Annotated in this window: 41 protein-coding genes and 3 tRNA genes (1 of these 44 running past the window's edge); 25 read left to right on the forward strand and 19 right to left on the reverse strand. The window is 49.3% G+C overall.

Annotation, left to right across the window (positions count from 1 at the left end; all coding sequences use genetic code 11):
- Positions 1–514 precede the first annotated feature (514 nt).
- The 10 genes from RDN79_RS04665 (at position 515) to RDN79_RS04710 (ending at position 17,776) form a co-directional block, all read left to right on the forward strand.
- On the forward strand, positions 515–2,893 hold the full coding sequence (locus tag RDN79_RS04665) for an ABC transporter permease (RefSeq protein WP_298547422.1): 2,379 nt from the start codon (positions 515–517) through the stop codon (positions 2,891–2,893).
- A gap of 150 nt (positions 2,894–3,043) precedes the next feature.
- Positions 3,044–5,410, forward strand: a complete 2,367-nt coding sequence (locus RDN79_RS04670; protein WP_298547419.1) for an FtsX-like permease family protein — start codon at positions 3,044–3,046, stop codon at positions 5,408–5,410.
- A gap of 66 nt (positions 5,411–5,476) precedes the next feature.
- Entirely contained in the window at positions 5,477–7,816 is a 2,340-nt protein-coding gene (locus tag RDN79_RS04675; protein WP_298547416.1) for an ABC transporter permease, read from the forward strand.
- Between the two features lie 123 nt (positions 7,817–7,939).
- Positions 7,940–8,431, forward strand: coding sequence for an RNA polymerase sigma factor (locus RDN79_RS04680; protein WP_298547414.1), 492 nt, complete (start codon positions 7,940–7,942; stop codon positions 8,429–8,431).
- A gap of 4 nt (positions 8,432–8,435) precedes the next feature.
- The gene (locus RDN79_RS04685) at positions 8,436–9,002 is read left to right on the forward strand and encodes a hypothetical protein (RefSeq protein ID WP_298547412.1); all 567 of its coding nucleotides are present in this window, start codon (positions 8,436–8,438) and stop codon (positions 9,000–9,002) included.
- A 9-nt stretch (positions 9,003–9,011) separates the two neighbouring features.
- Entirely contained in the window at positions 9,012–9,476 is a 465-nt protein-coding gene (locus tag RDN79_RS04690; RefSeq protein ID WP_298547410.1) for a DUF5024 domain-containing protein, read from the forward strand.
- Between the two features lie 183 nt (positions 9,477–9,659).
- Positions 9,660–10,340: an ABC transporter ATP-binding protein gene (locus RDN79_RS04695; protein WP_293672642.1), complete on the forward strand. Its 681-nt coding sequence runs from the start codon at positions 9,660–9,662 to the stop codon at positions 10,338–10,340.
- 123 nt (positions 10,341–10,463) lie between these two features.
- Complete coding sequence (locus tag RDN79_RS04700; RefSeq protein WP_298547407.1) at positions 10,464–12,794, forward strand: ABC transporter permease; 2,331 nt, start codon at positions 10,464–10,466, stop codon at positions 12,792–12,794.
- Positions 12,795–12,972: 178 nt separating this feature from the next.
- Complete coding sequence (locus tag RDN79_RS04705) at positions 12,973–15,336, forward strand: ABC transporter permease (RefSeq protein ID WP_298547405.1); 2,364 nt, start codon at positions 12,973–12,975, stop codon at positions 15,334–15,336.
- Positions 15,337–15,394: 58 nt separating this feature from the next.
- Entirely contained in the window at positions 15,395–17,776 is a 2,382-nt protein-coding gene (locus RDN79_RS04710; RefSeq protein WP_298547403.1) for an ABC transporter permease, read from the forward strand.
- Positions 17,777–17,932: 156 nt separating this feature from the next.
- Here the strand turns inward: RDN79_RS04710 and RDN79_RS19045 are convergent, their stop codons facing one another.
- The 4 genes from RDN79_RS19045 to kbl all read right to left on the reverse strand — a co-directional run bounded on the left by RDN79_RS19045 (position 17,933) and on the right by kbl (position 22,759).
- Positions 17,933–18,913, reverse strand: coding sequence for a sensor histidine kinase (locus RDN79_RS19045; RefSeq protein ID WP_374044482.1), 981 nt, complete (start codon positions 18,911–18,913; stop codon positions 17,933–17,935).
- Between the two features lie 902 nt (positions 18,914–19,815).
- Positions 19,816–20,502, reverse strand: a complete 687-nt coding sequence (locus RDN79_RS04720) for a response regulator transcription factor (RefSeq protein ID WP_298547396.1) — start codon at positions 20,500–20,502, stop codon at positions 19,816–19,818.
- Positions 20,503–20,606: 104 nt separating this feature from the next.
- A complete protein-coding gene (locus tag RDN79_RS04725) occupies positions 20,607–21,452 on the reverse strand; it encodes a histidinol-phosphatase (RefSeq protein WP_298547393.1) in 846 nt (281 codons plus the stop codon).
- A 116-nt stretch (positions 21,453–21,568) separates the two neighbouring features.
- Positions 21,569–22,759, reverse strand: a complete 1,191-nt coding sequence (gene kbl / locus RDN79_RS04730) for a glycine C-acetyltransferase (protein WP_005642511.1) — start codon at positions 22,757–22,759, stop codon at positions 21,569–21,571.
- 240 nt (positions 22,760–22,999) lie between these two features.
- On the opposite strand from kbl, the gene RDN79_RS04735 reads away from it, so the two are divergent.
- The 4 genes from RDN79_RS04735 to RDN79_RS04750 all read left to right on the forward strand — a co-directional run bounded on the left by RDN79_RS04735 (position 23,000) and on the right by RDN79_RS04750 (position 29,499).
- Positions 23,000–23,953, forward strand: a complete 954-nt coding sequence (locus tag RDN79_RS04735) for an NAD-dependent epimerase/dehydratase family protein (RefSeq protein ID WP_298547389.1) — start codon at positions 23,000–23,002, stop codon at positions 23,951–23,953.
- Between the two features lie 1,096 nt (positions 23,954–25,049).
- Complete coding sequence (locus RDN79_RS04740; RefSeq protein ID WP_298547387.1) at positions 25,050–25,472, forward strand: GNAT family N-acetyltransferase; 423 nt, start codon at positions 25,050–25,052, stop codon at positions 25,470–25,472.
- A 94-nt stretch (positions 25,473–25,566) separates the two neighbouring features.
- Positions 25,567–26,559, forward strand: coding sequence for an L-glyceraldehyde 3-phosphate reductase (gene mgrA, locus RDN79_RS04745; protein WP_298547384.1), 993 nt, complete (start codon positions 25,567–25,569; stop codon positions 26,557–26,559).
- A gap of 39 nt (positions 26,560–26,598) precedes the next feature.
- Positions 26,599–29,499: a PD-(D/E)XK nuclease family protein gene (locus tag RDN79_RS04750; RefSeq protein ID WP_298547382.1), complete on the forward strand. Its 2,901-nt coding sequence runs from the start codon at positions 26,599–26,601 to the stop codon at positions 29,497–29,499.
- 114 nt (positions 29,500–29,613) lie between these two features.
- On the opposite strand, the gene RDN79_RS04755 is transcribed toward RDN79_RS04750, so the two are convergent.
- The 5 genes from RDN79_RS04755 to RDN79_RS04775 all read right to left on the reverse strand — a co-directional run bounded on the left by RDN79_RS04755 (position 29,614) and on the right by RDN79_RS04775 (position 35,508).
- Positions 29,614–31,020, reverse strand: a complete 1,407-nt coding sequence (locus tag RDN79_RS04755) for an aldo/keto reductase (RefSeq protein ID WP_298547379.1) — start codon at positions 31,018–31,020, stop codon at positions 29,614–29,616.
- Positions 31,021–31,045: 25 nt separating this feature from the next.
- Complete coding sequence (locus RDN79_RS04760; RefSeq protein WP_298547377.1) at positions 31,046–32,551, reverse strand: 4Fe-4S binding protein; 1,506 nt, start codon at positions 32,549–32,551, stop codon at positions 31,046–31,048.
- 108 nt (positions 32,552–32,659) lie between these two features.
- A complete protein-coding gene (locus RDN79_RS04765) occupies positions 32,660–33,520 on the reverse strand; it encodes an esterase family protein (protein WP_298547375.1) in 861 nt (286 codons plus the stop codon).
- A gap of 108 nt (positions 33,521–33,628) precedes the next feature.
- Positions 33,629–34,597: a ketopantoate reductase family protein gene (locus RDN79_RS04770; protein ID WP_298547373.1), complete on the reverse strand. Its 969-nt coding sequence runs from the start codon at positions 34,595–34,597 to the stop codon at positions 33,629–33,631.
- Between the two features lie 50 nt (positions 34,598–34,647).
- Positions 34,648–35,508: a pyridoxamine kinase gene (locus RDN79_RS04775; RefSeq protein ID WP_298547371.1), complete on the reverse strand. Its 861-nt coding sequence runs from the start codon at positions 35,506–35,508 to the stop codon at positions 34,648–34,650.
- Positions 35,509–35,582: 74 nt separating this feature from the next.
- Here RDN79_RS04775 and msrB point away from each other — a divergent pair, with 74 nt between their 5' ends.
- A complete protein-coding gene (gene msrB / locus RDN79_RS04780) occupies positions 35,583–36,647 on the forward strand; it encodes a peptide-methionine (R)-S-oxide reductase MsrB (protein ID WP_298547369.1) in 1,065 nt (354 codons plus the stop codon).
- Between the two features lie 70 nt (positions 36,648–36,717).
- Here the strand turns inward: msrB and RDN79_RS04785 are convergent, their stop codons facing one another.
- Positions 36,718–37,899, reverse strand: a complete 1,182-nt coding sequence (locus tag RDN79_RS04785; protein WP_298547367.1) for a DUF418 domain-containing protein — start codon at positions 37,897–37,899, stop codon at positions 36,718–36,720.
- 276 nt (positions 37,900–38,175) lie between these two features.
- Positions 38,176–38,260: transfer RNA gene (locus RDN79_RS04790), tRNA-Ser, on the reverse strand.
- Positions 38,261–38,450: 190 nt separating this feature from the next.
- Between RDN79_RS04790 and trxA the strand changes: the two genes are divergently transcribed.
- Positions 38,451–38,921 carry a thioredoxin gene (gene trxA, locus RDN79_RS04795; protein WP_298547364.1) on the forward strand — a complete coding sequence of 157 codons (471 nt, stop codon included), beginning with the start codon at positions 38,451–38,453 and terminating at the stop codon, positions 38,919–38,921.
- Between the two features lie 167 nt (positions 38,922–39,088).
- Here trxA and RDN79_RS04800 read toward each other — a convergent pair whose 3' ends face one another.
- On the reverse strand, positions 39,089–39,637 hold the full coding sequence (locus RDN79_RS04800) for a 30S ribosomal protein S16 (RefSeq protein WP_278932926.1): 549 nt from the start codon (positions 39,635–39,637) through the stop codon (positions 39,089–39,091).
- 148 nt (positions 39,638–39,785) lie between these two features.
- Here RDN79_RS04800 and RDN79_RS04805 point away from each other — a divergent pair, with 148 nt between their 5' ends.
- Both RDN79_RS04805 and RDN79_RS04810 read left to right on the forward strand, forming a co-directional pair.
- Positions 39,786–40,727, forward strand: coding sequence for a glycoside hydrolase family 43 protein (locus RDN79_RS04805; protein WP_298547358.1), 942 nt, complete (start codon positions 39,786–39,788; stop codon positions 40,725–40,727).
- A 517-nt stretch (positions 40,728–41,244) separates the two neighbouring features.
- Positions 41,245–42,882: an ABC-F family ATP-binding cassette domain-containing protein gene (locus RDN79_RS04810; RefSeq protein ID WP_298547356.1), complete on the forward strand. Its 1,638-nt coding sequence runs from the start codon at positions 41,245–41,247 to the stop codon at positions 42,880–42,882.
- On the opposite strand, the gene RDN79_RS04815 is transcribed toward RDN79_RS04810, so the two are convergent.
- The gene (locus RDN79_RS04815) at positions 42,879–44,357 is read right to left on the reverse strand and encodes a DUF3943 domain-containing protein (RefSeq protein ID WP_298547354.1); all 1,479 of its coding nucleotides are present in this window, start codon (positions 44,355–44,357) and stop codon (positions 42,879–42,881) included. The genes RDN79_RS04810 and RDN79_RS04815 overlap by 4 nt on opposite strands.
- A 155-nt stretch (positions 44,358–44,512) precedes the next feature.
- On the opposite strand from RDN79_RS04815, the gene RDN79_RS04820 reads away from it, so the two are divergent.
- From RDN79_RS04820 to RDN79_RS04850, 7 genes are all read left to right on the forward strand, one after another.
- The gene (locus RDN79_RS04820) at positions 44,513–45,124 is read left to right on the forward strand and encodes a trimeric intracellular cation channel family protein (protein WP_298547352.1); all 612 of its coding nucleotides are present in this window, start codon (positions 44,513–44,515) and stop codon (positions 45,122–45,124) included.
- Positions 45,125–45,144: 20 nt separating this feature from the next.
- Positions 45,145–46,215 (forward strand): asparaginase, encoded by a 1,071-nt coding sequence (locus RDN79_RS04825; RefSeq protein WP_298547350.1) that lies wholly within the window; start codon positions 45,145–45,147, stop codon positions 46,213–46,215.
- Between the two features lie 30 nt (positions 46,216–46,245).
- Positions 46,246–47,049, forward strand: a complete 804-nt coding sequence (locus RDN79_RS04830; RefSeq protein WP_298547348.1) for an MBL fold metallo-hydrolase — start codon at positions 46,246–46,248, stop codon at positions 47,047–47,049.
- A gap of 92 nt (positions 47,050–47,141) precedes the next feature.
- Positions 47,142–47,214: transfer RNA gene (locus RDN79_RS04835), tRNA-Lys, on the forward strand.
- Positions 47,215–47,242: 28 nt separating this feature from the next.
- Positions 47,243–47,315 (forward strand) — tRNA-Lys (locus RDN79_RS04840).
- A gap of 287 nt (positions 47,316–47,602) precedes the next feature.
- Positions 47,603–48,511: an AraC family transcriptional regulator gene (locus RDN79_RS04845; RefSeq protein WP_298547346.1), complete on the forward strand. Its 909-nt coding sequence runs from the start codon at positions 47,603–47,605 to the stop codon at positions 48,509–48,511.
- Positions 48,512–48,526: 15 nt separating this feature from the next.
- A complete protein-coding gene (locus RDN79_RS04850; RefSeq protein WP_298547343.1) occupies positions 48,527–49,426 on the forward strand; it encodes an AraC family transcriptional regulator in 900 nt (299 codons plus the stop codon).
- 338 nt (positions 49,427–49,764) lie between these two features.
- Here RDN79_RS04850 and RDN79_RS04855 read toward each other — a convergent pair whose 3' ends face one another.
- From RDN79_RS04855 to RDN79_RS04880, 6 genes are all read right to left on the reverse strand, one after another.
- On the reverse strand, positions 49,765–51,441 hold the full coding sequence (locus RDN79_RS04855) for a sodium:solute symporter (RefSeq protein WP_298547341.1): 1,677 nt from the start codon (positions 51,439–51,441) through the stop codon (positions 49,765–49,767).
- 9 nt (positions 51,442–51,450) lie between these two features.
- On the reverse strand, positions 51,451–51,888 hold the full coding sequence (rpiB, locus tag RDN79_RS04860; protein ID WP_298547339.1) for a ribose 5-phosphate isomerase B: 438 nt from the start codon (positions 51,886–51,888) through the stop codon (positions 51,451–51,453).
- Between the two features lie 97 nt (positions 51,889–51,985).
- Entirely contained in the window at positions 51,986–54,013 is a 2,028-nt protein-coding gene (locus RDN79_RS04865; RefSeq protein ID WP_298547336.1) for a transketolase, read from the reverse strand.
- Positions 54,014–54,074: 61 nt separating this feature from the next.
- Complete coding sequence (locus tag RDN79_RS04870) at positions 54,075–55,751, reverse strand: ribulokinase (protein WP_298547332.1); 1,677 nt, start codon at positions 55,749–55,751, stop codon at positions 54,075–54,077.
- A 3-nt stretch (positions 55,752–55,754) separates the two neighbouring features.
- Positions 55,755–57,266, reverse strand: coding sequence for an L-arabinose isomerase (araA, locus tag RDN79_RS04875; protein WP_298547330.1), 1,512 nt, complete (start codon positions 57,264–57,266; stop codon positions 55,755–55,757).
- Positions 57,267–57,293: 27 nt separating this feature from the next.
- Positions 57,294–57,671 carry the 3' portion of an L-ribulose-5-phosphate 4-epimerase gene (locus RDN79_RS04880; protein WP_298547328.1) on the reverse strand. 309 nt of this gene lie beyond the right edge of the window, so 378 of the gene's 687 nt are visible here — the last part of the coding sequence; its start codon lies off the right edge, out of view; its stop codon occupies positions 57,294–57,296.

Consider the following 57,671-nt stretch of genomic DNA (forward strand, 5'->3'; position numbering starts at 1 on the left):
ACTTATAATATAGACTTTTATTTTTTAAGCTGTGCTCTTTTATTAATTAAATACACAAAAAGTAACCATACAGCAAAAGTGAACAAGACCCTTTGAAATTTCCCTTGCGGATAATATTTATTAATAATCTTATACATCGTATAACGCTGATTATCAATGGTGCTTAAAAATGCTCATTTTAGAGGGGTTATTGTATTTCCGTTAGTCGGTTAATCTATTTTCTTCATACAACAAAGATATAAATTAACCTCAGCTTTTTTCTTTACGCAAACTTAGAGTTGATTTTTTATTGTAATCGAGTAGTGTTGACTCCGGTTCCAGAAGTGTTATTTGTATGCTGTCTGGTCTTTCGTGTACTGTCCAATATTTATACATCGATGTCCAATAATTAGACACTCTGATGGTTTGCCTTAATGTGTATTTGTTTGATTATTACATTTTTAGTCCGTTTGGCATACTTTTTGAATATATTTCATTATAATAATGTATAGTGAAATCAAAAAAAACTACAAATATGAAAAACTTGACAATTGCTGTCCACTCGCTTTTTAGAAAAGGGAGACACAATGGAATTAAGATTTTATCATTGGGAGTTGGCCTTGCCATGGGGTTGGTGTTGATTGCCAAGGTTTGTTTCGAATTGTCTTATGACGATTTTTATCCGGATGGAGATCGTATTTACCAGATACGGGAAAATATGGAATTGGGTGAAAAGAAGTTGGAAGATGGAGATCATGTCAGTGGAGGTATTGCTCCAGGTATGAAAGCAGAGGTTCCGGGAGTCGTTGCTGCCACTCGCGGTCAACAATTGGGGGAATGTGTGTGTTTTACATCGGACAAGAATCGGTATGAAGGCGACTTTATTATGGCGGACGAATGCTTTTTCGATGTTTTGCCGCGTAAGGTGTTGGTAGGAAATGCGAAGGAAATACTTTCGAGACCTTCATATGCACTTGTCTCCGAAAGTATGGCTGAGAAGATCGGTCAGGGAAAAGATGTTGTCGGGATGACATTCGAAATTATCAATTTTCCCGGTAAGAAAATCAATATCGGAGGTGTATTTGAAGATGTTCCTGAAAATTCGCACCTGAGATATGATGTGATGCTTTCACTTTGCTCCAATAAAGAAGTTAGGGGATGGAGCAATGAAGAGGGGTGGTTTGGTGCTGATAGCTATAAGGCTTATGTTAAAGTGCAACCCGGATTGGAGCAAGCCAGCCTTGAAGCTGAAATGGCAAAAATGCTGGATCGGCATGTCCCTTCTGAAAAATTGGAGGAAATGGGGCTTGAATATAGTTTGACGCTGAAACCCTTAAAAGAAGTTTATGCTACTTCTTCTGCGGTGAAAGGAATGGCTGTGATGCTGTTGTTGATCGCGTTTGCCATACTGTTTGCCGCTTTGATGAATTATATACTGTTGGTGATTTCATCGTTGGTGACACGTTCGAAAGATGTTGCTGTTCATAAATGCTACGGCGCTTCCACTTGGAATATTTCGGATATGATTTTCTCTGAAGCGTTTCTGAATCTTATGGTATCTCTGATTGTTTCCGCCCTTTTGATACTTGCTTTTCGCGGGATGGTCGAAGAGCTGTTGGGAGCATCGTTAGGAGGATTGTTCACGGTTCAAACCGTTTTACTTTTGGCGGGTGTTTGTGTACTGGTATTTTTGTTTGCAGGCTTGCTTCCTTCCCTGCTTTTTTCGCGGATACCGGTTGCTGCCGCTTTCCGTTCCTATAGGGAATCGCGACGGATTTGGAAGAAGGTGTTATTGTTCATCCAGTTTATTGCAGTCGGCTTTTTGGTAACCCTGTTATTGATTATCGGTTTGCAGTATCACCGGATGGTAACGGATGATCCGGGTTATTCGTATGACCGGGTTATCTATTCAAGCATTCCGGGCGTGAACGGCACTGCAATACAGACGGTGATGGATGAATTGGCTAAATTGCCGGAAGTGAAGTCCGTCGCAGCTTCTAACAGGTTACCGATCGAGTCTGGTAACGGCAATATGATTTTTCGTCAAGGAGGGGATGATGCCATCTTGCATATTTCGGATATGGGATATGTAAATGCTGATTATATTCCTTTAATGAACATTAAAGTTATTGAAGGAAAAGCCTTTGACCGTTCGTATTCGGATTCGGCACGTGTGGCTATGGTTAGCCGGACAACGGCGGAAAAACTCGCGCTTATATTGGATTGGAAAGAGGGGGTTGTCGGGAAAAAGATATACCTGAGCGGACATGGGATGCCGAACGATTTTGAGATTCTTGGAGTGTATGATGATATTCGTGTCGGTGCCATCAGTTCGGAAATTATGTCTCCGACAGTCCTGTTTTATTCAAGTCAACCGGGGCGCATGGTCTCTGTCAAATTACATAAAGAACTGACAGTCGAAAATATGAAACTTGTCGAGAATACCCTGAAAAATCTTCTTCCCGATAAAGACATAACCATAGCGTCGTATGATGTAAGTATAAAGAATCTGTATTCCGAGTCCCGTCTGTTCCGTAATTCCATCATGTTGGGAGGTATTGTAACATTCCTGATCACCCTGATCGGATTGATCGGTTATATTTCGGACGAGACGAATCGCCGCAGCAAAGAGATAGCGATCCGGAAGATAAACGGGGCGACAGTCGGTAATATCTTGGTGATAATCTCGAAAGATGTGCTCTATATGGCTGTTCCGGCTGTGATATTCGGGGTGATCGGTTCGTATATAATGGGAGAAAATTGGTTGCAGCAGTTCTCTGAAAAGATACCGTTGAGCGTGTTTATCTTTGTTGGCAGCGCATTGGCGATCTGGCTGTTGGTGTTGGTAACGGTCGTACTGCGCACCTGGGAGATTGCCAATGATAATCCGGTTAACAGCCTGAAATCCGAATAAAATTTCAAGTGTCTAATTATTGTACACCATTGTCAAATAATTGGACACTTTTAAAAAGTGATAGTGTCTTTATCTGTCTGTATTATAGGTTGTTGATCCTTTTGGCACGCTTTTTGAACTTTAATGGGCAGAATATAATAAATACACGATATGAAAAATTTGAACATAGCATTACGTTCGCTTTTTAAGAAAGGCAGAAGTAACGGGATAAAGATCTTATCCTTGGGAGTCGGATTGGCGATGGGACTTGTCCTGATATCGAAAGTTTGTTTTGAACGTTCGTTTGATAAGTTTTATCCGGACAGCGACCGCATTTACCGGTTGCACGAAAACATTATCCGGGATGGTGAATATAAGTCTTACGGACAGGTGAGCGGAGGTGTGGCCACAGCCATGCAGGTCGAGATACCGGAGGTTGAAAAAGCAACCCGTCTGACTTATATCGGGGGAGACAAGGAGTTGTTTAAGACAAAGGATGGAAACCGTTACTCCGCCCGCTATGTCATGATGGGCGATACGAATGTTTTCGATCTCTTGCCGCGTCCTATCCTGATCGGTGATCCGAAAGAGACTTTGTCCCGTCCGGGATACGTCATGATCTCGAATCGCATCGCCAAACTGTTGGGAGGTGCCGAACAGGCTCTGAACAAGGAATTCGAATTTGAATCCAGTCCGGGACAAACCTATACGATAGGCGGCGTGTTTGAAGATGTACCTGAAAATTCCCACTTGCGTTTTGAGATTGTCGCATCTTTGGAAGGCATGAGCAAATGGAGCCGCGAAAACTGGCTGGGGAATGACCGCTATCTGGGGTATGTAAAACTTTATCCCGGCACTGATCCGGAAAGCCTGACGACTGCCATTCGCGAAATGCAGGGACGGCATTGCGATCTGGAAGAGGTGAAAAAAGCGGGGATCGATTTGACTTATAGCTTGGTTCCGTTGATGGACATGCACAGTAACAGCGACGAGGTGAAGAGCATGAATTCCCTGTTGGGCTTCCTGGCTTTTGTACTCATTTTTACGGCTGCGATGAATTATGTGCTTATCGTGATTTCCACGCTGATCAACCGGACCAAAGAGGTGGCTGTCCATAAATGTTACGGGGCTTCGGATAAGAACCTGTTCGGCATGATCATGTCGGAGACGTGTTTGCACATGCTGATTTCTTTGCTGCTTGCCGCTTTTCTGATCGTTTTGTTCCGTACGAAAACGGAAGAACTGTTAGGGGCTACGTTGGGGGCATTGTTCTCGACACAGACCATTGTGATACTGATAGGAGTCTGCATCGTGATCTTTTTCATTACCGGCTTGATCCCGACCTATATGTTCCTGCGCATTCCGGTGGCTGCCGCATTCCGCAATTTTAAGGAATCCCGCAGGTACTGGAAACTTTGCCTGCTGTTCATACAGTTTTTGGCGACAGCCTATCTGGTGGCGTTATTGTCGGTGATCAATAAGCAATATGACTATATGGTGAATGTCGATCCCGGATATGCCTATGAGAAACTGGCTTATTGCTCGACACAGGGAGTGGAAGAATCCGTCCGTAATACGGCCATCGAGGAATTGCGCAAGATACCCGAAGTTGACAAAGTTTCTGCCTGCTATGACCTGCCGATTTCAGGGATGTCGGGAAATAATGTTTCACTTCCCGGAGAAGACCGCGAACTGTTCAACATTGCTGATATGTATTGGGTAAAGGATGATTTCTTTTCCTTGATGGAGATTCCGGTTATCGAAGGAGAGGTGTTCCGTTCTGACGGGTCGGCTTCGAACAAGGTGATGGTCAGCCGCTCTTTTGTAAAGAAGATGGAGCAGGTGGCTGGCTGGACCGGGAGTGCGATTGGCAAGAATGTTATAATTACGGAACATAGCCATAATGGAGAGCCGTTTACCATCTGCGGTGTGTATGACGATGTTTGTATCGGCAGTACCGGTAATCCGGATACACGCCCGACCGTCCTGTTCTATGATAAGTATGCACCGATGATCCTGATCAAATTCCATGAGATGTCTCCGGAGAATATAAAAAAGGTACAAAAGGTGCTGGAAGATATGATGCCCGACCGAAATGTTACGGTGACGGCTTATTATATGGATATGATAGACCTGTATAAGGATTCCCGCACGTTCCGCGACTCGGTTATGATCGGGGGTATCGTGACGTTGATTATCGCTTTGATCGGCCTGTTAGGATATACCAGCGACGAAACGAACCGCCGTGGACGCGAAATTGCGATTCGTAAAGTGAATGGGGCGACGGCATGGGATATTTTGAAGATGATTTCGAAAGACATTTCCTATATTGCGATTCCCGCCATCGTGATCGGCATGACGGTCGCCTACTATTCCGGTACGGGATGGTTGGAGAAATTTACGGAAAAGGCGCCTATCGGATTCTTCATCTTCCTGGCCGGAGCGATGATGGTCTATGTGTTGATCGTCGCTTGTATCCTGTACCGTGCATGGGCCGTGTCGAATGCTAATCCGGTCGAGAGCTTGAAGTCGGAATAGATATTCGGCGGGATGTTAGGATTGCCGGATCGGGGTGTCTTTATATCATAGATAATATATTCAGTTATGAAACAACTATTTTATACAATCAGCTATTTGAAGAACGCGTGGGGGAATAATCTGATCAAGGTTTTCACCCTGACGTTGGGGTTGGCGATCGGTTTGATCCTGTTTGCCCGTATCGCGTTCGATGTGAGTTATGATAAGTTCCTGCCGGATGTGGAGAACATTTATCAGGTGCAAATGATCTATACGACCGGGGTAGGGACCGAGACCTCCCATTCGACCGAGCAAAGCTATTCGTTCCAGCCGATAGCTCCGACCATGCCGCTCGAAATACCGGGCGTGGTGGCCGGGACCAGCACGACCGGAAACGGGGAACGAGTGATATTCGAAGAGGAAAACCGCTATGCGGTCCGGGGCATTATGGCCGATACGATGTTCTTCAAGACTTTGCCGCTCAAAATCCTTTCGGGTGACGAGATGGGATTGAAGACTGGCGGTAACGTGTTTCTCTCCGAGTCGCTTTCACGCCGTATTTTCAAAGGTGAAGACCCGATCGGAAAGATACTTTTCGGTGACAAAAGGCACCGGTCGGTTCTAACGGTGGTCGGGACGTTCGAGGATGTGCCCGAAAACTCGCATCTCGATTTCGATATCATCTATTCGATAGCCGACAACAGCCGCAACAGTTGGGACGGGGGAGACGGCTATGTCGGATATGTCCGCCTGCAAGCGAACGCCGACCTGAAGGAGATCAATGAAAAAGCGATTCCCGCCATGTTGGAACGGCACATGGACCGCGAGTCCATGAAGAAAAACGGGTATATGTTCGATTGTTATCTGAAGCCGGTCACGACGCTGCATACGGACAATAAGGAAACGAAACTGACGCTGCTCGTCCTGTCCATTTTGGCGACATTGATCTTGGTGTCCGTTTCGTTGAACTATGTGATGATGTCCATTTCCTCCCTGGCCACCCGCTCCCGTACGATGGCGATCTATAAAAGCAACGGGGCCAGTTCGGGCAATATCTTCATGATGAATTTGTCCGAGACGGTGATCCTGATCCTGGTTTCGCTGGTTTGTACGGTGTTGCTGATCCTGGCCGGAGAGGATTGGATTACGGAGTTGACAGGAGTGACGCTCGGTTCGCTTTTTGCCGGACGCCAGTTGCTGCTATCACTGGGACTGGTCCTGTTGGTGGTGTTGCTTTCGGGCGTTGTGCCGGCCCGTATTTTCTCGGCTATCCCCGTGACGCAGGCGTTCCGTTTCTATAACTATAGCAAGCGGGGTTGGAAGCAGGGTTTGCTGGGTGTCCAGATAGCGTGTGCCGCTTTCATGTTGATGTTCTTGGCGATTATCCTGATGCAGTATGACCGGATTTTGGACAAGGACATGGGCTATCAGCCGGACAATCTGGTGTTTTGCAATCTCGACAGCATACCGGCTGCCCGGCAGGAGATGGTAAGGACGGAGTTGATGCGTTCTCCGGAGATCGAGAATATCACGTATTCCGGACAGTTGGTCTGCAACTTTTTCAGCGGTACGCCTCTTATCGATCCGGAGACACAGGAGGCATTGACCACTTTGCGCTTTGAGTTTGCCGACTCCTGCTATGTCAAAACATTAGGCTTGACTATCATGCAGGGCGGGAATATCCCGACACGTCTTGGCGGAGATCCGATTCCGGCTTTGGTCAACAAACGTTTCCTGGAAGTCCTGCGCTGGGAAGGCAATCCGGTCGGCAAGGTCTACAAATGCAAAGGGCTGTTTGATGTCGTGATATCGGGTGTGTTGGATGATTTTATCGTCGGCTCGGCCTTTACCCCGCAGACCCCGGTCGTGATCGTCGGGTTGGGTGGCTGGAACTCTTTCTATATGAACATCCGCCTTCGCGAGATGTCTCCCGAATCTTTCACGATGTTGGAAAACCGCCTGCGCGAGTTGCTGCCGGACCAGGATATCGTGCTGACTACCTATCGCGACAAGCTGCATGAGTCGTATCGCGACACCGAGCGTTTCCGCAATTCGGTAGCAGTGGCGGCCGTTTTCATGCTGCTGATTACGCTGATGGGGCTTGTCGGCTATGTCTCGGACGAGATACGCAGGCGCAGCAAGGAGATCGCGATCCGCAAGGTGAACGGGGCGACGGCGGGCGATGTGCTGAAGTTGTTGTTGCACAATATCCTCATGATCGGTCTGCCGGCTGTCATGATCGGTTTGGCCGGCACGTATCTGGCAGGCGGCAAGTGGCTGGAGAATTTCCCCGAAAAGATATCGTTGAACGTCTTCATCTTTATCCTGGGCGGTTTGGCGTTGCTGGCCGTGATCGGATTCTGCGTCGTACTCCGTTCCTGGTATGTGGCGAACGAGAATCCGGTGAAAAGCATAAAATCGGAATAAACCGGGACCTTGTTTGCCCGGCAGGTGAATCGGAAGTACCCGGTAGGTGAGTCGAAATGCCTGCCGGGTATTTTTTTCAATCCTCATGTTACGTTTGTCCGGGTGGCGTGTCTTTTAAATAGAATGGAACAAGAACAGTTTAAAATAGAAGTCGTACCGCTCAGGGGGAAGTTGTCGGGATGCGCCCGCCGCTTGCTGGATGACCCGCAGGAGGTGGAGGATGTCGTGCAGGAGGTTTTCCTGAAGATGTGGTATATCCGCGATGAACTCGAACGCTACGACAGCGTGGAGGCGCTTGCCGTGCAGATCACGAAACATCTTTGCCTGAACCGTCTCCGGGCGTTCCAGTACAGGCCGGAAAAGTTGTCCGGCTCGGCGATGCTTGCGGCAGACGATGATCCGTATATCGCGTTGGAGCAGAAAGACAGTGTCAGCCAGGTGATGCATATCATGGAGCAGCTTCCCGGCCTCCAGCAGACGATACTTCGGATGAAGCATGTCGACGGCTTCGAAGTAAAGGAGATTGCCGAATTGACCGGCAGTACGCCCGAAGCTGTCCGGATGAACCTCTCGCGTGCACGTAAAAAAGTCAGGGACCTATTCTTACAAATGTAACAAGATGAAAGCAGACGAATATACCAATATCGAGAACCTGTTGGAACGTTTCTTCGAAGGGGAAACCACCAACGTCGAGGAGCAGGAGCTATATGCCTTCTTCGCCCGCCCGGATTTGCCGGAGCATTTGAAAACCTACCGTCCGGTATTCGGTTTTTTTGAAACCGGGATCGTCCGGGAGGTGGAAGAGGGGCGGAACCCTCCGAAGCCGGTCCGCAAAGTCCCTTTTTTTAAGAGGTGGATAGGGATAGGAGGAGCGGTGGCCGCTTCTTTGTTGCTGTTCTTATTCTTGAACAAGGAAGACGGCGGCAAGGAAGAGGAGTTCAACCCCTATGCCGGCAGCTACATCATCAGGGGCGGAGTGAAGACGGAGATACCCGAAGCGGTGGCGCGGGAACTGGACGAGGTGATCCGGCAGGCGGAAAAGAAACAGTACGAGAAGGAACGGCTGGCGCTGCGTTCTTTGCGGCAGTACGAGAAAACAATGGATAATATCCAAACGAAAGAGGACGAGGTCGAACGGTTCGAATCGGATGTGGAGAGATTGGAAAGGAAATATAAAGACAAATAGTGAAAAAGTATGAAAACAAGAAATCTTATTTTGACAGCCGCCCTGTTGGTGACGGGGAGCTGGGCTGGCGATCTGCTGGCACAGGCGAATTTGAATGCATTGATGAAAAAATGCGAGTCGATGGAAAAGGTGAGTGTCGACGTGATCTACGACAAGGACCGGAAAACAAAAAAACCGGTGAAGGAAGTGACCACGATCACATTCTCGAAAAAGGACAATCCGAAATTGCTGGACGAGTTTCTCAACGCCTTCAGGAAGGACAAGGAAGCCGCCTATAAGGTGATCGAATCGAAAACCGACGGCAAGGTCATGCCCTCTTTCTACCGCTTTGCAGTCGGAACTTCGGACATCTCTTTTTCGTTGGATGATTTGGACAAAAAGTTCAAAGGGAACGAATATCTGCTGCGGAACGGAGAAATACAGGTGACGAAGATCGAACGTTTCGACTTCAAAGAGGAGAGCGAATGGGGATAAATTTCTTCGCGGTTGCTTCCTGCGAGTGTCCAATATCTTTACACCACTGTCCAAAAATTAGACACTCGCGGAAAATATCGAAATAGTTAGGATGCTGTAAATAAATAATTTATGTACTTTGGCACGCTGTTTGCCTATAAGTAGGCAAGAAAAGATGAAATATCAATAAAAACAGATACAGTCATGATTAAAATTGAAGGATTAAGTAAGTTTTTCCGTACGGAAGAGGTAGAAACGATTGCATTGAACGGCGTGTCGATGGAAGTGAAGGACGGTGAGTTTGTGGCCATCATGGGCCCTTCCGGTTGTGGCAAGTCCACTTTGCTGAATATCTTGGGTTTGCTGGACAACCCGACATCGGGTGACTATTACCTGGCAGACAAGGAAGTCGGCCACCTGAAAGAAAAAGAACGTACGCAGGTACGTAAAGGAAATATCGGTTTCGTGTTCCAGAGTTTCAACCTGATCGACGAACTGAACGTATTTGAGAACGTGGAGTTGCCGCTTACCTACCTCAAGGTGAAGGCAAGCGAACGCAAACAGATGGTCAACGACATCCTGAAACGCATGAACATCAGCCACCGCGCCAGCCACTTCCCGCAGCAGCTCTCCGGAGGACAGCAACAGCGTGTCGCCATCGCCCGCGCCGTCGTTTCGAACCCGAAGATCATCCTCGCCGATGAGCCGACCGGTAATCTGGACTCCAAGAACGGCGCCGAAGTGATGCAGCTCCTGACCGAACTGAACAAAGAAGGGACCACCATTGTTATGGTAACACACTCCAAACACGACGCGAGCTTCGCCCACCGGGTGATCAACCTGTTCGACGGCAGCATCGTATCGTCCGTAAGTGAATTCATTTAATTTTTGTAAGTAACACATAGACACATTCAATTGTTTTTTGCGGATATATCCGGCTTGGGAAAGTCGGATATGTCCTTTTCTGAGATATGGATATGGAGTGATGAATTATAAATGGAATACACTATGAACAATCTGTTAAATATAAAATCTTTCCTGAAGTTCCTGAGCAGGAACAAAGGATATACGGCGATCGACGTCTTCGGGCTGTCCGTTTCGCTGATGTTCGTGATCCTGATCGCGGTGTATGTGGAACGGGAGTTGAACATCGACAAACAGCAAGCGAATTACGAGCGGATCGTCACCGTCGGCAATGAAATATTCCTGGAATCGGCCGTTCCCGTCCCTTATTGGTTGGAGGAACGGTATCCGGAGATCGAGAAAGTCTGCCCGGTCGTCATAGACCAGGGGAAGAATAAACAAATTCTTTATGGAGACAAGAAGTTGACGGGCGATATCGTGTATGCGGATTCGACGTTCTTCGACCTCTTTTCGTTCAAGGTGCTCGATGGCGACCGCGACCGGCTTTTGGATGATCCCTACAGCGCGGTTGTTTCGGAAAGCTTTGCCCGGAAGGCCTTCGGTACCGACACACCGATCGGGAAGACCTTGCACATCAACGATTCGACCAATGTCACGGTGACCGGCATCATGGAAGACATCAACCGTTCGGTGATTCCGAGCACGGACCTGTTAGTGCGTATCGAGCGGGTGTCGGAGTTCAACCAGTCGTTGTCGAAGACGAATCCGGGCAACGCCGGCTCGTGCGTCTCGTTCCTGTTGCTGAAGCCGGGGATGGACTTGAAGGCCCGGACAGACGAAATAATGAGCTTTTTCAAGGAGCGGTATTGGCTTTACAAGATGGAATTTGCAAAGGAGGTGCGCGTCGTCCCGCTTTCGGAGATCTATTTCGGAAACACGGAGTCGCACAGCTTGAACCAGGGCGACAGGCGCTTTTCATTGGTCCTGATGTCCGTCGGCATCCTGATCCTGATTTTCGCGATCATCAACTATATCAACCTGACGGTGGCACAGGCCGGGCAGCGGGCGAAGGAGATGGCGACCCGCCGCCTCTTGGGTTCTTCGCGTGTGGAACTGTTCCTGCAGTTGATGCTGGAGGCCACCTTCCTGACAGTCGTTTCGTTTGCCATCGGGCTGTTGCTCGCCAAGGCGGCGCTGCCGTTTGCCAATGACCTGCTGCAGGTGCGGCTGACGTTCGACGTGTTGGCGACGCCGCTCTGGATGGGGGCGATCCTCCTGTTTATCGTGCTGACGGGCGCCTTGTCGGGATTGCTTCCGGCCGTGATGATCTCATCGGCCAAGCCGATCGACGTGGTGCGCGGGACGTTCCGCCGGCAGACGAAGATGGTGTTCAGCAAGTTCTTCATCACGTTCCAGAATGTGATCACGATCGCCATGATCACCGCTTCGCTGACGATGTACCTCCAGATCGACCATCTGATCCATGCACCGTTGGGCTACAACACGACGAACATCATCGAATCGGAAAACTCTTTCCGTACGGAGAGCGAGATGGAACGGGCGGAAGATCTGTTGCGCCAGCTTCCGATGGTCAAAGCTGTCGGCCACAGCAACGGGACGCCTTCGAGCGGGACGAACAACCTGAGCGGGATATACGAAGGCAAATCGCTCAGTTTCCAGCAGGTGCAGGTCGACAGCGCCGCTTTCCATATCTTCGGTTTCGAGATCAAGTCGGACAACCGGTTGGCCGATGCCGACGGAGGCTGGTACCTGAACGAACTGGCCTTTAAGCAGATGGAATTGCCGGAAGATGCCCCTTCTTTCAAGATGAACGAAGATATGAAGCCTATCTTAGGGGTGATCCGTGATTTCCAGTTGAGAGACATCACGCAGGAAAATTCGCCGGTGATGTTCCGTTTCCGGAAGACGGAGTCGGGCTGGTGGCCGTGGAGCTACGTGATCGAGGTGCAGGGCGATCCGATGAAGGCGTACGAGTCGGTGCGCAAGGTCTTCGAGGAGGTGGCGGGCGTTCCTTTCGAAGGGCAGTTTATCGACCAAGGCATCCAGGAGCATTTCGAGTCGCAGATCCGTCTGACCAAGATCGTGGTGATCTTCGCCTGCATTGCGATCCTGATCTCGCTGTTGGGGCTGTTGGCGATGTCGACCTATTTCATCCAGCAACGCTCGCAGGAGGTGGCGATCCGCAAGGTGTTCGGTTCGGACAACCGCGGGATCCTGGTACGCCTCGTCGGCACCTTCCTGACGTATGTCGGGATCGCGTTCGTGATCGCGACGCCGCTGAGCTGGTATTTCATGCGGCAATGGCTGGCGGACTACAGCTACCGGATCACGCTCACGCCGCTGATCTTCATCGCCGCCGGATTGTTCTGCCTCATCATCTCCTTCTTGGCGGTATTCTTCCAGAGCTGGCATGCGGCAAATGAGAATCCGGTGAACAGCGTGAAGAACAATTGAAAAATCGGGAAGACAGGGGGCGGTGGCGCGGAACTGTCAAAATCTTGGACACACCTGTCTATAATTTTGACAGACGTAGAATGAAACTGTTTTGGTATAATATTGTTGTTCAGCTGTTTAGCTCTAATGGCATAATTTTTGCATAGTATTAGGCAAATAAAAACAAATACAATCAGTGATGAAAACACTTATGCGTAATTTCATGAGTATTATCAGGCGATTTCAGATGGCCATGTTTCTGAATGTTGCCGGACTTTCCGTTGCCTTTGCCGCTTTTCTGGTGATTATGATGCAGATCGAATATGAGCGCAACTTCGACCGTTGCCATCCGACGGCCGACCGGATTGTCCGCCTGGACAGGCAGCAGATGGAGGAGGATATGTTTGCCCCTATTCTGCCCCGTGCCTTTGCGGATGCCGTCTACCGGTCGTCGCCCCATATCGAGGCGGCCACGCTGCTGACCATCGATTACCGTAGGCAATACATGACCGTCGGGGAGGAGAACGGGCGGGAAGGGTTCACCGAATTGTTGAGAGGTTGCTATCCCGGCCTGGCTGAGGTGTTCGGCTTTACGATCATCGACGGGGATGCGCGTTGCCTGGAACAACCCGAAATGGCCATGATGCCGGAAAGCATGGCGCGGCGGATGTTCGGCGAAACGTCGGCCATCGGGAAGAGGCTGCATCTGGAGGAACGGGTTTATTTTAAAGGAGACGTTCGCGACCTGACGGTCGGAGCGGTCTATCGGGATTTTCCGGGGAACACGCAGTTGGATAATTGCCTGTACACGCGGGTGAACAAGATGTTTGAGAATGATTGGACTTCCCAGAATTTTATCGGCTATATGCTGCTCGACAGTCCCGACGCGCGGCAGGTGGTGGAAGACAACTTCAACCAATCGTTCGATTTCAAAGGGCATGGTTGTGATGAGGGCACTCGGATAGAACTGGTTCCGTTGACGGACATTTATTATATGCCGGGGCAGTTGCCGGACTTTTTCGAATGCGGGAATGCCGGTACGGTACGCCTGCTTTTCTTCGTCGCCTTGCTGGTCATTGCGATTGCGGGGATCAATTTTACCAATTTCAGCACGTCGCTCGCTCCGATACGAATGAGAAGCATCAATACGCAGAAGGTGTTAGGCAGTTCGGTTGCCGAATTGCGCCGGTCGTTGGTGGGCGAGGCGGTCTGCATCAGCGTGCTGGCCTCACTCGTCGCTTTCCTGCTTGTTTTCTTGTTGAACAGATCGCAGTGGCTGTCGTTTGTCGAGGCTGATACGTTGCTTCAGAACCATCTGCCGTTGATGGGCGGCATGCTGCTGGTCGCCGTGCTGGTCGGGGTGGTGGCAGGCGCCTATCCGGCCTGGTATATGACCTCTTTTCCGCCTGCATTGGTGTTGAAAGGCAGTTTTGGGCTGTCGCGGAGCGGACGGAGGATGCGCACGGTGTTGATCGGCTTCCAGTATATCGTCTCGATCGGTTTGATCGTCGGGGCGATGTTTGTGCAGTTGCAGAACAACTACATGCGCACGTTCAACTTAGGGTTCGACAAGGACCAGGTGGCGATCGTCGAACTGCCTCAAACGATCGCGAAGCAGCATAAGGATGTGTATGTCTCCAAATTGAAGGAATATGCGGGGATAGAAGATGTCGCTTTCGCCGCGTCGGTCATGGGCGGGTCGGATGCCTACTCGATGCTGCCGATGGAGTATGACGGAAAGGAGTTTTATACCTATATGATCCCCGTGTCGTGGAATTTTCTCCGGGTGATGGGAATCCCCGTTACCGAAGGGCGCGATTTCATGGAGGCGGATGCCAAAAGGGATTCGGTGGACACTTATATCTATAACCGTTCGGCTCGCGAACGTATGCAGATGGAGGTCGGGCACGAACTGTCCGGAAATGGCAACGGGTATATAGCCGGTTTCGCGGGCGATGTGCGGGCCGTTTCTTTTCGCAAGGAGGGGCCGGAGGCGGATGTGGCATTTGTCGTGAACGACTGGCCGATGCATGTTTCCTACATCCGCTTGAAAGGCGGCACGAATGTGGAGGAGGCGGTCGGGCATATTCGCCGTACCCTTTCGGACATCGATCCGGCTTACCCGTTCGACATCCGTTTCTATGACGATGTTTTCAATCACTTGTACCAGAAGGAACAATACCTGAAGATGATGATCAGCCTTTTCGGGCTGTTGGCCATCGTGATCTCGATCGTCGGCGTGTTCGGGATGGTGGTCTTCGAGACGCAGTACAGGCGCAAGGAGATCGGCATCCGCAAAGTGCACGGGGCGACGGTAGGGGAGATCTTGGCGATGTTCAACTTGTTTTACCTGCGTATCGTGGCGGTCTGCTTCGTCATTGCCGCACCGCTCGCGTGGTACGGTGTACAGAAGTGGCTGGAGAATTTCTCTTCCCGCACGCCGGTTTACTGGTGGACGTTCGCCCTCGCCTTCTTAGTGGTGGCCTTAGTCACCGCCCTGACCGTCACCTACCAGAATTGGCAGGCGGCGAATGCGAATCCGGTGGATAGCGTGAAGGAATAGTTACTTTTGGATCAAGCCAAAAGTAACATATAATATAAGAATTAAAAATAAAATAGTGATGAAAACACTTTTACGCAACTTCCTGAGCGTCCTCAGACGTTTCCGGATGGCGGCCGGGCTGAATGTCATAGGCCTGTCTGTTGCCTTTACAGCATTCTTGGTGATTATGATGCAGGTGGACTACGACCGGCGTTTCGACCGTTGCCATCCGAAGGCGGGGCGGATCTTCCTGGCCGAACTCTGCGACAGTGTGATGGCGAACGGACGCGTGATCTATCCCGGCGCTTTTCCCGACGTGCTGATCGCCTCTTCTCCCCATATCGAGGCGGGGACGATGATCACTCCATATGACAAACGGAACTACCTCTCGGTAGGCGAGGGGAGCGAGGCGGAAGGTTTTCGCGAGAAGGTGACGACTTGCCATCCCGCCATCGTGGATGTGTTCGGGTTCTCTTTTGTCGAAGGGGACAAGGATTGCCTTGCCGATCCCGAAAAGGCGATTATCCCGGAGAGCATGGCACGGCGGATGTTCGGAGGCGAACCGGCTGTAGGGCGGCAGATCCATTTCAAGGAGAACGTCTGGACGAAGGTGGGCCGCGACCTGACGGTGGGGGGCGTCTACCGCGATTTCCCGGAGAATACACAGCTGGGTAATACGATCTACTCCGCGATCGACGCCCCTTACCGCAAACCTACCGAGTGGGGCGGGTCGAACTGGCTCTGTTACTTGCTCCTCGATAGTCCCGAATCTGCCAGGGCGGTGGAGGACAATTTCAACCGGACGTTCGATTTCTCGCAAATCTGGGGATGCGAACATCTGCACCTCCGGTTGCTGCCGCTTGAAGATCTTCATTATATGAATATGCAGGACGTCTGGGGAAGCAGTCCGCTCAGGACGCAAAGCCCGGAGACGGTGCGCTTGCTTTTCCTCATTGCCTGGCTGATCCTGCTGATCGCGGCGGTCAATTACATGAATTTCAGTACGGCGCTTACCCCCATGCGCATCCGGAGCATCAACACGCAGAAGGTGTTGGGGAGCCCGGACGCGACGCTCCGCCTGTCATTGCTGGTGGAGGCGGCGGGGATTTGCCTGATGGCCTATCTCCTGGCGCTCGTCTGGGTCTGTTTGCTGGACAGGGGACAATACTTGTCGTTCGTGGAGGCGGATATCCGTCTGCTGTCGAACCTGCCGATTGTGCTGTGGACGGGGGCGATCGCTTTGGCGGTGGGTCTCCTGGCGGGTATCTATCCGGCCTGGTATATCACCTCTTTCCCGCCCGCGCTGGTGCTGAAAGGGAGTTTCGGGCTGTCGCGGAGCGGGCGGCGGTTGCGCACGGCGTTGATCGGATTCCAGTATATCGTCTCCGTCGCCTTGATTGTCGGGGCGTGCATCATCCAGTTGCAGAACTATTTCATGCGCCATTATGCGCTCGGGTTCGACCGTGACCAGATCATGATCACCGAGCTTAGCCGCGACCTGTGCACCCGGCACAAGGAGGCTTTTACCAACCAGTTGATGAAATATCCCGATATAGAAGGCGTTGCTTTCTCCGCCCAGAAGGTCGGGGGCGAGGATGCCTATTCGACGTACGAGTTTACGCACAAGGAAGAGGCTTTCCCCGGTTTCTTCCTGAATGTCTCCCCTTCGTTTCTCGATGTGATGGGGATCAGGGTGACGGATGGGAACGGTTTTTCGCCGTTGGACGACGAGGATGGCAATTTCCATTTTATATTCAACGAGACGGCTCGACGGGCGAACAATCTCGAAGTCGGGGAGATGATCGACATGGGGTGGGGACCGGGGCGGATCACCGGTTTCATAGGCGATGTGGCGCTGACTTCGCTCCGGGAAGAGGAACGGAACATCGCTTTCTGCGTCTCGCCCGGCAATGACTTCCAATGGTTGAGCTATGCCTATATCCGTCTCAGGGCGGGGGCGGATGTGACGAAGGCGGTCGAACGCCTTCGCGAGGTGGTGGCGGGGCTGGATGCTTCCTATCCGTTGGAGGTGGAGTTCTACGACGCGCTCTATAACCGGCTGTACCACCGCGAGGAGTTTGTGAAGAAGATGGTGACGGGGGCGAGCTTGCTGGCGATCCTGATCTCGGTCGTCGGTGTCTTCGGACTGGTGATCTTCGAGACGCAGTACCGGCGGCGGGAGATCGGCATCCGCAAGGTCTACGGGGCGACGGTGGCGGATATCCTGCTGATGTTTAACCGCAGGTATCTTATGATCGTCGTGGTCTGCTTCCTCCTTGCCACACCGGTCGCTTACCTCTCGGCCGCCGGCTGGCTCGAAAATTTCGCCTATCGTACGCCTGTCTACTGGTGGGTGTTCGCCTTGGCTTTCGGCGTCATCTTCCTCGTCACCTTCCTGACCGTCTCCTTCCAGAATTGGCGCACGGCGAATGAGAATCCGGTGGATAGCGTGAAGGAGTAGTGGAGGTGGGTCAAAACTCCTTGATCACGATCTTTTAGGCACGGATTTCACGGATTTACACGGATGAATTTATTCTCTTTCCGTGTAATCCGCGTAATCCGTGCCTAAATTATGTCTGTTGTAAACAGGATTTTCTTTTGACACACCTTCACGGAGTCAAATTCTCTTCTTTAAGGTAAAGAAGAATGCCATTCCTTTGCCCGACCCGCTCTTGGCGGAGATCTGTCCTTTGTGGAAGTTCACGCCGTTCTTGACGATGGAGAGTCCCAGGCCGGTCCCGCCGGCCTTGCGGCTACGGCCCTTGTCGACGCGGTAGAAGCGTTCGAAGATGCGGTTCACGTGCTCTTCCGCGACACCGACGCCGTCGTCCGAAAAGCTGAAGTAGTAGAACTTCGGGTCCTCCTTGTAGCAACTCACCGTGATACGGATGCCCTCGCCCGCATAGGCGATCGCATTGTCGTAGAGGTTGCGGAAGATCGAATAGAGCAGCGAATAGTTGCCAAAGACCGTCGGGTGACCCGGAAGGACCACCTCTGTCGTGATTTTCTTTTCCTCCATCTCCTTCGAGCATTCCTTCTCGATCTCGTCGACCAACTTTGGGATGCTTACTTCCGACAGCTCGAACATTTCGGATGCCTCGTCCAGGCGGTTCAACACCGAGATGTCGCGCAGCAGTCCCGTGAGCCGTGTGCTCTGCGAGTAACAGCGTTCGAGGAAGAACCGGCGCTTGTCGTCTGGCAGCTGCGGGTTGCTGATGATCGTTTCGAGGTAGCCCTGGATGCTGCTGACGGGCGTTTTCAGCTCGTGCGCCACGTTCTGCGTCAGTTGCCGTTTCATCCGGCTCTCTTCCTCCTGGCGGGAGATGTCGTGGATGGAGATCTCGTAGCTGTTGTCGAGGAACAGGATGCATTCGATCAGGAAGATCTTCCCGTTCTTGTCCACCGTGACCGATTCGCGCAGGACTTTCCGCTTGCGGTTCGTGCTTGGGATGTTCGTGGAGAGGAACAGGCGGATCGGCTCCAGTTCCGGGATGTCGACCGCGTCTTCCGACTGCCGTATCTGTAGGTCGGAAATCAGGTTCGCGAACTGTACGAACAGGATATTGGACAATATCTCCCTGCCTTCCGGCGTGAACATGGCGAAACCTTCCTTTGCGTACTGGAAATGCTTGATCAGCTTCTCGCGTTCCATCGAGAGTTCGTCCTTGGCTTTCTGCTGGCGGTGGTAAAGCCCGATGATGTTCTTCGATATGTCTCCGAGTTCGTCGTTGGGAAAGACATATTCGCTCTCCGGCAGGCGGCCTTTCTCCACATTCAGGGCGAAGTCGCGCAGTTTCGAGATCGTCCGCCCGATGCTGAACGTGAAGCGGGAGAGGACGAAGAAGAAGATCAGCGTCATCAACGCCATGAAGTAGATGAAATCTTTATCGATCGTCAGCACACGCTGCGTGTAGGGGTCCCAGGGAAGGGCGGAACGGTAGATATACCCGCCGATATTCGTCGCCGTGTAGAAATAGCGTTTGCCCGTTGAGTTGGACGAGCGGATGGCGAACCCTTCGTTGTAGAGGCGTGCCTTGCGCACCTCGCTGCGGTCGTTATGGTTGTTGAATTCTTCGGCGCCGCTGTTGTCGAACAGCACTTTCCCCGCCGGGTCGATGATGGTCACGCGGAGATCTTTTTGGGGGATGTCGCCGATGAACCGGTGGACCACCCGGCTGAGGTCCTCGGCCTCCTGCGCGCGGCGGAACAGCTGGTAGTTGTAATTTCCCAATACGCTATTCAACTTCTCCTGGGCAAACTCCCGCTCCCGCTGGTACTGGAACAGCAGGAAGCAAGCCGTGAACCCTAAGAACATGGCGAATATCGACCAGAAAAGCCGCTGGCTGAAAGGTATTCTGTTTTTTGTCGTTGATGCTATCTTAACCATGGGGTAAATTAAGAATTAAGAAGTAAAAATTAAGAATTAAGAAGTAAGAAATCATCTTGGAATGTAAGAACAAGTGCCCGCTCGTTTATATTTTAATTTTTAATTCTCAATTTTTAATTTTCAAAGCAGTATCCGAAGCCAAGCCGCGTCACGATGTTCTTCCCGTACGGCCCGATCTTTTTGCGCAGGCGGGTGATGTTGACGTCGATGGTGCGGTCGAGCACGTACACTTCGTCTTTCCATATCCGGGAAAGGATTTCCTCGCGCGAGAACACGTTCCCTTTGTTTTCGAGGAGGAGCTTCAGTATCTCGAACTCCTTTTTGGTGAGCGGGATTTCCTGTCCGTCGACGGTGGCTTTGATGCGTTTCGTGTCGAGTGAGAGGGTTTCGTATTCGAGGCATTCGTTTTCCTGCTCTTTCTCCTTGTCCGATGTGCGGCGCAGCACGGCTTTCACGCGTGCCGCCACCTGTCGGATGGAGAAGGGCTTGGATATATAGTCGTCGGCTCCTAAGCTGAAGCCTGTCAGCATGTCGTTTTCGGTGTCCTTGGCCGTCAGGAAGATGATGGGGATGTCGGCCGTCTTCTCTTCTTTTCTGAGGATACTGGCCATCTTGAATCCGGATATTTCACCCATCATGACGTCTAAAAGCAGCAACTGGTAGGAGGCAATGTCCATCTTCAACGCTTCCTCGGCACTGAAAGCCGTGTCTACCTCATACCCTTCTATCTCAAGATTGAACTTGAGGATCTCGCATAAATCCTCTTCATCGTCCACTACAAGAATCTTCGGCATGTCCATACTCTTTGTCTCTTTTTTATTACAAATACAATTCATATCCGCAAAGGACGCAGTTCCGTATTTCGATGGAATGAAATACATATTACATTCTTGTTACAAATGCATCAGATCGCCACCTCCTGCCAATGTCCGCCGATCAGTTCGCGGGTAGATTTGAACCCGGCTTTTTTCAGCAGTCCGAATGCTTCCGTCCGTCCGTCGTTCACCAGGTCGGGATAGTGGCAGTCGGAGTTTACCATCACCGGAATATCCAGCTCGCGTAGGCGGTGCAGGTAGGCGGTGTGCGGATAGACCTCCTGTTTCTTCACGAGGTTCTTCGTGTTGACTTCGACCATCAGGCCTTTTTCGGCGATCAGGTGCAGGCAGTCGTTGAGCGGCCTTTGATACCAGTCCGCTTGCAGGTCGAAGCCGTCACATTTGTGGCCGTTCATGTATATTTTGTCCATGTGGCCGACGATGTCGATCCCGCCTGCTTCGATCATTTGCTGCGTGGAGTTGAAATAATGGGCGACCAGCTTGCGGATATCCCCGTCGTAGTAGGTGTCGACGGACTTCTTGTATTCCCGGAAAGAGCCGTCGATGCACACCATGTTCCTTTCCGCGAGCGGTTGTGCGACCGGCAGAAAGTGGATGGAGCCGATGCGGTAATCGAGCGGCAGGTTGCGGAAGTAGGGGATGGATGCGTTATAGCTCTCGTCCAAGAAATCGATTTCCAGTCCTACGTATATTTCCAACCGGTCGCTGTATTTCTTTTTCAGTCGTTCTATTTCCATCAGATATTCGGGCATATCGTCTTTCGACATGTTCCAGAAAGTTTCGAACGGCAATGGCGAATGGGAAGAAAAGCCGTAGGCGCGAAACCCGTGCGAAACGGCGAATTTAACGAAGTCTTCCGGCGTGCTTCGCCCGTCGCAGAATGTACAATGGCTATGATAGTTACTGAGTTGCATAAAAATTACTTGTGATAGGACAAAGGTAATTCTTTTCTTTTGAAGAATAGCCCATTTTAATGAAAAAGGCGAAGACCGTTTCCGATCCTCGCCTCTTGTATTTGCTGAAAACAAACTTACTTGATTACGTTCAGTTCTTTTCCGACTTTGATAAATGCGGCAATTGCTTTATCCAGGTGTTCTGTTTCGTGGCCGGCGGACAACTGTACGCGGATACGTGCCTGGTCTTTCGGTACTACCGGATAGTAGAAACCGGTTACATAGATGCCTTCTTCCTGCATCTTGGCAGCGAAATCCTGGGATAATTTAGCGTCATACAGCATAACGGCGCAGATAGCGGACTGGGTCGGCTTGATGTCGAAACCGGCAGCCAGCATCTTTTCGCGGAAGTAGCTGACGTTGTTCATCAGTTTCGTATGCAAAGCGTCGCTTTCTTTCAGCATCTTGAACATTTCCAGGCTGGCGCCTACAATAGCGGGGGCGACAGAGTTGGAGAACAGATAAGGACGGGAGCGCTGGCGCAGCATGTCGATGATCTCTTTCTTTCCGGTTGTGAATCCACCCATAGCGCCGCCGAATGCCTTACCTAACGTGCCGGTGAAGATATCGACTCTTCCGTAGACATTATATTGTTCAGCCACACCGTGTCCTGTCGGGCCTACGACACCGGCGGAGTGGGATTCGTCGACCATTACCAAGGCATCGTATTTTTCAGCCAGTTCGCAGATCTTGTCCATCGGAGCCACGTTTCCGTCCATAGAGAACACACCGTCTGTTGCGATGATGCGGTGACGTTGTGCCTGGGCTTCTTGCAGGCAACGTTCCAGGTCGGCCATGTCTGCGTTGGCATAACGATAGCGTTTTGCCTTGCAAAGACGTACGCCGTCGATGATGGAAGCATGGTTCAATGCGTCGGAGATGATCGCATCCTCTTCAGTGAACAATGGTTCGAACAAGCCGCCGTTGGCATCGAAGCAGGCAGCATACAGGATCGTATCTTCGGTTTTGAAATAGTCGGAGATAGCGGCTTCCAGCTGTTTGTGCAGATCCTGCGTCCCGCAGATGAAACGGACGGATGACATGCCGTATCCGTGTGTGTCCATCGCTTCTTTGGCTGCCTTGATCAGACGCTGGTTGTCAGACAGGCCTAAGTAGTTGTTTGCGCAGAAGTTCAAAACGTCGCTTCCTGCGTTTACTTTGATGTCGGCTCTTTGAGGAGTGGTGATGATACGCTCGTTCTTATACAATCCGGCAGCTTTGATGTTTGCCAATTCCTGAGTAAGGAAATCTTTCAGTTTACCGTACATAACTTTGTTTTTTGTTAGTATTTTTAATTAAGTTGACAATTATATCTCTTTTATCGCAGACAAGTGGCAATGTATGATGCTTGAAACCAGTTTTTCTTTGTCTCTGATTTGTCTGTCGATGCGGCAAAGGTCATATTTTTTTTGAATATATAGGCTAAAAAAATACAAGAAATTCATACCGGAATGTTTTTATTCTCTATACCTTTGCCATCGAAAAAACTTAAAAGAACATCAAACGCAATGAAGAATGTATTAGTAATTGGTTCTACCGGTCAGATTGGATCAGAGTTAACCATGAAGTTGAGAGGTATCTACGGTGGAAACATTGTAGCAGGTTACATCCCCGGACAGGAGCCTAAGGGCGAACTGCTGGAATCGGGACCTTCTGCAATTGTCGACATTACAAACGAACAGCAGATTGCTGAGACTGTGTCAAAATATAAGGTAGATACGATTTATAACTTGGCAGCATTGCTGTCAGCCGTTGCAGAAGCGAAACCGCAGCTTGCCTGGAAAATCGGTATGGGCGGTTTGTTTAATGTATTGGAAGTCGCCCGTGAAATGCATTGTGCGGTATTCACTCCGAGCTCAATCGGCGTATTCGGCAATAACACGCCGAAGGACAAGACTCCGCAGGATACGATCCGTAACCCGCGTACTATGTACGGTGTTACGAAAGTTTCAGGCGAGTTGTTGAGTGACTACTACAACATCCGTTTCGGCGTCGACACCCGTTCCGTACGTTTTCCGGGACTTATCTCCTATGTGACACCTCCGGGTGGCGGTACGACCGACTATGCCGTCGATATCTATTATTCTGCTGCCAAAGGCGAGAAGTTCGTATGTCCGATCAAGCAGGGTACATTCATGGATATGATGTATATGCCGGACGGCCTGCGTGCAGCTATTGAAATTATGGAAGCCGATTCTACGAAGTTTGTTCATCGTAACTCTTTCAACATCGCATCCATGAGCTTCGATCCTGAAATTATCTACAGTAACATCAAAAAGTATATTCCTGACTTCCAGATGGAATATGATGTAGATCCGTTGCGTCAGGCTATCGCAGAATCTTGGCCGAACTCTCTGGACGACACATGTGCCCGTCAGGAATGGGGCTGGAAACCTGAATACGACTTGGATTCCATGACTCAGGATATGCTGGCTAAATTGAAGGAACGTTTCAACAAGTAAGTTTGATTTCCCGGTCATTAAGATCGATAGGAAAGGGGCGACTATCCATCCGGGCAGTCGCCTTTTTTGTTTGGATCGTTCTTATTCGGCATTGTAGGTCGTTCCAATGACGGTGCAACTGTTGCCTGTGCCGGGCATGATTAAGCCAAAAGTGCGTGAAAACTATGTTGTAAAACATAGGATAGTTAAATCAGGTTAAGGGAATGCTCTTTTTTGTGGAATTAGTATGCTGTATAACATAAACTCTCTATATTTGCATCGTGTTTTTCATGGTATTAGATTTAAGGTTAACAATGAAGATTGGCTGTCCGTGACGGATGGCCTTTTTTATTTTGTACCCGTTCTGGTTCTTCCCGATGATTATCGGGTGAACCTTTTTTTTCATCCCCTTATTGTACGATCTTTCAGAAAGCCATTGGTCTGAATCGAAACTACTACTGCATCTAATACGATTTTCTATCCCATTTAAATCAAATTACATGCAAGGGTAATATTTTTTAACAAACAATAGTTTTATGTACGTGCTTGTGGATTAGATTTTTATGTCGTATTTCCTTTTTAAAGGGGGATATTGTCGTTTTTTTATACAAAGAAGAGGTGTGGCCAGTTGCAAAAGAGGCATCGATCAGTTGTGAATCGTGCTGATTAATTATGTTTTGCAGCATGTTTTCGTTAAATAGATTTAAATAAACGAGATTTCCAAGTAAAAGTATATGCTGCATAACATAAAATGTCTATATTTGCACTGTGTTTTTCATGGTATTAGATTTAAGGTTAACAATGAAGATTGGCTGTCCGTGACGGATGGCCTTTTTTTGTTTTTACGGCGGGTATATAATGAGTCTTTCGTTTATCATTACGGGAAATTGCCTTGACCCGGCGGTCCCCATGCTTCGGTCTGAATATCTTCCTGTGCCCGCCATGCCTGTTCAATGTGGTCCTCCACAGGCCGGTGCGTCAACGCTAAATCGTATGGAAGGGTAACTCCGACTGCATACATCAAGACTTTAAGTGAAATATCAAGTAAATAAGGCTGTATTGCTTTTATTCCGGTTGGATTCTATTACTTTTGTAGCATAAAATATAGAAATAGAATATGATTAGAAAAGTAGAATCTGCGGATTATCCTCGCTTAATGGAAATTTGGGAAAGTGCGGTATTACATACTCATGATTTCCTGAAAAAAGAAGATTTTTTGTATTATAAGGAACATGTGCCATCTTATTTCCCGTATGTTACTTTATTGGGCTTCGAGCAGGAAGGCTGTTTGGTCGGCTTTATTGGTATAGCCGAAGATAATATAGAAATGTTGTTTATTGATAACGACTATAGAGGAAAAGGGATTGGCAAACAATTGATTTTTCATGTCATAAATGAATTGCATGTGACCAAAGTGGATGTAAATGAACAGAATGTCCAGGCGGTAGGCTTCTATAAACATATAGGATTTAATGTCGTGACGAAATCAGAATTGGATAATGAAGGTAAGGCATATCCTATTTTGCATATGCAATTATAGCGGATTATCCGAACTCAAGTTATTATTTTTATCTTTGTGTTTTTGATTGTATTTGTATCCCTGAAAAAGATTCATGTAACTAAAATATCATAATATGGAAATGTACAAAGCAAATGATAACCGGTATGCCGACATGGTTTACAGGCGTTGCGGGCGAAGCGGATTGTTGTTGCCGGCCGTCTCGTTGGGATTGTGGCATAATTTTGGCAGTGTGGATGTGTTCAATAACTTTATTCAGATTGCGCATACCGCTTTCGACAATGGGATTACACATTTTGATCTTGCCAATAATTACGGTCCGGCGTATGGGTCGGCGGAGGAAAACTTCGGCCGTATACTGAAGAAAGGCTTGGGACAGTATCGGGATGAGCTTGTTATTTCCACGAAAGCCGGATATGATATGTGGCCCGGTCCGTATGGTAACTGGGGAAGTCGCAAGTACTTGATGGCAAGCCTGGACCAGAGCCTGAAACGGATGGGGCTGGAATATGTGGATATCTTCTATTCGCATCGTCCGGATCCGCAGACACCGATCGAGGAAACGATGGGGGCGCTGGCCGATATCGTGAGACAGGGGAAAGCCTTGTATGTCGGAATCTCGAACTATAATGCCGGGCAGACGGAAAAGGCGCTTGCTGTCTTGCGGGAACATCGCGTGCCTTGCCTGATTCATCAGGCACGCTATTCGATGCTGGATCGCTGGACTGAACCGGACCTGTTGCCTTTGCTGAAGCAGGAAGGGGTGGGGATGATCGCTTTTTCGCCGTTGGCGCAGGGGATGTTGACGGACAAATATCTGAACGGTATCCCCGAAAATTCACGCGCTGCCAAATCTACAGGCCATCTGCAACGCGAACAGGTGACGGAAGAAAAGATGAATAAAATCCGCCGATTGAATGAGCTTGCAAAGCAACGCGGCCAAACGCTTGCGGAAATGGCACTTGCCTGGCTGCTGAAGGACGACCGGGTAACGAGTGTCCTGGTAGGAGCCAGTTCGGTCGCACAGTTGACGGATAATTTGAAGGCGTTGCAAAACATGGTTTTTACAGAGGAAGAAATACAGGAAATAGAGAATATATTACAATAAAGTAACAGATAAATCGGCATTTACCAATTCAAACAATCAATGAAACCCTTCTTATATCAGGTTGCATCCCATTTTTATTCTGAATACGGGGCCGAAGTCAGCCGTCTGGCTTTTGTTTTCCCGAACCGCCGTACGGGGCTGTTCTTTCAGAAGTATTTGTCGGAAGTGTCGGAGAAGCCGCTTTTCTCTCCGACGATCCTGACGATCAACGATCTGTTTGTACAGTTGAGCGGGAAGCAGACAGCAGACCGGATCAGCATGTTGTTTAAGCTGTATGATATCTATCTGAGCCATAGCGGTTCTTCCGAAACATTCGACGAGTTCCTCTATTGGGGGGAAATGCTGCTGAATGATTTTGATGATATCGATAAATACATGGCTGACGCCCGCATGCTCTTCACAAACGTGACAGACCTTCGTGAGATTGAGAATGATTTCAGTTTTCTAAGTCCCGAACAGATCGCGGCTATCCGGACTTTTTGGTCTTCTTTCTACCCGAAAGGAGATACGCCCAACCAGGAACAGTTCCTGGCAGTCTGGCAGATCTTATACGCTTTATATACCGATTTGCGGGAAGCGCTTGCAGCCGAGGGCAAGGGGTATGAGGGTATGATTTTCAGGGAAGTAGTCGAAAAGATGGAGAAAAACGAATGTTGTGACCTTCCCTATACGAGAGTCGTGTTTGTCGGTTTGAATGCCCTTTCTGTGGCTGAAGAACGTTTCCTGTCCGAGTTGCAGAAACGGGAGATAGCCGATTTTTGCTGGGATTATGCTTCGCCGAAAGTGACGGATCCGGATAATAAAGCCTCTTACTTTGTGGAGCGCAATTTACGGCGGTTCCCCTCTCAATTCATTCCCGATCCTCCCCTTTCGACTCCCCAAATTGACGTGATCGGCATCCCTTCCGGTATCGGGCAGGCCAAGCAAGTGCACCGTATTTTAAGCGAGCTTTGCAAGGAAGATGAAATGAGCGCGGAAGAGGCATTGCGGACGGCTGTGATTCTGCCGGACGAGCATTTGCTGATTCCGGTCCTGAATGCCATCCCCGAACAGATCAGGCGGATCAACGTGACGATGGGATATCCGTTGGCCGGTACCCCGGTGGCTTCTTTGATGGAATATATTTTGGCTTTGCAGAAGAACGTTCGTTATGTGGACCGGCGGCCGGTGTTTTATTTCCGGGATGTCTTGCCGATCCTGAACCATCGCTATATCTCGACCACCTCTCCGGAGGTGGTTTCCGGTCTGGTGAAAGACATTTCGGAAAACAACAAGATCTACATATCGTATGACGATCTGAATAAGACGCCTCTTTTGTCCATCCTCTTTACTCCGGTGACCGAGGTGGAAATGTTTTCCGATTACCTGATTAACGTGTTGCAGGAGCTTAACAGGGCCATTGACGATGGACAATGCACAATGGACGATGAAAAGGGCGACGAGAAATTGTCAATTGTCAATTGTCAATTATCAATTGCCGACATTGAGCAGGAGTTCATCTTCCATTATTTCGCTACCGTCAACCGGATGAAGGAAGTCATGCGGGAGGCGAATGTAGAAATGAAAATCGAGACCTATTTCCGTTTGCTGAAACGTTTGACGGACACGATTACGATCCCTTTCCATGGTGAACCTCTTTCGGGTTTGCAGATCATGGGGGTTTTGGAGACTCGTGCGCTCGACTTTGACCGGTTGATTATCCTTTCGATGAATGAAGGAATTTTCCCGCTGAGGAAAGCGGCTAACTCATTTATTCCTTATAATCTCCGCCGGGGGTTCGGTTTGCCGACATACGAGCATCAGGACAGTGTTTGGGCGTATCATTTCTACCGTTTGATTTATCGTGCCAGCCATGTCAGCCTGCTTTATGATACCCGGAGCAACGGGTTGCAGACAGGCGAGGTCAGCCGTTTCGTGCATCAGTTGCATTATCATTATGAGGAACCGATACGGAACAAGCTGGTCGTTTACAACGTCTCTTCTTCCAAGACCCCTGCCTTGCAGGTGGCTAAGACGGAGGAGGTCATGAACCGCCTGGCGGCCTTCCGGGACGGCGGGGCGCGGGCGATATCGGCGAGTGCGGTCAATACTTATCTGGACTGTCCGCTTAAATTCTATTTCTCCGTTGTCGAAGGGATACGGGAAGAAGAGGAGGTAAGCGAGACGATCGAAAGTAATGTTTTCGGAAGCATCCTGCATAAGGTGATGGAGGAATTGTATCAGCCTTTCTGCGGAAAGATGGTGACGGCCGATCTGCTGAAAGCGATCCGCAAAGATACGCCTATGTTGACGGGGGCGGTTGCCCGTGCCTTTGCCGAAATTTTCTTTAAGACGGATATCGTCCGTCCGCTCACCGGACAGAATTTCCTGATCGGCGAGATGATTCGCAAATATGTGGAGAAAGTGCTGGAACGGGACGGTAAACTGACTCCTTTCCGTTATATCGAATCGGAAAAGAAGATAAAATGCCTTTTCCCGTTGACGGATAAAAGTAATATCCAGCTGAAAGGATTTATCGACCGTATCGACGAAGTGCGTGATGCCGTCCGCATCATCGACTACAAGAGTGGAAGCGGGACGACGCAGTTTACCTCTGTCGAAGCCCTTTTCGACAAGGAAGATACGGATCGTGCCAAGGCAGTCATGCAGGTCTTTATGTATGCATGTATGTATGGATCAGTTCCGCATTCAACTGCTATCCAGCCGGGCATCTATTACATGCGGACCCTCTTTTCTCCCTCTTTCGATCCCGGAATTTACCGCCGTACAGACCGGTTCAAAACGGAACAGGTCCAGGACTTCGCCAATTACCATACGGATTTTGAGAACGGCTTGCGGAATTGCCTGGATGAAATCTTCGGGACGGAAACGCCGTTCGTACAAACCCCGAACGGGAAAGCCTGCACGTATTGCCCGTTTAAGGATATCTGTGGAAAATAAGGAGTCGGAAGTCTCCGGACAATTGCTTTCCGGATCAAAAACGGCTGTCCCAAGTTGGGACGACCGCTTTTGATCCGGAAAGTGCCTCTCCCGACTTGGAACGGCACTTTCGTTTTATAGCGTCTCTTGTTTCAGTTGTTCGACGAACCGGTCGATCCGCTGTAGTTCTTTCGGAATATCGATCCCCTGCGGACAGTGCGGATTGCATTGGTTGCAACTGGTACAATGATCCGCCTGGCGGAGTTTCGGGACGCTGCGGTCATACCCGATCAGATAAGCCCGGCGGGCTTTGCGGTAGTTTTCATCCTGCCCGCTCTGCGGGACATTCCCTTCGTTCACACATTTATTATAATGAAGCAAGATTCCCGGAATATCGATCCCGTAAGGACAAGGCATGCAATATTTGCAGTCGTTACACGGGATGGTCGGATATTGCATCATCAAGTCGGCAGTGTCGAACAAGAAACGGTTTTCCTCTTCCGTCAACGGCTGCAACGGACAGTAGGAGCGGAGGTTGTCTTGCAGATGCTCCATGTAAGTCATGCCGCTCAGCACGGTGAGCACGCCGGGAAACGAGCCGGCAAACCGGAAAGCCCAGGAGGCGACGCTCCGTCCCGGTTCGCGTTGTTTCAGGCGGGCGACGATATGGTCGTGCACGTTCGAAAGCCGTCCTCCGAGGAGCGGTTCCATGATGATGGCGGGAATCCCCCGTTTCTGCAATTCCCCGTACAGGTATTCCGCATCGGTGTTTCGCGGGTTGATCTCTTTGGCATGTTTCCAGTCCAGGTAGTTCAGCTGGATCTGGACGAAATCCCATTGATATTCGTCGTGTTTCGAAAGCAAATAATCGAACACCTCTATATCTCCGTGATAGGAGAAACCTAAGTTTCGGATACGTCCCGCCTTGCGTTCTTCGAGCAGGAAGTCGAGCATGCCGTTCTTGACATACCGGTTTTCGTAGGCTTCCATACCTCCCATGCCGATCCCGTGGAGCAGCATATAATCGAGATAATCGACTTGCAGCTCCTTGAGCGAATTGTTATACATCGCGATAGAGGCCTCACGGCTCCATGTGTCGGGAGAGAAGTTCGAGAGCTTGGTGGCGATATAATACTTATCACGCGGATAGCGGCTGAGGGCGATCCCCATGGCATGTTCCGAACGTCCCTTGCAATAGGCGGGCGACGTGTCGAAGTAATTCACGCCGTGCTCGATGGCATAGTCGGTCAGCCGGTTGACCATCTCCTGGTCGATTTCGTCGTCGTTGTCTCTTGCGCTGTTTTTGGCAATGGTCGGCAGGCGCATGCATCCGTAGCCGAGGAGGGAAACCTTGTCTTTTGTGGACGGTGTCGTGCGGTAGGTCATCCGGTCCGTGGGAATGGGGGTGGAGCTTCCCGAACCAGAGGCCACCCTGCTGTCCGGACTGCACCCGGAGAGCAACGGGGCGGTGGTTGCCGTGCTGATCCCTACGATCTTCAGGAAGTCGCGACGGTTTATCGCTTGATGATTGTCTTTTTTCATATATGATGATTCTTTTATTTCTTGATTAAATATTCCGGTGTTGTTCGTGTCCTTCGACATATATGGCGCTGAACGGGCGGGAGGGGCAGAGGTTTTCGCAGGCTCCGCAGCCGATGCATTTTTCCTCGTTGATGACCGGTAGTTGAGGCGAATCCGGATCGTTCGGGTCTTTTGCCACCATCTGGATCGCTTGGGTAGGGCAATGGCGGGCACAGTTGCCGCAAGTGACGCCGTCCCGGTTGACGATGCAATTTTCCTGGATCAGTACGGCATGTCCGATCTGGATAGCCGTTTTGTCCGCTTTCGTGATCGGACGGATCGCGCCGGTCGGGCAAACTTCCGAACATTTGACGCATTCGGGACGGCAATACCCTCGTTCGTACGACACCTCCGGCTGCATGAATGTATGCAGGTTTCCCGAAGGACGCAGCACATGGTTCGTACAAACCGACACACAAAGCTGGCACGCGGTGCAATGTCGGGAGAAATTGGCTGCGCTCAGCGAGCCCGGAGGGGTGATCGGGGTGGCCCGGTCCGGTTTCTTTTTATCTTCGATGATGGCCAGTCCGCCGTCGACTTTCTTGTCCGGGAGTTGTACTTTTTCCTGGGCTTTCAGTGCGGCTGAAGTGGCAAGCAATGCCGATACGGTGAAGAACTTGCGGCGGTCGGGCTTGTCTACGGCCGGTTGGGCGGTCTGTGTTTCCGCCTTGTCTGTTTTTCTGCGGGTATATCGGATGGCTCCCTGCCGGCATTTGTCGATACAATCCATACAGGCGACGCAACGGCTGTAATCGATCTCGTGTGCTTTCGCATTGATACAGGCTGCTTTGCAATTACGGGCGCATAAGCCGCAGCCATTGCATTCGGATGTATCGATAACCGGCTTGAAAACGGAGAAACGGGAGATCAATCCCAAAACCGTACCTACCGGGCAGATCGTGTTGCAATAGGTCCGTCCGTTTCGCCAGGCAAGTATGATCAGTATAATGAAGGTAACTGTGGCAATGATGAAGGTCGGGAGGCTTCGTAGCCAGACTTCCGTCTCGTAGAAAGCATAACTGCCCGCCCGTTCCGCCAAGTAGGCCAGAAAGTTGTTCCCCCATTGCCAGAGGGGAGCGAATAAGTTGGAGGCGATACGCCCGTAAGCGCTGTAGGGTGCGATCAAGGCCGCCCATGCCCCTAACCCGCTGATCATGGCAAGGATAAAGATCACCATCACCCCGTATCTTAGCCAGGACAAGGCGGGGGAATACCGGAAACGATTTTTCTTCCGTTTCCCCGCCAGCCATGAAACAACATCCTGGAATATACCGAGAGGGCAGATTACAGAGCAGTAAACCCGCCCGAAAATCCAGGTCAATGCAATGAGCAACAGCACCACGCCGAGGTTTAGTGCCAATACCGCCGGCAGGAACTGTATTTTCGCCAGCCACCCGAACCATGTATGCAACGTCCCCGTGAAATCGAGAAACAGCAGGGTGACAAGCGTAAAACAGATAAATGCAGTTGTAAGTCTGATTGTTCGCAACATAATAAACTCTTTTTAGATAGTCTGTTATTTTATGTCGCAAAAATAGTGAAAGGAAATGATTTACAACTTATACGAATTACAGATTGATATACCAATATTACGGTTTTGTCAACTTCGGCAAAAAGTCTGGCTGACAAACTTCAGGACTTCCGGCAAAGCCGTCCGCCAATAGGTCCAGCTATGGCCGCCGTCGCGCACCCTGAATTCGTGCCTGATCCCTTTCTGCCTCATGATCTGGTGCACCTGCATGTTTCCGTCCAGCAGGCCGTCGTCATCACCGCAATCAATGTAATAACGGATTTTGGGCAAGTCGTTTTGGTCCCAGTCGGAAAGGAGCTTCAAAACATTGTTCTGCCTCCAGTGTTCGTCTCCCGGTCCGAACAGGCGGTTGAATAAATCCTTATGCGATTTGTTTTTTCGTGCTTCCATGACCGCGTCGTCGAAAACGGCGGCACTCAATGGGGCGCATGCGCAGAACATATCCGGATGATGCAAGCTGTACAGGAATGATCCGTAGCCACCCATCGACAGCCCGGCAATCGCCCGGCTTTCTTTATTACTGCGAATCCGGTATGTTTTTTCCATATAGGGGATAAGCTCTTCGAAAAACATGTCTTCATAGGGCGCTTTTCCGTCGTATTGGTTGATATACCAAGTGTCCCATGCGTCCGGCATGACGATGATCATCGGTGCGGCTTCCTCGTTTGCGATGGCACGGTCGGCAATCGTTTTCATTTGCCCCATCTGAATCCAGTTGGTCTCATTGTCCGTATAACCATGCAAGAGGTAGAGGACCGGATAATTCCTCTTCGAGGTGTTGTAGTCGGAAGGCAGGTAGATGGAGTAGGAAACTTTCCTGCCTAATTTGTTACTTTCGAAAGAGAGCGATTCGAAAACCGTACTCTGTGAATATCCTGCAACGTTGAATAGAAAGCACAGGATAAAATAGAGGTAAAATTTGTTTTTCATATACTATTAATAATTAGATTTGTTTGTCTGGACAGAGTAAGAATAAGAGAAGAGAGCTTGCCGGGAAACCATTAGGTTTCGACATGCTCTCTTTCCCTTATTGGGAAATTAATCCGCCACCGGATAGGGAAATTCGGTCAACCCTTTGTACATGAACTGATAGGTCGGAACTTCGATGCCTAATTCCTGGGCAGTTCGTATGACATAGCCCGTCAATGTTTCCACTTCCGTGCGGTTGCCTTTTAGGAAATCACTGTGCATGGAGGTGGTCGAGTTGTTCGGCATGATCTTCTGAGCGTCGATGGCGGAGAATACCTGGTCGTCCGGCAGGGGAATGCCTTTGGCTACTGCCACGCTTTTGAGTTCATAACCTAAGGTGATGTACAGGTCGATATGGTTGTTTATCACTTCACTGATCGGTTCGTTGAAATAAGAGGTGATAGTGGCGGCAGTCGAGATCATGAAGAACTTCTTCCAGATTTCCACGTCGATATCGGCCGGTATTGTGGTAAGGATGCGGGCGTTCGCCAATATATCCTGCAATTCTTTCTGTCGTTTTGTCGGAACGGTTCGTGAACCGCCCGTACTCGTTTGGGCGTCCTTGCTACCGAAGAACATCCGGTCCTTTATGGTGAACTTTTCCACTTTTCCCGGTCTGACCAGGCGGGAACCGATGTAAACGCATCCTTTCCAAACCTCGTTGTCCGGTAATAGCTTTTGTATGCGTTCCGCTATATCCGCCCCGTTCAGCAGGGGAATGATAACCGTATTCGGGCCGATCACCGGAGCCAGTTGGGCTATATTCTCCTCCAAGTCGTAGCTTTTGGTACAACAAAACAGGTAATCGACCGGTCCTATTTCGGCAGGATTGTCGGTTGTGAGGGTTGGTTTTGCTTTGATCGTCAGGAATGTATTTCTGACTTCTATGCCGTTCTCCCGTATTTCTTTCAGGTTTTCTCCCCGGGAGATGAAATAGATGTCGACCTTATCGGAGTCTTTGTAACGGGCGGCTAATAATCCTCCGTAGTAACCGCCTACAGCTCCTATACCGGAAATTGCTATTTTAGTTTTACTCATATATTCTTGTCTTATTATTTTTACAAAGATGGAAAATAAAATTGAAATAACTATATCAGTTTGAGTTCTTTTAGAAAGTCGGGGATACATTGTTCAAAATTAACACCAAAACGGTAATCTGTTTTTGCATTATATGTCCGGCGTATGCTGTCGGCTGTGAAGTTCACGGCTATCTGTGCTGATTCGTTCAAGCTGAAGTCATTCAGCAGGCCGGATAACAGGGCGCTTGCAAAAACATCGCCTGTCCCGTGGTAACTTCCTGGTATCCTTTCGGTAAACAGGTAGTCTGCCGAATCATTTCTTTTGTCATAGGTCGCCGCTCCCAATTTCTTTTCTTCAAAGTACACACCGGTCAGTACGATCTTTTCCGGTCCGAGCTTGCTAAGTTTTTTTAAGATTTTCTCAATGTATGCCTGCGTATAGGGACCGGGATGGTAACTTTCTTCCAATAATAAGGCTGCTTCGGTCAGGTTAGGGACGATGATGTCCGCCTTTTTGCATAAGGATCGCATGCCTGCGGCAAATTCAGGCTGGAATATGCGGTATAGTTCGCCATTGTCCGCCATTACCGGATCTACCAGGATCAGGTTGTTTTTGGATCTGAATAGTTCGAAGAACTCCTTGACGAGATCCAGTTGTTCGAACGAGCCTAAGAAACCGCTGTAGGTCGCGTCGAATTGTATGTCGAGCGATTTCCAGTGCTGCATAAAAGCCCGCATGTCGCTTGTCAGGTCGCGGTAAGTGTATCCGCTGATTCCTCCTGTGTGAGTCGATAATATGGCGGTCGGCATGGCGCACGCTTCTATTCCGGCGGCGGAAAGGATAGGCAAAGCAACAGTTAGAGAGCATTTTCCGAATCCGGACAAATCATGTATGGCAGCCACACGTTTTTGATAATCTTTATTTTCCATTTGTATGTTATGACTTTATTTTTCTATAACAACAAAAAATATTTCCGATTTGTTATTAGAGAAATAGATAGGCTATGAGAAATATTGCTATTATTGTACTGTTATTGGCATGTGTCAGTGTGGCTGGCAACGCCGGGAACAGGAAAGAGTTTGATTTAATGAAACAAGAAAATATGAAGATGAAAGACAAGGCTGAGATATATCTGGCAGGCGGTTGTTTCTGGGGTACGGAACATTTCCTGAAACAGATCAGAGGTGTGGAACAAACGGAAGTCGGTTATGCCAACAGTCAAGTTCCCAATCCTACCTATAAAGAGGTATGTACCGGGAATACCGGAGCGGTAGAAACGGTGAAAGTCGTTTATGATCCGCAAACGGCCGGTCTGGATCTATTGTTGAATCTATACTTTCAGACGATAGATCCGACCAGTGTCAACCGTCAGGGCGGAGATAGCGGTTTGCAATATCGCACGGGGATTTATTATACCGATGAAGAAGACGTTCCGGTGATCGAAGCCGCCATTAAGGAGCTGGCAAAGGACTATGCGAAGCCGATCGCCATCGAGGTGATGCCACTCGTTAATTTTTATGCTGCGGAAGACTACCATCAGGATTATTTGGATAAGAATGCAGGCGGTTATTGCCACATTCATCCGAAATTGTTCGAATTGGCGCGGAAAGCAAATGCCCGTCCTGTTTATGCAAAGCCGGATGATGTGGCTCTTAAGAATAAACTTTCGGACATACAGTATGCCGTAACGCAAAAAAATGCCACGGAGTCCGCATTCCGCAATGAGTACTGGAATGAGCATAGGGAAGGAATTTATGTCGATATTACGACCGGCGAACCGCTTTTCGTATCCACCGATAAGTTTGATTCCGGCTGTGGCTGGCCCAGTTTTTCCAAACCGATCGATAAGCAACTGATTGTCGAAAAGCCGGATACTTCGCATGGAATGATCCGGACGGAAGTACGCAGCCGGATGGGGGATGCTCATTTAGGCCATGTCTTTTCGGATGGTCCTGCCGATAAAGGAGGTCTGCGGTATTGTATAAACAGCGCTTCACTGCGGTTTGTCCCGAAAGAAAAGATGAAAGAAGAAGGTTATGGAGATTATTTGCCCCTTCTGAATAAATAAAATCAGGCTTATGTATCGGATGAGGCAGTGTCAGGATTCTTTTGTTTCCCTGGACACTGCCTCATGTTTTTTATTGATTGTTCGAGAACATCCAAGTCCATTTATGCCAGATGCTTTCCAAGGGACCTTGTTTGTGGCTTGCCAGCCACCATTTGCAGAACGAAACTTGTAACAGGAAAAGGGCGAACCCGATCAGCAAACTTATTGTATAGCCGCAATAAGGAGCCAAATATAGCCCGAACGGGAAATAGATAATCGCTCCCATGATCGATTGCGTAATATAGTTGGTCAGACTCATCTTGCCATAAAAACGCAGAGCCGAAACCGCTTTTCTGAAGCATTCCTTCTGGTACAGGATGACAAACGAGGCAACGAGGACGAATGTAAACGCAAATTTCTGCCACATGTCGAAAGCTGTCCCTACGGTTTGCTTGACCAGGGCATTGTCGCCTGCCATGATCTGTTCCTTTAAAGAATACAAGGGAGCGAAACAGATTGCTGCAATAATAAGAACCTTTACCCAAAAACGCAGGTGTGTTTCGCTTGTAACGAATAGTTCTTTTCTGCCGATATAGAGTCCCAACAGGAATAAACCTGCCGTCTGCAGAAAACGTCCGGCTCCGATAGCCCAGTACAAACTTGCTTTTTGTCCTAACGTGATATTACCCCAGATGAAGTCCAGAAAATTCCCGGCTTTGGTATATTCGGCGACCTCGCCGTACATGGCGCCTACGCCGAGATCCGGCAGAGCATGGGCCGGATTGAGCAGGCTCATGATGTAGTGATACCATTCTATCGGTTGGATTAATAATATAATAGCTGTGATCAAGATCGCTTTGTCACTCCATTTGCGGACTAAGAATAAAACCAAGCCTACTACGGCAAATAACAACAGTACGTCTCCGGCTGGGAAAAAAGCGGCGTTCAGGGTCGCGAAGCCAAGCAGCAGAACCAGTCGCCATAAGAAGCGGTAGCCGAAGTCTTTTCCTTTCTTTTCCTGGTTATGACATTGGATATAGAATGTAAACCCGAACAGAAGGGCGAAAATGGCATAAGCTTTTCCTGCAAACAGGGAGAAAATGACGTTAAACACTCCGTCGTTAAGGACGGCCAGCCATTCCGGTTGTTCTGTTGGATAGACTGGAAAAATAAAATGTTCCAGATTATGCACTAAAATAATTGCCATGACGGCAAATCCTCTTAGTGCATCGACTACTTCAATACGTGGGGTTTTGCTTGCTGATAGTTCCATATAAGTTGTTTGTTAAGTTTCAATGCACAAATATAGGTATTTTGAAATCGAATCACCGTTGTTTTGAAATCAAATCAGGTTTGCATTGAAAAGGGATGCCTATCTATCGGAAAAAAGGTAGGCATCCGTTGCCGAAAAGGTGCTGACCTTTTTCCCGATACCCTGTCATTCCTTTGCATCGTTTGGAAGCAGGATTTTCGGGCAATAAAAAAGCTACAAATCAGCGATTTGTAGCTTTTTATCCGTTCTTTGACCATTTTTGTCCGGTTAGTTCAGCGGAGAAAGAGGGATTCGAACCCCCGGAACCTCTCGGTTCAACGGTTTTCAAGACCGCCGCAATCGACCACTCTGCCATCTCTCCAATATGTTGTGCAACCGTTTCTTTTGATTGCGGTGCAAAGGTAGTGATTATTTTCGAATAACCAAATTTGGTGATGGGCATTTTTTCTTTTCACTCTAATCTTTTTCTTTTAACCACAGAGAACAAACGTTTGTGTCTTTTTATTGTTATTTTTGTAAGTGGTAATAATTAAAATAGTAATAAGTTTTATATGAGAAGTTTGAAAAGTCTATTGATGGTTGCGGTCGCACTGGTTTTGGTTAGTTGTTCCATGTCCGCAAAGCCGGAAAAAAATGAAACGGAAAAGGCATCGGCACAGGGGGAAGTGATTGCTTTGAACAAGGCGGACTTCCTGTCGAAAGTATATAATTACGAAAAGAATCAGACTCAATGGGTGTACGAAGGAAACAAACCGGCTATTATTGATTTTTATGCAGATTGGTGCGGTCCTTGCAAGAAAGTATCTCCGATCCTGAAAGAACTGGCTGCACAGTATAAGGACGATATCGTTATTTATAAGATAAATGTAGATAATGAAAAAGAGCTGGCTTCGGCATTCGGCATACAGAGTATCCCGACGTTGCTGTTCATTCCCAAGACAGGTAAACCCCAGATTGCTCAGGGCGCTTTATCGAAAGAACAGTTTGTAGAGCAGATAGATCATTTCTTACTGAAGAAATAAATTCTTTATATATTCCCGTTAGAAATGTTGCAATTTGGAACGCCTGGTTCTCTTGTAGGATCGGGCGTTTTTTGGGGGGCTTTTGCAAATGCTTGGGAGGAGGGATACACAATAAAAAGAGGGCATCTTTGTGGGGATGTCCTCTCTTTATTTGGCAAAGCCCGAATTTATTCAGCGCTTTCTGCTGCAGGAGCTTCTTCTGCCGGAGCGGCGGCAGCTGCTTCTTCAGCCTGCTTAGCAGCTTCAGCGGCTGCCAATTCTGCTTTCTTTTTAGCTACGATTTCTGCTTTTGCCTTGTTTGCTTCTTTTTCTGCTTCCAGACGAGCTTTTTCTGCAGCTTTTGCAGCTTCGCTATCTTTGTCCTTTACAGCCTGAACAGAAGCCTGTTTGTTTTTCAACCAAGCCTGAAACTTAGTTTCAGCGGTAGCTTCGTCGAACGCACCCTTCTTAACACCTTCCAATAAGTGTTTTTTCAAGCAAACACCTTCGCGGGAAAGGATGTTACGAGTGGTATCTGTAGGTTGTGCACCTACCTGTAACCAATACAAAGCTCTTTCGAAGTTCAAATCTACTGTAGCAGGATTAGTGTTCGGATTATAAGAACCTATCCTTTCAATAAATCTTCCATCACGTGGAGCCCTGCTGTCTGCGATCACGATTTGGTAGAAGGCGTAACCTTTACGACCGTGTCTTTGCAATCTAATTTTTGTTGCCATGTTTGAATAATTAATTTAAGCTGTTTGTATTAGCGGGTGCAAAGATAGGGATTTTTATATACAAAACAAATATATTGAGGAAGAAAATAATTGATTATCTTTGCATGCGTGTGAAATTCTCAATTATCAAATAATAAACGGATACATTATGAAGACGAATACGTTAAAGAAAATGCTATTGATGCTGTTGTGTGTTGTTTCGGTAAGTATGACTGCCCTGGGGAAAGAGCCGGTTTCGGATGTGTTGCCGATTGCTGATCCTTATATCCTGTTTTATAACGATACCTATTATGCCTATGGAACATCCCGTGCGGACGGTTTCGAGGTGTACAGTTCTAAAGACTTGAAATCGTGGGAGCGTTCTCCGCGCCTGGCACTGAGTAAGGAAGATTCTTACGGGGATAAATGGTTTTGGGCGCCGGAAGTCTACTATGTGGAGAAGGATAAGAAATTTTATATGTTCTATTCGGTAGAGGAACATGTTTGTGTTGCCACGGCCGATTCCCCTTTCGGCCCGTTCGTGCAGGATGAAAAGAAGCCGATCCGGGAAGAGAAAGGAATCGATACCTCCGTCTTTTTCGATGAGGACGGGAAGGCCTATCTTTATTTTGTCCGCTTTACAAACGGCAATGTGATTTGGTGTGCCGAGTTGAAAGATAATCTGAAAGAGATCAAGGAAGAAACATTGACGCAATGCGTCGAGGCCGCCGAACCGTGGGAGTTAGTATTCGGGAAGGTTGCCGAAGGTCCTTCCGTCGTCAAGCGGGACGGGCTTTATTATATGCTCTATTCCGCCAATGACTTCAGAAGCCAGGATTATGCCGTAGGTTATGCAACATCGGATTCCCCTCTCGGCCCGTGGAAGAAAAGCGGGAAAAATCCGCTTCTGCATAAAGTGGAAGAGCTTGTCGGAACCGGCCACGGCGCACCGTTCCTGGATAGGGCGGGCAGATACCGCTACATTTTTCATGCCCATAAGAGCCGGACGGAGGTGAACCAACGGAATTCTTATATAATCGATATGTCCCTGACAGGTAAGGACCGTGTTTCGATCGGCGGCGGCTTGATACGGCCGGAAGTCGTGAAGTAAGCCTTCCCTTTCGGCCGGGATGGCAAAGCACGGTCGGTTAGTTTGCCATCCTGTACCTGTTGGGCGGAATTTTATATAACTGTCCAAAGGCAAATCGGCCGTATCTCTGTCTTTTCCTTGACCTCTTCCAATAATTAGAAAACCTTGTCAAATCATTGGACAGTGGTGAATCAAATGGGTGCTTATTGTCATTTTCCCAAAAACGACATTGGCTCAAAACGAAACTCTACCGCATCTAATTCGATTTTCTACCCCATTTAGTTCAAATTACCCGCAGGGGTAATATTTTTTAACAAACAGCTGATTTTGTATGTTTTTATGGATCAGCTATTTGTGATAAATATGCGTTTAAGGGGGGATATTGTCGTTTTTTTGTGAATTTAATGTCCCGGAAAGCGGAAAAATCCTCGGCCCTTTGAATGTGGTCTGAGGGTGAATGACGCACGATTATTATCATTCCTATTTATTTATTACCTTTGCCGCTCGTTTTATAAAAGCAATACATTATATATATTATATGATTTCAGTAGACGGACTAACAGTAGAGTTTGGCGGTAGCGCATTATTTTCGGATATATCTTTTGTCATTAACGAGAAAGACCGGATTGCCCTGATGGGAAAGAACGGCGCAGGGAAATCCACCTTGTTGAAGATATTGGCGGGTGTGCGCGAACCGACTCGCGGGAAAGTATCCGCACCGAAAGATACCGTTGTCGCATATCTTCCGCAGCATTTGATGACGGAAGACGGCCGTACCGTTTTTGAAGAAACAGCCCAGGCTTTTGCGCATCTGCACGAGATGGAGGCGGAGATTGCCGCTCTCAACAAGGAATTGGAGACGCGCACCGATTATGAGTCGGACAGCTACATGGAGCTGATCGAGCGTGTTTCGACTTTGAGCGAGAAGTTCTATTCCATTGAAGAGATTAATTATGACGCCGATATCGAGAAGACCTTGTTGGGGCTTGGTTTTACCCGCGAAGACTTTACCCGCCAGACGAGCGAGTTCAGCGGTGGCTGGCGCATGCGTATCGAATTGGCGAAACTGTTGTTGAAGAAGCCGGATGTGCTCTTGTTGGACGAGCCGACCAACCATCTCGATATCGAGTCGATCCAGTGGTTGGAAGATTTCCTGATCGACAACGGGCAGGCAGTAGTCGTGATCAGCCACGACCGCGCGTTCGTAGATCATATCACGACCCGTACGATCGAAGTGACGATGGGCCGCATCTACGATTATAAGGTCAATTACAGCCAATACCTTCAACTGCGCAAGGAGCGTCGCGAACAGCAACAGAAGGCATATGACGAGCAACAGAAGTTCATTGCCGAGACGAAAGATTTTATCGAACGTTTCAAAGGCACTTATTCCAAGACCTTGCAGGTGCAGAGCCGTGTGAAGATGCTCGAAAAACTGGAGATTCTGGAAGTGGACGAGGAAGATACTTCCGCTCTGCGCCTGAAATTCCCGCCTTCGCCCCGTTCGGGTTCCTATCCGGTGACGATCGAGGATGTGTCGAAATCGTACGGGGAGCATACCGTTTTCCGTAATGCCAATCTGACGATCGAGCGGGGTGACAAGATCGCTTTCGTCGGAAAGAACGGGGAAGGCAAATCCACGTTGGTTAAGTGCATCATGAAAGAAATCGAGCATGACGGCACGTTGACGATCGGGCATAACGTGATGATCGGTTATTTCGCGCAGAACCAGGCTTCCCTTTTGGATGAAAACCTGACGGTGTTCCAGACGATAGACGATGTCGCAAAAGGGGATATCCGCAACAAGATCAAGGACCTGCTGGGTGCTTTCATGTTCGGGGGCGAGAATTCTGCCAAAAAAGTAAAAGTGCTCTCCGGCGGCGAGCGTACCCGCCTGGCCATGATCAAGCTGCTGCTGGAGCCTGTCAACCTGCTGATCCTCGACGAGCCGACGAACCATCTGGACATGAAAACGAAAGATATCCTGAAGCAAGCCTTGATGGATTTTGACGGGACGCTGATCGTCGTTTCCCATGACCGTGACTTCCTGGACGGCCTTGTGACCAAAGTTTACGAGTTCGGAAACAAGAAAGTGACGGAACATCTTGAGGGTATCTACGAGTTCCTGCAACGCAAGAAGATGGAGAACCTGAACGAGCTGGAACGGAAGAGCTAAATCCGTATTCCCAGTCCGAGCATCAGGTCGTAAGTGGAATAGTCCACCCGGGGATAATACCTGTAGTTTGTCCGTCGGGAGAAATAGCGGTTCGTCAGGGTGATGTTCCACTTGTCCTTCAATAGATAAGCCAGTTTCATCGAGAAGATGGTCAGGCGTGCGTTCCCGGCATCGCCTTGGATGTTCAGGGTGGTGGGGTCTGCCTGCGACCAGTCGATATCCGGATCGTATCCTTTCCAGGTAAAGATATGATAGTTTTCCATGTTGAGCAGGAACGCCAATCGTTTGTTGTAGATGATGCCCGCACCGGCCTTGGTGCTGTAGCCGCTCCCTAAGTTATAATCCCGTTCGCCGAGCAGCATGTAATCCGACAGGCTGGCTCCTAAAGCTACGCCGTTTGCATACAGTTCGGCATAGATATCAGCTTTGTCTCCCGGTGTGGCCTGCTTGTAATAGATCAAGCCGGCTCCTGCTGCTGCCGGTGCCGCGATGCGGTAGGGAGGAACGGTGAGGTCGCTCCCGTTGCGGAGTTCCGAGTTATAGAAGTCGAAATGTTGGAAAAATCCGGCGGAAAGGGAACGCGCTTCCTTCGTCCAAACAGTTTTCCCCCACAAGGCCCCGATGGCATTGACCTGGCTGACGACGGGCTGTGCTGAGAATAGATCCATTCCGAAGTTGAAACGGAACCATTCGTAGGGAGAATAAAAATCATCGTTGATCGGATTCCCGTAGTTGATGCGGAGATTGATGTTCAAACTCGTTGTCCCTCGTTTCGAACCTTCCTGCTCTGCCAGGAAGCGGGGACCCATCGTGACGATGAAGTTGACGGGGACGGAAGAATAGGTTCGTCCTTTTGAAGAACTGTGCCGCCAGGCTTCCCCCGAAATGATGCGGTTGAAGGCGCGGACCGGCGACAAGACGCCCGCCAACACCTCGCGCCCCACGCGTTCGGCTCCCGACGAGCGGTTATCGATGAACAGGTCGGACAGCCGGTAGGTGATTTCACCCAGTTCGATTCCTCCGAACGTCGTCGCCAGCATGTCGTTGATCGAAGGCGGTTCGTTCTCCATAAAGAACTCCCACATCAGGCTGCCGCCGGCCGCAAAAGGGGCGGATTGCCAGAAGTTCATCCCGTTGCTGCGGGCTGCGTTGAAATAGAGCGAACCGTGGTAGGGATGGGAGAACAGGTTCGTCGTGAACTGGTCGGTGTCCCATACCGGACCTTTTTTGAAATTGCTTTTGATCGTATGTCCGTTGATATAGGCCCAGTCCTCTTTTACGATATACCGGTCGAAGCTCCAGACGACCATATTGAGCCCGAATGTTTCGAGCGCCGCTTTCCAGGGTCGGCGGGGCTGGAATAGGGTTGTGTCGCTTATGTAATGACGATATTTTATTTGAGGTATGTATTCTTGTCCCCATATCCATGAAGACGAAAGCAGACAAACGAGACCGGTTAATATAAATTTCTTCATTATTCCTTAATTAGATAATCATCAGCACTTTTTTGAATGCAAACTTATATATAATTAACAGCCGGATATTCGTTTGGTTTAAATTATTATCAGGTCGTCTCGATAGAAAACCGCAACATTGCGAGGAAATACTTATTTTTGCAGAAAAAATCAAAATGATAGACTTCATTACGTTTTGCGATTACACCGGGACATTCGCTTTTGCGATTAGCGGTATCCGTTTGGCTTCTGCTAAACAATTTGACTGGTTCGGAGCTTATGTCGTCGGTGTGGTTACGGCGGTGGGAGGCGGTACGATCCGCGATATCCTGCTCAATGCCACTCCTTTCTGGATGGAACAGGCTTCTTATCTCATCATATCGGCGTTGGCATTGCTCTTCGTTATCATCTTTCGGAAATATGTGATCAGTTTGAACAATACGTTCTTCATTTTCGATGCTATCGGGCTGGGGCTGTTCGGCGTGGTCGGTATCGAGAAGGCGCTGGCATTCGGGTTTCCGATGTGGGTGGCTATTGTGATGGGAACGATTACGGGCGCTTTTGGCGGTATGATCCGCGATATCCTGATCAACGAGGTGCCGCTGATTTTCCGGAAAGACATTTATGCCCTGGCATGCGTGTTCGGAGGCTTGATTTATTATGCTTGCCTGCAGATGGGGATCGGGCCGTCGCTGACGCAGCTTATTGCTGCTACCGGGATATTCGTTTCACGGATAGTGGCGGTAAAATATCATATAAGCGTCCCTGTATTAAAAGGGGAAGAATAAATTTATTAACTTTGCGATTTATGACAGCAAATATGAACACTCAAAGTGAGAAAGCCTCGATCCTGCTCATCTATACGGGCGGAACGATCGGTATGATCGAAAACCCCGAAACCGGAGTGTTGGAATCGTTCAATTTCCAGCATTTGAAGGATAATATGCCGGAGTTGAAGAAGTTGGGCTATGCGGTTTCGACCATCCAGTTCGATCCGGCCATGGATTCATCGGAGATGGGGCCGGAGTCATGGATGAAGATCGTGAGGATTATTGCCGACAATTACCAGCTGTACGACGGCTTTGTCGTGCTTCACGGTACGGACACGATGTCTTTCACGGCATCCGCTTTGAGTTTTATGCTGGAGAATTTAAGCAAGCCGGTCATCTTTACCGGTTCGCAATTGCCGATCGGTATGTTGCGGACCGACGGGAAAGAAAACCTGATCACCGCTATCGAGATTGCCGCGGCAAAGGAAAACGGCATCCCGGTTGTGCCGGAGGTTTGTATCTTTTTCGAAAATGACTTGTTGAGGGGAAACCGTACGAGTAAGATCAATGCGGACAACTTCAATGCTTTCCGTTCATACAATTATCCGCCGCTGGCACATGCCGGCATTTACATAAAGTATGACACGCAGCAGGTTTACCACCCTGTTTCGAGAAGGCCTTTGAAACCGCATTACCTCTTGGACCGGAATATTGCGGTGCTGAAACTTTTTCCGGGGATTTCTCCCCAGGTAGTGGAAAGCATCCTGAACATACCGGGGTTGAAGGGGGTCGTGATGGAGACGTTCGGGAGCGGTAACGCGCCGTGCTACGATTGGTTCCTGACGATGCTGAAAGATGCGGTCAGCCGGGGAATTGTGATTGTGAATGTAACCCAGTGTAGTGCCGGAAGCGTGGAAATGCACCGGTATGAGACAGGGCATAAATTGTTGGAAGCGGGGGTGATAAGCGGATTCGACAGTACGACCGAAAGTGCCGTCACCAAGCTCATGTTCCTTTTCGGCCACGGCCTGACGCCGGAGGAGGTGAAGGATCACATGAACTGTTCGCTGATCGGGGAGGTGACGATCCCCGACACGTTTCGCCCGTAATTCCTGTTAAGGACTGAATTGGAAATTAAAATGAAACTATCATTTCTGAGTTTAGCAAGTGGAAGCAGTGGAAACTGCTATTATCTGGGAACACCCGAATTCGGCGTGTTGATTGATGCAGGTATCGGTATTCGTACCATAAAGAAGGTGTTGAAAGATAAAGCGATCGATTTCTCCAAAATTATTGCAGTCCTGATTACGCATGATCATGCCGATCATATCAAGACCGTAGGTTGCCTGGGAGAGAAACACTGTATTCCTGTCTATACGACGGAGGCTGTCCACCGGGGGATCAACAAAAGCCGCTACGTGGAGGAAACGCTTGTCGCTTCGCGTAAAGTGATCGAAAAGGAAGTGCCTTTTATGATCCGCGATTTTCGCATTACCGCTTTCGAGGTCCCGCATGACAGTACCGACAATGTCGGCTATTATATCGAATATGGCGATCATAAGTTCACGTTGGCAACGGATGTCGGCCATATCACCGAAACGGTAAGCAAATATATGAGCATGGCGAACCACCTGATCATAGAAGCCAATTATGACGAGGAGATGTTGCAGTTCGGCACGTACCCTGCTTTCCTGAAGGAACGCGTAGCCAGTCCGACCGGACATTTGAGCAACCGTGAAGCTGCCGAATTCCTCGCCACCCATTATGATCCCAAACTGAAAGATATCTGGTTGTGCCACCTGAGCCGTGACAATAACCATCCCGAACTTGCCTTTAAGACAGTTGATTTCCGTCTGTTCCAGGAGGGGGTACGGGTAGGAAAGGATGTCTCCCTGCATGCGCTGAAGCGGACTACACCGTCTGATATTTTTGAGTTTGAGTAAATTTTTATGTAAAAAACTGCGGGAAAAGTTTGCAAAGAAAAATTAAACTCCTATCTTTGCACCCGCAATCGAGAAACAACGATAGCATGAATGACTTGGTAGCTCAGTTGGTAGAGCAAATGACTCTTAATCATTGGGTCGAGGGTTCGAGCCCCTCCCAGGTCACTCAACAAAAACAAAACCGACAAACATCGACTTGGTAGCTCAGTTGGTAGAGCAAATGACTCTTAATCATTGGGTCGAGGGTTCGAGCCCCTCCCAGGTCACAAGTGACAACAAGTTACAAACAGCATTTTACAGTTGATACTGTGAAGTGCTGTTTTTGTTTATGGACCCTTTTATTGGGGGAATTAAGGTCGGCGGATTTTCCCGGTGGGCAGAGGGGATCATTATCCGGCAACAAGATGCATCTCTTTTATCTTATAAAAACAGTAACAATGGTTAGGTAATCCGTAATTAGGGTAATGAATATGTCTGGATTATCTTTTATTTTTGTAACCGGAATATTGTAGGTGATATATGTTATTGCTCGGTAAGTTAAATATTTGCGGTTATGGATAAGATACTCAATTTGGATAGTGTGGATCTGTATAACAAATTATACGGCCTTGAAACGCTGAACCCGCTGATCAGCGTGATCGACCTGAACAAAGCGACCAGCGGTGTGGACCTCATCCGGTTCAACTATGGTGTTTATGCATTATACCTGAAACTTGAAAAGGCCTGCGACATCCGATACGGGCGTCGGACTTACGATTATCAGGAAGGCACCATCGTCTGTTTTGCTCCCGGACAGACGGCGGAGACGACTCCGACGACAGATAAGGTCCAGGTGAACGTCTATGGGATTCTTTTTCATCCTGACCTGCTGCGGGGGACGTCGCTGGGGAAGGCAATCAAGAAATACACGTTCTTTTCTTATGAGGTAAACGAAGCGTTGCATCTTTCGGAAGAGGAGAGGGGCATTGTGATGGATTGCCTGAAGATTATACGCATGGAGCTGGAACATGGCGTGGACAAGCATAGCAAGACTTTGCTGGTGAACCATATCGAATTGCTCCTTAACTATTGCATGCGTTTCTACGAACGCCAGTTTATCACCCGCAGCAAGGCGAACAGCGATGTGCTGACACGCTTCGAGAGCTTGCTGGACGAGTATTTCGAAGGGACGGCCGCCGAGAGCAACGGCCTGCCTACGGTGAAATACTTTGCCGACAAGCTCTGTCTTTCGTCCAACTATTTTGGCGATATGTTCAAGAAGGAAACCGGAAAGACACCGCAGGAATATATTCAGACGAAGGTTATCGAACTGGCCAAGGAACGTATCTCCTCCGCAGCGGAGGAAACGGTCAGCCGGATTGCCTACTCGCTGGGATTCCAGTATCCGCAGCATTTCTGCCGCTTGTTCAAGAAGCGGGTAGGGTGTACGCCGAATGAATTTCGGGCACAAAACAGTTTGTGAGTGAATTTTTAGGCGATGAAAGAAAAGACGTTGGACATAAAGACCGTATGCGAATGCAATCGGTGCTTGGGGTGCGAGACGCTCCATCCGCAGGTAAGTATCATCAATCTGGAGAATCCGAATCTGGAACAGGATGCCGTAAGGTTCGAATTCTATGCCATCCTGCTGATTGAAGATTGTGAAAACGGGTGCGATTGTTGCGGGCGTAAATATTACGACTATTCCAATGCAACGATGGTGTTTCTCACTCCCGGCGAAATTTTCGGTATGAACGAGAACAATACGCTTCCCGACAAGGGGTATCTTTTGGCGTTCCATCCCGATTTGCTGTTCCGTACTTCGTTGAAAAATCATATCAAGTATTATACCTTCTTTTCCTACCGCAAGGAAGAGGCACTGCATCTTTCGCAACGGGAAACGGCGAAAGTGACCTGTTGCCTTGAAAATATCGAAGATGAGCTTCATCATGCCATAGACACGCATAGCAGTACCATCCTGTCCCGCCATATCGAACTGTTGCTGGATTACTGTACGCGCTATTACGAGCGGCAGTTCATTACCCGTGAAAACAAAAACAAGGTGATTCTGGGGAAAATGGATAAGATTCTCGACGACTATATCGCCTCCGGTAAGCTACAGGACGGCAAGTTGCCCACTGATGCCTATTGTGCTGGGAATCTGAACTTGTCCGTCGCTTATTTTAATGACCTGTTGAAGTTTGAGACGGGTAAGACGCTTACCGAGTATTTCCAACTAAAACGGTTATCTGTCGCCAAGAACCTTTTGTTGAGAACGGACAGCACGCCCGCTGCCATTGCCTGTCGGTTGGGGTATCCGAATGTTCAGCATTTCAGTTTAATATTCAAGAAGATAACCGGTTTTGCTCCAAATGAATACCGGTGTTCACAGAGTTGAGCAGATAAGTAAATGAACACCCGGATGTTCCCGATTAGGCATCCGGATGTTCATACCCGCTACATGGGGGTGTAGGGTATGCGGACATGGGGGTGTCGATGAGTGTTTCCACTTGCCGTTTGCATTTTTCCCTACTTGTTTTTCAAGAAAAGCTTTCTTTATGTCAATAGAAGCATTTGTTTGTGTGATAGACGAGTGATAGAGGAGTGATAGATAAAAATGCCCTCTATCACACCTTCCACGTTATGAATATCAAAGCATACAAGAGAAAGTGTGATAGAGTGACAGAGATTTTGGAAAACACGGGTTCTTGTGTCTCTTCCGGTTGCTTGCCGGTATTACCAGAAATACCAATAGAATGCAGCCGTAATACCCAGGATGATAACGGAATGGATCACATCCCAATGATTCCAGCTTGCACGTGTGGCCGCCCGCTCTTCCGGCGTCGCCGTTCCGAATACCAGACCTTGTATCTTTCCGGCTTCGGGGGCTTTCGTGCAAAGACTGACAATGATTGTCAGGATGATGCAGAAGAGGAACATCCATCCGCAGAAGAACAACCAGTTCATGTCATAGAACAGGGCTTTGAACAGGTTGTCGGATGCGTCGACCGCATTGCTGTAATAAACTTTGGCTCCCAGGCGGGTAATACCGATGATGATACCTGCCAGCATTCCCCACATGCCTCCTTGGGCGGAAGTGCGTTTCCAGCAAACACCCAACAGGAAGGCGGCGGCGATGCCCGGTGACAGTACGGATTGTACGTCCTGAAGGTAATTATAGAGGACATCTCCGACGCTGCGCATGATCGGAATCCAGAGGATACCCAGAATCACGATTACGACTGTTGCGATCTGACCGATTACAACCAGCTTCTTTTCGGGCGTTTCCGGCTTGAAACGTTTATAAAAGTCGATCGTGAACAACATTGCCGACGAGTTGAACAGGGAGGCCAGCGAACTCATAAGAGCGGCCAGAATACCACATACGACAAGCCCTTTCACGCCTGCCGGAAGCAGTTTCGCTACCAGTGTCGGGAAGGCTGCATCCGGGATGGAGAGCTTGAATACCTCGCCATTGATCACCACTCCGTTTTTACTCAATGCAAAAGCGATCATTCCCGGAATCAGGAAGAGGAATACCGGGAGCAGCTTTAGGTAGGCCCCGAAGATGGCGCCACGGCGGGCTTGCTTCATATCTTTGCCCGAAAGGACACGCTGCACGATGTACTGGTCGGTACACCAATACCAGAAGCCGATGATGGAGGAACCGATCAACGCACCGAGCCACGGATATTGCGGGTCGCGGTTGTCACGGATCAGTTGCGTCATGGTATCGCCGTAATCGTTTACGACGACGGATTTGCATGCAGCCATCATTTCATCCCAGCCGCCTAATGCCTTAAAGCCGAGCACGAGGATAATCAGCGAGCCTAACAGCAGGATCGGGGTTTGGAGTACGGATGTGTAAAGAACGGATTTCATTCCCCCTACAATCGTATAAAGAGCGGTTAACAAGACCAGCCCGATCGCCGCAATCCAGAAAAAGTCGATCCCCCACAATTCCTTGATGCCGAAAACCTGCTGGAACACCAATCCGCCGGCATAAACAGTAACGGCTACTTTTGTCAATACATAACTGATTAATGAGATGATGGAAAGGATGGTACGGGATTGCGGGTTATATCGCCTCTCCAGAAATTCAGGCATTGTGTACACCATACTGCGTGTATAGAAGGGGACGAATACCCAGCCGAGGATCAGGATCATCCATCCCTGGATTTCCCAATGGGCCATTGCCATGCCACTGGAAGCTCCTGCTCCTGCCAGTCCGATAAGATGTTCCGAACCGATATTGGATGCGAAAATGGATGCACCGATAGCGAGCCAGGTGGCATCGCGGCCGCCGAGGAAATAGTCGGCAGAGTTGTTTTGTTTTTGTTTAGATACCCATATAATAATCCCAATTAGAGCTAAAGCGAATAGCCCTATTACAATGAAGTCTAATGTTGCCATAATAGTGTTTTACATGATTTTAGGGATTTTGTCAATCCTGCGCTGATGCCGACCGCCTTCGAACGAGGTGTTCAGGAAGGCTTCGACCGTGTGAGTGGCTTCCTCTTGACTGATAAATCTGCCGGGCATTACAAGTACGTTGGCGTCGTTGTGCTCGCGTGCGAGACGTGCTATCTCTTCCTGCCAGCACAGAGCGGCCCGTATTCCCTGATGTTTATTGAGTGTCATGGCTATTCCGTTTCCGGATCCGCAGATAGCTATTCCGGGATATACTTCGCCGGCTTCTACAGCTTCGGCAAGCGGATGGGCGTAATCGGGATAATCACAACTTTCTGTCGAGCAGGTTCCGAAATCTTTATAGGCTAACCCTTTCGAGTCGAGTATTTGTTTCACGAATTCTTTCAGTTCGTATCCTGCGTGGTCGCTACATAAACCTAATGTTTTCATATTTATCTGTTAGAGGAGGTTGGGATTTGTGATTTCAGATTCATGATTTATGAAGAGTTGGTAAATCATAAATCATAAACCTGAAATCATAAATCTATTAGTTCAATAATTCTTTTACCTGATTGTACACGTTCTGTCCCGTGAAGCCGAGTTTTTCGTCCAGTACCTTGTACGGAGCGGAGAACCCGAATGATTCGAGTCCCCAAACCTTGCCGTTGGCGCCAACCAACCCTTCCAGGTTGACCGGCAGGCCGGCTGTAAGCCCGAATACCTTGCTTCCTGTCGGAATGACGGATTCCTGGTATTCCTTGCTCTGGTTGCGGAATAAGCCTTCAGAAGGAACAGATACGATGCGGACCTTGATGCCGTCGGCACGAAGCAATGCTGCTCCTTCTTCCAATGTGGAGACTTCCGAACCGGAAGCGACCATGATTACATCAGGGTTTTCGTCACCTTCTACAATATAAGCACCCTTTTCAGCCTGCAAAGCTTCGTCGTAACGGTTCCCCTTTGCGGGCAGGTCAGTGATGTTCTGACGGGAAAGAATCAAAGCTGTCGGAGTGGCTGTGTTTTCCATGGCCATCTTCCAGGCGATTGTCGTTTCGGTCACGTCTGCCGGACGAAGTACCAACATGGAGTTGTGTCCCTTGTGGTTCTTCAGTTTTTCCATCAGACGGATCTGCGCTTCCTGCTCGACCGGTTCGTGTGTCGGGCCGTCTTCGCCTACGCGGAAAGCATCGTGAGACCAGATGAACTTAACCGGCTGTTCCATCAGGGCAGCCATGCGGATTGCCGGTTTCATATAGTCGGAGAATACGAAGAACGTACCGCAAGCGACGATTACGCCTCCGTGGAGCGACATGCCGATACATAAGCAGGCCATCGTCAGTTCGGAAACGCCGGCCTGAAGGAATGCACCGCTGAAATCGCCTTTCACGAATGCGTGTGTTTTCTTCAGGAAGCCGTCGGTCTTGTCCGAATTGGAAAGGTCGGCTGAAGAAACGACCATGTTTTCCACTTGGGTGGCTAATACGCCTAACACGGTTGCGGAAGCGGCACGGGTTGCCTGGTTTGCTTTCTGTTCGATCGCTTTCCAGTCGATAACCGGTGCTTTGCCTGAGAACCATTGTTCCATTTTGGCAGCCAGTTCCGGATTGGCTTTCGCCCATTCGGCTTTCGCGGCATGGCGTTCTGCAACGATTGCTTCCAACTCCTTGGCACGTTTAGCATAAAGTTCTGCAACTTCAGTGAAGATCTGGAACGGGTCGTCCGGGTTTCCTCCCAAGTTCAGGATGGTGTCTGCGATAGAGACGCCGGCTGCCGAAAGAGGTTGTCCGTGTGTGGACACCTTGTTTTCGTAGTTGCTCTTGTCAGTACCCACGGCGCCTTTGCCCATGATCGTGTTACCGATAATCAGGGTAGGACGGGATGTTTCGGCTTTCGCCTCGGTCAATGCCCGGCGGATTTCCGTTACATCGTTTCCGTTGATCGTGATGACTTTCCAGCCCCATGCTTCGTATTTCATGGCTACGTTTTCAGCAGTCACTTCGCCTACGGTTGTCGAAAGCTGGATATTGTTGGCATCGTAGAACATGATCAGGTTGTCCAGTCCCAGCGTACCGGCAATACGTCCGGCTCCTTGGGATATCTCTTCCTGAATGCCACCGTCGGAAATATATGTATAAATCGTTTGATTCATGACGTCACCCAGACGCGCCTTCAAGAACTTGGCTGCGATAGCGGCACCTACGGCGTAGGTGTGGCCTTGTCCGAGCGGACCGGATGTGTTTTCTATACCACGCATCACATTGACTTCGGGATGTCCCGGAGTCACGCTACCCCACTGGCGGAACTCTTTCAGTTCGTCGATCGTGAATTTACCTGTGAGGGCGAGTACTGAATAAAGCATCGGTGACATGTGTCCCGGGTCTTGGAAATAGCGGTCTCTGCCTTCCCATGTGGGATTCTTGGGATCATACACGAGGAACTCTGAAAACAGTACGTTCACAAAGTCTGCACCACCCATTGCACCACCGGGGTGACCGGATTTCGCTTTTTCTACCATTGACGCAGCCAGGATACGGATGTTGTCCGCTGCTTTGTTCATTAAATTAATATCGTTCATTGTGATGAATTATTTTTATTTTTTTGCAAAGATAGGCAATCTCTTCGTAATGACCATCCTGTCAATGAAACAATTCATTTTCGGTAAAGTTCCCTAATTTCCGATATTTCTCATAAAGAGCAAGATACGCCAGGTGATTTTCGTGATTCGGCTGGTATTCTTTTGCAAAACCTTGTCCCATAGACCGCTGTGCATCCTCGATTTTAGGATATATACCGGCTGCTACGGCTGCGAACATGGAAGCTCCGAAAGCGCAAGCCTGTTCCGCTTTGGCCACTTTGATCGGCATATCCAGCACATCCGCCAAAGTCTGCATGACGAACGGGGATTTCAATGAAATGCCGCCGATTCCGATCACACTCTCGATCTTGATGCCGTTCTCCAGGAAGCGGTCGACAATGGCTTTCGAGCCGAAGGCCGTCGCTTCCACCAGGGCGCGGAAGATGAGCGGTGCGGAACTTGCCAGGTTGAGACCGGTGATCGTACCCTTCACCAGCTGGCTGGCGTCGGGGGTGCGGCGACCGTTCATCCAATCGACTGCCAGGATCGTGCTTTCGCTCACCGGCACTTTTGCAGCCTCTTCGGACAGGACGGGAATGATCTTGTCTGCCGTTTCCTCGATCAGCTTGGCTTTTGTCTCTTCATCGACCAGGGTACTCTTGGCCAAGATGTTTTCGAGCGGCCATGCCAGCACGCGTTTGAACCAGGCATAAATATCGCCGAAGCCGGATTGTCCGGCTTCCAACCCGATCATGCCGGGGATAACGGAACCGTCCACCTGGCCGCAGATGCCGGGAACCAGTTTGTCGCCCATTTCTTCATAAGATGAAACCATAATGTCGCAGGTCGACGTGCCGATCACGCGCACGAATGTACGGGGAGTGATCTCGGCTCCGACAGCTCCCATATGGCAGTCGAACGCGCCGACCGAAACAGCCACGCCGGTTGTCAAACCGAGACGTTCCGCCCATTCCGGCGTCAATGTACCTACTTTCGTATCGCTGGTATAAGTTTTCTCGAACAGATGGCTACGGAAACCGGCCAGCTTCGGTTCAAGCGAGGTCAGGAATTCCTCGGTTGGCAGTCCGCCCCATTTTTCCAGCCACATCGCTTTATGTCCGGCTGCACAACGGCTGCGGTACACCTCTTCCGGTTTGGTCTTCCCGGTGATAAGGGCTGGCAACCAGTCGCAATGCTCGATCCAGGCATAGGCCTCCTTGCAGACACTGTCGTCTACACGGAGGACATGCGCCATCTTGGCCCATACCCACTCGGAAGAATAGATGCCGCCTTCGTAGGCGGTGTAGTCGATGCCCCAGCGTTTCGCCAGTTCGTTGATCTCGGCGGCTTCCCGGATGGCGGTATGATCTTTCCAGAGGACGAACATCGCATTCGGGTTTTCTGCATATTCGGGCAGCAAGGCGAGGGGAGTACCGTTCTTGTCGGTCAGGACAGGTGTGCTTCCGGTCGTATCGAAAGCAATGCCGACCACGTTCGGCGCTGTCCCGTCAGGGCATTGTGCGAGTGCATCCTTTACTGTGGCTTCCAACCCTTCTATGTAATCCAACGGATGCTGACGGTACTGGTTTTTTGCGGGGTTGCAATATTTCCCTTCCATCCAGCGGGAATAGTACTTGACAGCCGAAGCTATTTCGCGCCCTGTCGCAGCATCTACGACTACGGCGCGACAGGAGTCGCTGCCGTAGTCCAAGCCTATAACATACTTTTCGTTTGCCATGACTCAAGCCTGTAATGCGCGGTTCAACATATAATACAGATCGTTGTACTGCAATTCTTTCTTGAAGCTGGAAATAGTTGTATCCTTGTCGATCACCACCAGTTCGATACCGGCGATATCGGCATAGTCTTCCATATATTCCACAGTCAGGTCGTAGGAGAAGCTCGTATGATGTGTTCCTCCGGCCAGTATCCAGGCGGCAGCACCGATTTCCAGGTTTGGCTGCGGAATCCAGAGTGCGCTGGCAACCGGAAGGTTCGGTAGCGGTTTGCTCTTGATGCAATCCACTTTGTTTACGATCAGGCGGAAACGGTTTCCCATGTCGACGATTGTGGCAGCAACGCCTTCACCCGGTTTGCTGGTGAATACGAGGCGGGCCGTTTCACTGTCTATGCCGATGCTCAGACGGTGTACTTCCAACTTCGGCTTATGTTCGGCGATCAAGGGGCAAACTTCCAACATATGTGCTTGGAGGATTGCGCTCTTTTCGCCGTCGAAATTCAAAGTGTAATCTTCGAGGAAGGAGCAACCTTTCGGCATTCCCTGGCTCATGAACCACATGGTGCGGTACAGGGCGGCTGTTTTCCAGTCGCCTTCGGCGCCGAAGCCGTAGCCTTCCGCCATCAGGCGTTGTGATGCCAGGCCCGGAATCTGGTCGAAATTGCCGAGGTCGTCGAAATTGGTTGTAAAGGCTTTTGCCCCTTTGTCTTTCAGTATGCGGCGGATGGCGATTTCGGCTTTTGCCGAGTTCCATACTTTCGTATAGGCTTCCGTATTTTTATCTTCCAGTTCGGGTGCATGATCGTACTCGGCGAAATACTGTCCGACAAGTTCCTCCACGTCTTTGTCTTCTACCGTGTCGTAGTATTCCATCAGGTCATTTACCGGACAGTAATCGACATGATAACCTAATTTCAGTTCGGCTTCCACCTTGTCACCGTCTGTAACGGCTACGTTATTCATCTGGTCGCCAAAACGGATGATCAGCATATCCTGCGCATCGGCCCAGGCTGCCGCCACGCGCATCCAGACTGCAATCTTGGCTTGTGCTTTCGGATCTTGCCAGTGACCTACCACAACTTTGCGGTTTTTACGCATCCGGCTTACCATATGGCCGAATTCACGGTCGCCGTGAGCGGACTGGTTCAGGTTCATGAAGTCCATATCCATCGTTTCCCAGGGTATCTCTTTGTTAAACTGGGTGTGGAAATGAAGCAACGGCTTTTTCAGTTCCTGCAGTCCGTGTATCCACATTTTGGCCGGCGAGAAAGTATGCATCCAGGTAATAACACCAATACATTTGTCGTCGTTGTTGGCGGCTTTGAATGCAGCCGTTACCTCTTTTGCCGAGTTAACAGTCCCTTTGTAGACTACTTTTACAGGCAGGTTTCCGGATTCGTTTAATCCTTTTACCATTTCATTGGAATGAGCATCCACCTGAATCACCGCATCACCTCCGTACAGAAGCTGTGCTCCCGTTACGAACCATACTTCAAGATCTTTAAAATTTGTCATGGTTTATTGATTTAATTGTTATGTTATTTATTTTTGTCCGTAATAAGCATTCGGGCCGTGTTTGCGCTCGAAATGTTTTGTGATAAGATATTTGTTCATGGTCAATTGGGGATTGATGCCGTACGAGATATACGCCATCTTGGCCACCTGTTCCATTACGACCGCATTGTAGACGGCTTCTGCTGCATCCTTGCCCCATGCGAACGGGCCGTGGTTTCCCACCAGGACTCCCGGAATGTGTACCGGATTCAGTTCTTTAAAGCGTTCGACGATCACGTTGCCGGTCTCTTTCTCATAATCACCTTCAACCTCCTCCTTCTTCATCGGGCGGGTACAGGGAATAGCGTCGCTGAAATAGTCGGCGTGTGTCGTGCCGATATTCGGAATGTCGCACCCAGCCTGTGC

Source organism: uncultured Parabacteroides sp. (genome assembly GCF_902493135.1).
In the GTDB taxonomy this organism is placed as follows: Bacteria; Bacteroidota; Bacteroidia; order Bacteroidales; family Tannerellaceae; genus Parabacteroides.

Bases quoted from the DNA above. Each gene is read 5' to 3' on its own strand.
- RDN79_RS04665 (WP_298547422.1), top strand. From the start codon at position 515: ATGAAAAACTTGACAATTGCTGTCCACTCGCTTTTTAGAAAAGGGAGA.
- RDN79_RS04670 (WP_298547419.1), top strand. From the start codon at position 3,044: ATGAAAAATTTGAACATAGCATTACGTTCGCTTTTTAAGAAAGGCAGA.
- RDN79_RS04675 (WP_298547416.1), top strand. From the start codon at position 5,477: ATGAAACAACTATTTTATACAATCAGCTATTTGAAGAACGCGTGGGGG.
- RDN79_RS04680 (WP_298547414.1), top strand. From the start codon at position 7,940: ATGGAACAAGAACAGTTTAAAATAGAAGTCGTACCGCTCAGGGGGAAG.
- RDN79_RS04685 (WP_298547412.1), top strand. From the start codon at position 8,436: ATGAAAGCAGACGAATATACCAATATCGAGAACCTGTTGGAACGTTTC.
- RDN79_RS04690 (WP_298547410.1), top strand. From the start codon at position 9,012: ATGAAAACAAGAAATCTTATTTTGACAGCCGCCCTGTTGGTGACGGGG.
- RDN79_RS04695 (WP_293672642.1), top strand. From the start codon at position 9,660: ATGATTAAAATTGAAGGATTAAGTAAGTTTTTCCGTACGGAAGAGGTA.
- RDN79_RS04700 (WP_298547407.1), top strand. From the start codon at position 10,464: ATGAACAATCTGTTAAATATAAAATCTTTCCTGAAGTTCCTGAGCAGG.
- RDN79_RS04705 (WP_298547405.1), top strand. From the start codon at position 12,973: ATGAAAACACTTATGCGTAATTTCATGAGTATTATCAGGCGATTTCAG.
- RDN79_RS04710 (WP_298547403.1), top strand. From the start codon at position 15,395: ATGAAAACACTTTTACGCAACTTCCTGAGCGTCCTCAGACGTTTCCGG.
- RDN79_RS19045 (WP_374044482.1), bottom strand. From the start codon at position 18,913: ATGTTCACGCCGGAAGGCAGGGAGATATTGTCCAATATCCTGTTCGTA.
- RDN79_RS04720 (WP_298547396.1), bottom strand. From the start codon at position 20,502: ATGGACATGCCGAAGATTCTTGTAGTGGACGATGAAGAGGATTTATGC.
- RDN79_RS04725 (WP_298547393.1), bottom strand. From the start codon at position 21,452: ATGCAACTCAGTAACTATCATAGCCATTGTACATTCTGCGACGGGCGA.
- kbl (WP_005642511.1), bottom strand. From the start codon at position 22,759: ATGTACGGTAAACTGAAAGATTTCCTTACTCAGGAATTGGCAAACATC.
- RDN79_RS04735 (WP_298547389.1), top strand. From the start codon at position 23,000: ATGAAGAATGTATTAGTAATTGGTTCTACCGGTCAGATTGGATCAGAG.
- RDN79_RS04740 (WP_298547387.1), top strand. From the start codon at position 25,050: ATGATTAGAAAAGTAGAATCTGCGGATTATCCTCGCTTAATGGAAATT.
- mgrA (WP_298547384.1), top strand. From the start codon at position 25,567: ATGGAAATGTACAAAGCAAATGATAACCGGTATGCCGACATGGTTTAC.
- RDN79_RS04750 (WP_298547382.1), top strand. From the start codon at position 26,599: ATGAAACCCTTCTTATATCAGGTTGCATCCCATTTTTATTCTGAATAC.
- RDN79_RS04755 (WP_298547379.1), bottom strand. From the start codon at position 31,020: ATGAAAAAAGACAATCATCAAGCGATAAACCGTCGCGACTTCCTGAAG.
- RDN79_RS04760 (WP_298547377.1), bottom strand. From the start codon at position 32,551: ATGTTGCGAACAATCAGACTTACAACTGCATTTATCTGTTTTACGCTT.
- RDN79_RS04765 (WP_298547375.1), bottom strand. From the start codon at position 33,520: ATGAAAAACAAATTTTACCTCTATTTTATCCTGTGCTTTCTATTCAAC.
- RDN79_RS04770 (WP_298547373.1), bottom strand. From the start codon at position 34,597: ATGAGTAAAACTAAAATAGCAATTTCCGGTATAGGAGCTGTAGGCGGT.
- RDN79_RS04775 (WP_298547371.1), bottom strand. From the start codon at position 35,508: ATGGAAAATAAAGATTATCAAAAACGTGTGGCTGCCATACATGATTTG.
- msrB (WP_298547369.1), top strand. From the start codon at position 35,583: ATGAGAAATATTGCTATTATTGTACTGTTATTGGCATGTGTCAGTGTG.
- RDN79_RS04785 (WP_298547367.1), bottom strand. From the start codon at position 37,899: ATGGAACTATCAGCAAGCAAAACCCCACGTATTGAAGTAGTCGATGCA.
- trxA (WP_298547364.1), top strand. From the start codon at position 38,451: ATGAGAAGTTTGAAAAGTCTATTGATGGTTGCGGTCGCACTGGTTTTG.
- RDN79_RS04800 (WP_278932926.1), bottom strand. From the start codon at position 39,637: ATGGCAACAAAAATTAGATTGCAAAGACACGGTCGTAAAGGTTACGCC.
- RDN79_RS04805 (WP_298547358.1), top strand. From the start codon at position 39,786: ATGAAGACGAATACGTTAAAGAAAATGCTATTGATGCTGTTGTGTGTT.
- RDN79_RS04810 (WP_298547356.1), top strand. From the start codon at position 41,245: ATGATTTCAGTAGACGGACTAACAGTAGAGTTTGGCGGTAGCGCATTA.
- RDN79_RS04815 (WP_298547354.1), bottom strand. From the start codon at position 44,357: ATGAAGAAATTTATATTAACCGGTCTCGTTTGTCTGCTTTCGTCTTCA.
- RDN79_RS04820 (WP_298547352.1), top strand. From the start codon at position 44,513: ATGATAGACTTCATTACGTTTTGCGATTACACCGGGACATTCGCTTTT.
- RDN79_RS04825 (WP_298547350.1), top strand. From the start codon at position 45,145: ATGACAGCAAATATGAACACTCAAAGTGAGAAAGCCTCGATCCTGCTC.
- RDN79_RS04830 (WP_298547348.1), top strand. From the start codon at position 46,246: ATGAAACTATCATTTCTGAGTTTAGCAAGTGGAAGCAGTGGAAACTGC.
- RDN79_RS04845 (WP_298547346.1), top strand. From the start codon at position 47,603: ATGGATAAGATACTCAATTTGGATAGTGTGGATCTGTATAACAAATTA.
- RDN79_RS04850 (WP_298547343.1), top strand. From the start codon at position 48,527: ATGAAAGAAAAGACGTTGGACATAAAGACCGTATGCGAATGCAATCGG.
- RDN79_RS04855 (WP_298547341.1), bottom strand. From the start codon at position 51,441: ATGGCAACATTAGACTTCATTGTAATAGGGCTATTCGCTTTAGCTCTA.
- rpiB (WP_298547339.1), bottom strand. From the start codon at position 51,888: ATGAAAACATTAGGTTTATGTAGCGACCACGCAGGATACGAACTGAAA.
- RDN79_RS04865 (WP_298547336.1), bottom strand. From the start codon at position 54,013: ATGAACGATATTAATTTAATGAACAAAGCAGCGGACAACATCCGTATC.
- RDN79_RS04870 (WP_298547332.1), bottom strand. From the start codon at position 55,751: ATGGCAAACGAAAAGTATGTTATAGGCTTGGACTACGGCAGCGACTCC.
- araA (WP_298547330.1), bottom strand. From the start codon at position 57,266: ATGACAAATTTTAAAGATCTTGAAGTATGGTTCGTAACGGGAGCACAG.